Origin of the sequence: Alkalidesulfovibrio alkalitolerans DSM 16529, from assembly GCF_000422245.1 — a bacterium.
In the GTDB taxonomy this organism is placed as follows: Bacteria; Desulfobacterota; Desulfovibrionia; order Desulfovibrionales; family Desulfovibrionaceae; genus Alkalidesulfovibrio; species Alkalidesulfovibrio alkalitolerans.
In genome coordinates, this window is sequence record NZ_ATHI01000007.1 from 1 (window position 1) to 56438 (window position 56438).

General features: G+C 63.9%; 52 protein-coding genes and 1 tRNA gene (1 of these 53 running past the window's edge). 18 read left to right on the forward strand and 35 right to left on the reverse strand.

Annotated elements, in window-relative coordinates:
* Nucleotides 1–62: 62 nt before the first annotated feature.
* The 8 genes from gatA to rfbB form a co-directional block, all read right to left on the reverse strand.
* Nucleotides 63–1532, reverse strand: coding sequence for an Asp-tRNA(Asn)/Glu-tRNA(Gln) amidotransferase subunit GatA (gene gatA / locus DSAT_RS05040; protein WP_020886512.1), 1470 nt, complete (start codon nt 1530–1532; stop codon nt 63–65).
* 72 nt (nt 1533–1604) lie between these two features.
* Nucleotides 1605–1889 (reverse strand): Asp-tRNA(Asn)/Glu-tRNA(Gln) amidotransferase subunit GatC, encoded by a 285-nt coding sequence (gatC, locus tag DSAT_RS05045; RefSeq protein WP_020886513.1) that lies wholly within the window; start codon nt 1887–1889, stop codon nt 1605–1607.
* A 23-nt stretch (nt 1890–1912) separates the two neighbouring features.
* The gene (locus DSAT_RS05050) at nt 1913–3937 is read right to left on the reverse strand and encodes a type 1 periplasmic-binding domain-containing protein (protein ID WP_020886514.1); all 2025 of its coding nucleotides are present in this window, start codon (nt 3935–3937) and stop codon (nt 1913–1915) included.
* Between the two features lie 92 nt (nt 3938–4029).
* Nucleotides 4030–5937, reverse strand: a complete 1908-nt coding sequence (gene dnaK, locus DSAT_RS05055) for a molecular chaperone DnaK (protein ID WP_020886515.1) — start codon at nt 5935–5937, stop codon at nt 4030–4032.
* A gap of 108 nt (nt 5938–6045) precedes the next feature.
* Complete coding sequence (locus DSAT_RS05060) at nt 6046–6567, reverse strand: nucleotide exchange factor GrpE (protein WP_020886516.1); 522 nt, start codon at nt 6565–6567, stop codon at nt 6046–6048.
* A 60-nt stretch (nt 6568–6627) separates the two neighbouring features.
* Nucleotides 6628–7665: a heat-inducible transcriptional repressor HrcA gene (hrcA, locus tag DSAT_RS05065; protein ID WP_020886517.1), complete on the reverse strand. Its 1038-nt coding sequence runs from the start codon at nt 7663–7665 to the stop codon at nt 6628–6630.
* Nucleotides 7666–7764: 99 nt separating this feature from the next.
* A complete protein-coding gene (rfbD, locus tag DSAT_RS05070; protein ID WP_020886518.1) occupies nt 7765–8652 on the reverse strand; it encodes a dTDP-4-dehydrorhamnose reductase in 888 nt (295 codons plus the stop codon).
* Nucleotides 8649–9671, reverse strand: coding sequence for a dTDP-glucose 4,6-dehydratase (rfbB, locus tag DSAT_RS05075; RefSeq protein WP_020886519.1), 1023 nt, complete (start codon nt 9669–9671; stop codon nt 8649–8651). Before rfbB ends, rfbD begins: the two co-directional genes overlap by 4 nt.
* A gap of 157 nt (nt 9672–9828) precedes the next feature.
* On the opposite strand from rfbB, the gene DSAT_RS05080 reads away from it, so the two are divergent.
* Both DSAT_RS05080 and DSAT_RS05085 read left to right on the forward strand, forming a co-directional pair.
* A tRNA-Val gene (locus DSAT_RS05080) sits at nt 9829–9904 on the forward strand.
* Between the two features lie 57 nt (nt 9905–9961).
* Nucleotides 9962–10420, forward strand: coding sequence for a tRNA (cytidine(34)-2'-O)-methyltransferase (locus tag DSAT_RS05085; RefSeq protein WP_020886520.1), 459 nt, complete (start codon nt 9962–9964; stop codon nt 10418–10420).
* 186 nt (nt 10421–10606) lie between these two features.
* Here the strand turns inward: DSAT_RS05085 and DSAT_RS05090 are convergent, their stop codons facing one another.
* Both DSAT_RS05090 and DSAT_RS05095 read right to left on the reverse strand, forming a co-directional pair.
* Nucleotides 10607–12724 (reverse strand): TRAP transporter permease, encoded by a 2118-nt coding sequence (locus tag DSAT_RS05090; protein WP_020886521.1) that lies wholly within the window; start codon nt 12722–12724, stop codon nt 10607–10609.
* A gap of 147 nt (nt 12725–12871) precedes the next feature.
* Complete coding sequence (locus DSAT_RS05095; protein ID WP_020886522.1) at nt 12872–13855, reverse strand: TAXI family TRAP transporter solute-binding subunit; 984 nt, start codon at nt 13853–13855, stop codon at nt 12872–12874.
* Nucleotides 13856–14174: 319 nt separating this feature from the next.
* Here DSAT_RS05095 and DSAT_RS05100 point away from each other — a divergent pair, with 319 nt between their 5' ends.
* Nucleotides 14175–15128 carry a CobD/CbiB family cobalamin biosynthesis protein gene (locus DSAT_RS05100; RefSeq protein WP_020886523.1) on the forward strand — a complete coding sequence of 318 codons (954 nt, stop codon included), beginning with the start codon at nt 14175–14177 and terminating at the stop codon, nt 15126–15128.
* Nucleotides 15129–15603: 475 nt separating this feature from the next.
* Entirely contained in the window at nt 15604–16005 is a 402-nt protein-coding gene (locus tag DSAT_RS05105) for a Ros/MucR family transcriptional regulator (protein ID WP_020886524.1), read from the forward strand.
* A gap of 199 nt (nt 16006–16204) precedes the next feature.
* On the opposite strand, the gene proC is transcribed toward DSAT_RS05105, so the two are convergent.
* The 9 genes from proC to DSAT_RS05150 all read right to left on the reverse strand — a co-directional run bounded on the left by proC (nt 16205) and on the right by DSAT_RS05150 (nt 24737).
* Nucleotides 16205–17008, reverse strand: a complete 804-nt coding sequence (gene proC / locus DSAT_RS05110; protein WP_020886525.1) for a pyrroline-5-carboxylate reductase — start codon at nt 17006–17008, stop codon at nt 16205–16207.
* A 4-nt stretch (nt 17009–17012) separates the two neighbouring features.
* Nucleotides 17013–17432: a nucleoside-diphosphate kinase gene (gene ndk, locus DSAT_RS05115; protein ID WP_020886526.1), complete on the reverse strand. Its 420-nt coding sequence runs from the start codon at nt 17430–17432 to the stop codon at nt 17013–17015.
* Nucleotides 17433–17473: 41 nt separating this feature from the next.
* Nucleotides 17474–18268: an ABC transporter ATP-binding protein gene (locus DSAT_RS05120; protein ID WP_020886527.1), complete on the reverse strand. Its 795-nt coding sequence runs from the start codon at nt 18266–18268 to the stop codon at nt 17474–17476.
* A complete protein-coding gene (locus tag DSAT_RS05125; RefSeq protein WP_020886528.1) occupies nt 18256–19158 on the reverse strand; it encodes an ABC transporter permease in 903 nt (300 codons plus the stop codon). Before DSAT_RS05125 ends, DSAT_RS05120 begins: the two co-directional genes overlap by 13 nt.
* 58 nt (nt 19159–19216) lie before the next feature.
* Nucleotides 19217–20173, reverse strand: a complete 957-nt coding sequence (locus tag DSAT_RS05130; protein WP_020886529.1) for an ABC transporter substrate-binding protein — start codon at nt 20171–20173, stop codon at nt 19217–19219.
* Nucleotides 20174–20315: 142 nt separating this feature from the next.
* On the reverse strand, nt 20316–21608 hold the full coding sequence (locus DSAT_RS05135; protein ID WP_020886530.1) for a divergent polysaccharide deacetylase family protein: 1293 nt from the start codon (nt 21606–21608) through the stop codon (nt 20316–20318).
* A 20-nt stretch (nt 21609–21628) separates the two neighbouring features.
* Complete coding sequence (locus tag DSAT_RS05140; protein ID WP_020886531.1) at nt 21629–22915, reverse strand: S41 family peptidase; 1287 nt, start codon at nt 22913–22915, stop codon at nt 21629–21631.
* Between the two features lie 29 nt (nt 22916–22944).
* Nucleotides 22945–24060 (reverse strand): murein hydrolase activator EnvC family protein, encoded by a 1116-nt coding sequence (locus DSAT_RS05145; protein ID WP_020886532.1) that lies wholly within the window; start codon nt 24058–24060, stop codon nt 22945–22947.
* A complete protein-coding gene (locus DSAT_RS05150) occupies nt 24057–24737 on the reverse strand; it encodes an endonuclease III domain-containing protein (RefSeq protein WP_020886533.1) in 681 nt (226 codons plus the stop codon). Before DSAT_RS05150 ends, DSAT_RS05145 begins: the two co-directional genes overlap by 4 nt.
* 141 nt (nt 24738–24878) lie before the next feature.
* Here DSAT_RS05150 and DSAT_RS05155 point away from each other — a divergent pair, with 141 nt between their 5' ends.
* From DSAT_RS05155 to sbtM, 3 genes are all read left to right on the forward strand, one after another.
* A complete protein-coding gene (locus DSAT_RS05155; protein WP_020886534.1) occupies nt 24879–27029 on the forward strand; it encodes an STT3 domain-containing protein in 2151 nt (716 codons plus the stop codon).
* A gap of 557 nt (nt 27030–27586) precedes the next feature.
* Nucleotides 27587–27862, forward strand: coding sequence for an SbtA family thio(seleno)oxazole RiPP natural product precursor (gene sbtA / locus DSAT_RS15615; protein ID WP_167324220.1), 276 nt, complete (start codon nt 27587–27589; stop codon nt 27860–27862).
* Nucleotides 27863–28005: 143 nt separating this feature from the next.
* The gene (sbtM, locus tag DSAT_RS05160) at nt 28006–29445 is read left to right on the forward strand and encodes a thio(seleno)oxazole modification radical SAM maturase SbtM (RefSeq protein WP_020886537.1); all 1440 of its coding nucleotides are present in this window, start codon (nt 28006–28008) and stop codon (nt 29443–29445) included.
* Nucleotides 29446–29618: 173 nt separating this feature from the next.
* On the opposite strand, the gene DSAT_RS05165 is transcribed toward sbtM, so the two are convergent.
* Genes DSAT_RS05165 through dut form a run of 3 tightly spaced genes read right to left on the reverse strand, consistent with a single transcriptional unit; the run spans nt 29619 to nt 32186 of the window.
* Nucleotides 29619–30479 (reverse strand): 50S ribosomal protein L11 methyltransferase, encoded by an 861-nt coding sequence (locus DSAT_RS05165; RefSeq protein ID WP_020886538.1) that lies wholly within the window; start codon nt 30477–30479, stop codon nt 29619–29621.
* 15 nt (nt 30480–30494) lie between these two features.
* Nucleotides 30495–31697: an aspartate aminotransferase family protein gene (locus DSAT_RS05170; RefSeq protein WP_020886539.1), complete on the reverse strand. Its 1203-nt coding sequence runs from the start codon at nt 31695–31697 to the stop codon at nt 30495–30497.
* A gap of 18 nt (nt 31698–31715) precedes the next feature.
* Nucleotides 31716–32186 carry a dUTP diphosphatase gene (gene dut, locus DSAT_RS05175; protein ID WP_020886540.1) on the reverse strand — a complete coding sequence of 157 codons (471 nt, stop codon included), beginning with the start codon at nt 32184–32186 and terminating at the stop codon, nt 31716–31718.
* Nucleotides 32187–32371: 185 nt separating this feature from the next.
* Here dut and glgP point away from each other — a divergent pair, with 185 nt between their 5' ends.
* Nucleotides 32372–34939, forward strand: coding sequence for an alpha-glucan family phosphorylase (glgP, locus tag DSAT_RS05180; RefSeq protein WP_020886541.1), 2568 nt, complete (start codon nt 32372–32374; stop codon nt 34937–34939).
* 275 nt (nt 34940–35214) lie between these two features.
* Nucleotides 35215–35616, forward strand: coding sequence for a PilZ domain-containing protein (locus DSAT_RS05185; protein WP_020886542.1), 402 nt, complete (start codon nt 35215–35217; stop codon nt 35614–35616).
* 24 nt (nt 35617–35640) lie between these two features.
* Here the strand turns inward: DSAT_RS05185 and cobI are convergent, their stop codons facing one another.
* On the reverse strand, nt 35641–36360 hold the full coding sequence (cobI, locus tag DSAT_RS05190) for a precorrin-2 C(20)-methyltransferase (RefSeq protein WP_020886543.1): 720 nt from the start codon (nt 36358–36360) through the stop codon (nt 35641–35643).
* Between the two features lie 99 nt (nt 36361–36459).
* Entirely contained in the window at nt 36460–37254 is a 795-nt protein-coding gene (locus DSAT_RS05195; protein ID WP_161656093.1) for a sirohydrochlorin cobaltochelatase, read from the reverse strand.
* A gap of 175 nt (nt 37255–37429) precedes the next feature.
* Here DSAT_RS05195 and DSAT_RS05200 point away from each other — a divergent pair, with 175 nt between their 5' ends.
* The 7 genes from DSAT_RS05200 (at nt 37430) to pdxA (ending at nt 44859) form a co-directional block, all read left to right on the forward strand.
* Nucleotides 37430–38020, forward strand: coding sequence for a TrmH family RNA methyltransferase (locus DSAT_RS05200; protein WP_020886545.1), 591 nt, complete (start codon nt 37430–37432; stop codon nt 38018–38020).
* Nucleotides 38021–38088: 68 nt separating this feature from the next.
* Nucleotides 38089–38706 carry an L-threonylcarbamoyladenylate synthase gene (locus tag DSAT_RS05205; protein ID WP_020886546.1) on the forward strand — a complete coding sequence of 206 codons (618 nt, stop codon included), beginning with the start codon at nt 38089–38091 and terminating at the stop codon, nt 38704–38706.
* 761 nt (nt 38707–39467) lie between these two features.
* Complete coding sequence (locus DSAT_RS05210; RefSeq protein WP_020886547.1) at nt 39468–39950, forward strand: NUDIX domain-containing protein; 483 nt, start codon at nt 39468–39470, stop codon at nt 39948–39950.
* Between the two features lie 7 nt (nt 39951–39957).
* Complete coding sequence (glgA, locus tag DSAT_RS05215) at nt 39958–41430, forward strand: glycogen synthase GlgA (RefSeq protein ID WP_020886548.1); 1473 nt, start codon at nt 39958–39960, stop codon at nt 41428–41430.
* 118 nt (nt 41431–41548) lie between these two features.
* Nucleotides 41549–41857, forward strand: coding sequence for an isoamylase early set domain-containing protein (locus DSAT_RS05220; RefSeq protein WP_020886549.1), 309 nt, complete (start codon nt 41549–41551; stop codon nt 41855–41857).
* A gap of 111 nt (nt 41858–41968) precedes the next feature.
* Nucleotides 41969–43885, forward strand: a complete 1917-nt coding sequence (gene glgB / locus DSAT_RS05225) for a 1,4-alpha-glucan branching protein GlgB (RefSeq protein WP_020886550.1) — start codon at nt 41969–41971, stop codon at nt 43883–43885.
* Complete coding sequence (gene pdxA / locus DSAT_RS05230; RefSeq protein ID WP_020886551.1) at nt 43882–44859, forward strand: 4-hydroxythreonine-4-phosphate dehydrogenase PdxA; 978 nt, start codon at nt 43882–43884, stop codon at nt 44857–44859. The genes glgB and pdxA overlap by 4 nt, the downstream gene beginning before the upstream one ends.
* Before the next feature lie 123 nt (nt 44860–44982).
* On the opposite strand, the gene DSAT_RS05235 is transcribed toward pdxA, so the two are convergent.
* From DSAT_RS05235 to DSAT_RS05260, 6 genes are read right to left on the reverse strand one after another with little or no spacing between them, the layout of a single operon-like run.
* Entirely contained in the window at nt 44983–45792 is an 810-nt protein-coding gene (locus tag DSAT_RS05235) for a tetratricopeptide repeat protein (RefSeq protein ID WP_020886552.1), read from the reverse strand.
* A gap of 58 nt (nt 45793–45850) precedes the next feature.
* A complete protein-coding gene (gene carA, locus DSAT_RS05240) occupies nt 45851–46978 on the reverse strand; it encodes a glutamine-hydrolyzing carbamoyl-phosphate synthase small subunit (RefSeq protein WP_020886553.1) in 1128 nt (375 codons plus the stop codon).
* Between the two features lie 5 nt (nt 46979–46983).
* Entirely contained in the window at nt 46984–47727 is a 744-nt protein-coding gene (gene kdsB / locus DSAT_RS05245) for a 3-deoxy-manno-octulosonate cytidylyltransferase (RefSeq protein ID WP_020886554.1), read from the reverse strand.
* 12 nt (nt 47728–47739) lie between these two features.
* The gene (locus tag DSAT_RS05250) at nt 47740–49023 is read right to left on the reverse strand and encodes a 3-deoxy-D-manno-octulosonic acid transferase (protein WP_020886555.1); all 1284 of its coding nucleotides are present in this window, start codon (nt 49021–49023) and stop codon (nt 47740–47742) included.
* Nucleotides 49020–49973, reverse strand: a complete 954-nt coding sequence (locus tag DSAT_RS05255; protein WP_020886556.1) for a D-alanine--D-alanine ligase family protein — start codon at nt 49971–49973, stop codon at nt 49020–49022. Before DSAT_RS05255 ends, DSAT_RS05250 begins: the two co-directional genes overlap by 4 nt.
* Nucleotides 49936–50568, reverse strand: coding sequence for an HD domain-containing protein (locus DSAT_RS05260; RefSeq protein ID WP_020886557.1), 633 nt, complete (start codon nt 50566–50568; stop codon nt 49936–49938). The genes DSAT_RS05255 and DSAT_RS05260 overlap by 38 nt, the downstream gene beginning before the upstream one ends.
* A gap of 143 nt (nt 50569–50711) precedes the next feature.
* Here DSAT_RS05260 and hypD point away from each other — a divergent pair, with 143 nt between their 5' ends.
* Together hypD and hypE are read left to right on the forward strand one after the other, a co-directional pair.
* On the forward strand, nt 50712–51800 hold the full coding sequence (hypD, locus tag DSAT_RS05265; RefSeq protein WP_020886558.1) for a hydrogenase formation protein HypD: 1089 nt from the start codon (nt 50712–50714) through the stop codon (nt 51798–51800).
* 2 nt (nt 51801–51802) lie between these two features.
* Entirely contained in the window at nt 51803–52807 is a 1005-nt protein-coding gene (hypE, locus tag DSAT_RS05270) for a hydrogenase expression/formation protein HypE (RefSeq protein ID WP_020886559.1), read from the forward strand.
* A gap of 9 nt (nt 52808–52816) precedes the next feature.
* Here the strand turns inward: hypE and DSAT_RS05275 are convergent, their stop codons facing one another.
* The 5 genes from DSAT_RS05275 to DSAT_RS05295 all read right to left on the reverse strand — a co-directional run.
* Nucleotides 52817–53788, reverse strand: a complete 972-nt coding sequence (locus DSAT_RS05275) for a chemotaxis protein (protein WP_020886560.1) — start codon at nt 53786–53788, stop codon at nt 52817–52819.
* 52 nt (nt 53789–53840) lie between these two features.
* Nucleotides 53841–54689: a 4-hydroxy-3-methylbut-2-enyl diphosphate reductase gene (gene ispH, locus DSAT_RS05280; RefSeq protein ID WP_020886561.1), complete on the reverse strand. Its 849-nt coding sequence runs from the start codon at nt 54687–54689 to the stop codon at nt 53841–53843.
* 42 nt (nt 54690–54731) lie between these two features.
* A complete protein-coding gene (locus tag DSAT_RS05285) occupies nt 54732–55754 on the reverse strand; it encodes a tRNA dihydrouridine synthase (RefSeq protein WP_020886562.1) in 1023 nt (340 codons plus the stop codon).
* A gap of 169 nt (nt 55755–55923) precedes the next feature.
* Nucleotides 55924–56232, reverse strand: a complete 309-nt coding sequence (locus tag DSAT_RS05290; protein WP_020886563.1) for a tetratricopeptide repeat protein — start codon at nt 56230–56232, stop codon at nt 55924–55926.
* Nucleotides 56233–56259: 27 nt separating this feature from the next.
* A protein-coding gene (locus DSAT_RS05295) for a DUF2325 domain-containing protein (RefSeq protein WP_020886564.1) crosses the window boundary here: on the reverse strand, nt 56260–56438 show its 3' portion. The gene runs 103 nt beyond the window's last position; the window shows 179 of its 282 coding nt (coding positions 104–282); its start codon lies beyond the right edge, outside the window; the stop codon is at nt 56260–56262.

Sequence of the window (56438 nt, forward strand, 5' to 3'; positions counted from 1 at the left end):
GAAACTTTTGCAAAAGTTTCCCCCTCCCCTCGCCCGATTCATCCCCTCCATCCCCAACGCATCTATCCCAGCCCTGCCGGTTCCGGCATGGCGGGCAGCAATGCCTCCAGGCCGTGGGCGGCGGCCAGGAGGCGGTCTTCCTTGAAGTACTGGCCGAACATCTGAAGTCCCACGGGCAGCCCCGTGTCCTTGCCTAGGCCCACGGGCAGGCTCAGGCCGGGCAGCCCCGCGAGGTTCAGGGAGATGGTGAAGATGTCCATGAGGTACATGGTCAGCGGGTCGTCCACCACGCCGCCGATGGGGAAGGCCGGCGTGGGGCAGGTGGGGCCGCAGATCAGATCGCATTTCTCGTAGGCCTGCTCGAAGTCGCGGCGGATGAGGCGACGAACCTGGGCGGCCTTGCGGTAGTAGGCGTCGTAGTAGCCCGAGGAGAGCACGTAGGTGCCGATGATGATGCGGCGCTGCACTTCGTCGCCGAATCCCCTGGTGCGCGAGCGCTTGTACATGTCGATCAGTTCGGAGGCGTCCTTGTCGCGCAGGCCGTAGCGCACGCCGTCGAAACGGGCGAGGTTGGACGAGGCCTCGGCCATGGCTATGATGTAGTAGGTGGCGATGGCGTAGTCGGTGTGCGGCAGGGAGATATCCACCACTTCGGCCCCGGCGGAGACGGCCGCGTCCACGGCCGCGCGGCACGAGGCCAGCACCTCGGGATTCACGCCCGCGCCCCAGAATTCGCGCGGCAGGCCGATGCGCACGCCCTTGAGCGCGTCGGGGCCCTTCAGGGCGGCCGCGTAGCCAGGCACGGGCGCGTCCACGGAGGTGGAGTCGCGCGGATCGTGTCCGGCGATGACCGAGAGCACCTGCGCGGCGTCCTCGACGCTTCTGGTCAGCGGTCCGATCTGGTCCAGGGACGAGCCGTAGGCCACCATGCCGAAGCGCGAGACGCGGCCGTAGGAGGGCTTGAGCCCCACGCAGCCGCAGAAGGCGGCGGGCAGGCGGATGGAGCCGCCGGTATCGGTGCCGAGGGCCGCGAAGCATTGGCGCGCGGCCACGGTCGCGCCCGAGCCGCCGGACGAGCCGCCCGGCACGCGCGAGACGTCCCAGGGGTTCCTGGTGACCTTGAAGGCCGAGTTCTCCGTGGACGAGCCCATGGCGAATTCGTCCATGTTGGCCTTGCCGATGATTACGGCGCCCGCGTCCTTGAGCTTGGCCACGGCCGTGGCGTCGTAGGGCGGAACGAAGTTTTCCAGTATCTTCGAGCCGCAGGTCGTGGGCGTGTTCGTGGCGCAGAGGACGTCCTTGACCACTACGGGCACGCCCCACAGGGGTTTGCGAGCGTCCGGGCCCTCGGCGTCGAGCGCGCGGGCGCGGGCCAGGGACGCTTCGCCCTGCACCGAGAGCAGGGCGTCGATCTTGGGTTCGGTGGTCTCGATGCGCGCGAGGCAGGCGCGGGTGGCCTCCTCGGCGGAGATGTCGCGCGCGGCAAGGGCGGCGCGTATTTCGACGAGGGTCTTTGTTGTGAGGTCGCTCATGAATATTCTCATTCCGCCTTGGATTTTCTTTCCGTGCACGATCCGCGCATCGCTGTAAAATGCCGCAAATCCCTAGACAATTTTCGGGACGATGAAGAACTGCCCGTCGGTCTCGGGCGCGTTGGCCAGGATCTCGTCGCGGGAGAAGTCGCGCCGCGTCTCGTCGACGCGAAGCGCCGTGGGAAGCTCGACCGGGCTGTACAGGGGCTCCACGGCCGAGGTGTCGACTTGGCCGAGCTTGTCCATGTAGGAGAGCACCTGATCGAGCTGCGGGGCGAAGTGCGCGGCCTTTTCCGGGGTCATTTCCAGGCGCGCCAGATGGGCGATCCGTGTCACGTCGTCAGCGGATATTTTCATGTCTGCTCCTTGTCGGGCGTGGCTCAGCGGCTTTCCCTGATTTTTCTGCGCTCTTCCGCGAGTTTTTCGCGCAAGAATTCGACGCGCTCCTTCTGGCGCTCGCGGGTCTGTTCGAGGCGGGCACGGAAGGCGTCGGCATCGAGAATGGCGAGACCGTTGCTTGCCGGCGTGAAGATGAAGAGTTCCTGGCGGGCTTGGCCGTTCTCGTTCCAAGTGATGGGCGCCAGACTCCACTCGAAATCGTCGAGTGAGGCCAGACGGCGGTTGACCGTGGGCGGGCCGAAGCCGCGCTCGAAGCCGCCGAGCCGGACCGCGAAACGGACGAAATCGAAGCCAAGGGCGGTCCAGAAGTCGGGTTCGCCAAGTCCCATGTCGGCCAGAGCCTGGCGCAGAGACCGCCTTCCGGCCGAGGCATCGGCGCTGCTCCAGGGCCCGGGAGAGGCGGCCAGCCTGAAGTAGCGCGTATCCACTTCGCGGCTGGCGGCCAGGGCTTGGCTCCACAACTCGGGGCCGAGCAGCACGAGTTGCTCCTGCTCGTAGAAGTGGAAGTGCGGGGCCAGAAGCTGCGCCTGAGCCCATCCGTCGGGCATGAAGACCGCCTGGAACGAGGGGTCTGGCGGCGGCATGCGATCGCTCAAGGCGGGGTCGCGGTCCGGGGCTTTAAGCATTTCGGCTACGGTGCGGCCCCAACGGGCCGGTTCGGCCGGATGATAGGTGGTGTTGGCCGTGACGTGGCCGCCGTTGCGCGCGACCTGCTCCTGAAAGAGTGCGGCGGCGCGCAAGCCGAAGTTCTCCTGCGGGGCGACGACCGCGAAGCGGGTGATGCCCAAGTCGTTCATGGAGAAGCGCACCAGGGCGGATATCTGGTCGTCGAGGCTGCCGAAGAAGCGCCAGGCCTCGCGTCCTTCTGCGGCCTCGCCGAGCGACGGCAGGAAGCCGAAGAGCACGCGTCCGGCCAGGGCGTTCGAGGCGGCCAGTTCGCGGAAGCGGCCGATCTCCAAGGGCCCGCCGACCACGACGGGGCCGGGCGGCAGCGCCGCGAACTCGGCGAGCCAGTCCGGCGACTCGGTGTTGATGACGTGCACGCTCACCGGCGCGCCCTGGGAGGCGAACTGCCATCCGGCCGCGTCAGCGCCGCGCAGGATGGACCAGCCCACGTTCTCGAAACGGCCTGACAGTGGCAGGAGCAAGGCCAGACTGACGCTTGGCACGCCGTGTTCGTCTTCGAGGCGGGCCAGGATGCGCGCCAGCGGGTCGGGTCGGGCAAAGGCGTGCGGGGTAAGGGCCCGGCGCATGGTCTGCCAGGCTGCGGGCCATGCTTCGGGGATGCGTTCGGCCAGCCTTGCGGCATGAAGGAAGGACGCCAGCGGCTCGGGGAACGGCCCCGAAGGTGACGATCCGGCAGCCATTGCGGCCAAACGGTCGTCGGGCAGGCGCATGAAGAATTCGCGGGCCGAGTCTTCGAGGCGCAGCCGGTCGTCCCTGTCCCTGGCCAATGGGGCGAGCCGGGAAAGAAGCGTCATGATGCGGTCGTCAAGACCCGGTGCGGCCGGTGCGGCGGCAAATCCCTCGAAGACCCGTTCTCCGAGTTCGAGCCGGGTGGCGGCAGGCAGCATGGAGTCGTCGAGAAAGGCGTCCAAGGTCAGTAGGGCGGCCGTTTCGTCGCCGCTGGCGTGCAGTGCTTCGATCCTGGCCGCCTGCCAAGCGGGACGTGACGGTGCGGTGGGATCCATCTCGGCCCAGGCTTTGAGCCCGGAAAGCGCGTTTCGGGCGTGCCCGGCGCGCAGGGCGGAGACCACGTAGCGTTCGCTCCAGGTGGAGCGCTCGGCAGGCGTGCCTTGCCCAAGCTCCAGGAGTTGGCCGTGATACAGTTCGCTTTTGCTCCACTGACCGTCTTGATAGGCCTGTTCGGCCGTGTCCTGGAGTATCCGCTCGGGAGACGGGGGCGGCCGGACGCCGTCTGGGCGTGCGGGCTGCTTTTGGCAGCCCGCAAGCATCGTCAGCAGGAGCAGGGCGAGAAGGATGTGAAGGGTGCGTCGTAACGTCATCAATGAAATGTAGCCTGGAAGGGGGTGAATGAAAAGGCCCGGCGTCCTGTTTCCGGAGCCGGGCCGTATCTCGCGCCGTGCGCGGCGAAAGGCTACTTGACCTCGGTGTAGTCCGCGTCCACCACGTCGTCGTCGCCCTTGCCGCCCTGGGGCTTTTGCCCTGCCTGGGGTTGACCGTGTCCGGCCTCGCCGCCCTGGGCTTTCTGAGCGTAGAGTTGCTCGGCCAGCTTATGCGAAGCCTGGGCCAGTTCTTCGGAGGAGCGCTTGATGGCCTCGACGTCGTCGGAGCCAAGCTGTCCCTTCAGTGCGTTGATCTTGGACTCGATTTCAGCCCGAAGCGCGCCGTCGACTTTCTCTCCCAGGTCGCGCAGCGACTTTTCGGTGGTGTAAACGAGCTGGTCGGCGTGGTTCTTGGCCTCGATGAGTTCCTGCTTCTTCTTGTCGTCATCGGCGTGGGACTCGGCTTCCTTGATCAGGCGCTGGATGTCCGATTCGGAGAGGCCGGAAGAGGCCGTGATGCGGATGGACTGCTCTTTGCCGGTGCCGGTGTCCTTGGCCGAAACATTGACGATGCCGTTGGCGTCGATGTCGAAAGTCACCTCGATCTGAGGCACGCCGCGCGGCGCGGGCACGATGCCGGTCAGTTCGAAGCGGCCGAGCGTCATGTTGTCGGAGGCCATGGGACGCTCGCCCTGCAGCACGTGGATGCCCACGGCGGGCTGGTTGTCCGAGGCGGTGGTGAAGACTTGGCTCTTGCGCGTGGGGATGGTGGTGTTGCGTTCGATGAGCTTGGTCATCACGCCGCCCATGGTCTCGATGCCCAGGGAGAGCGGGGTCACGTCGAGCAGGAGCACGTCCTTGACGTCGCCCGCCAGGATGCCGCCCTGGATGGCCGCGCCCATGGCCACGACCTCGTCGGGGTTCACGGAGCGGTTGGGCTCCTTGCCGAAAAACTCGCCCACCTTCTTCTGGACCAGGGGCATGCGGGTCATGCCGCCCACGAGCACCACCTCGTCGATGTCGCGGGCCGTGAGCCCGGCGTCGGAGAGGGCCTTCTTGCAGGGGCCGATGGTCCGCTCGACGAGATCCTCGACCAGGGACTCCAGCTTGGAGCGGCTGATCTTGATCATCAGGTGCTTGGGACCCGAGGCGTCGGCGGTGATGAAGGGCAGGTTGACCTCGGTCTCCATGGAGGTGGAGAGTTCCTTCTTGGCCTTCTCACCGGCCTCCTTGAGGCGCTGCAGGGCCATGCGGTCCTTGGCGAGGTCGATGCCGGTCTCCTTGCGGAATTCGTCCACCAGGTAGTTGATGACGCGTTGGTCGAAGTCCTCGCCGCCGAGGAAGGTGTCGCCGTTGGTGGCGCGCACCTCGACGACGTTGTCGCCGACTTCGAGGATGGAAATGTCGAAGGTGCCGCCGCCCAGGTCGAAGACCGCGATCTTCTGGTTGTGCTTCTTGTCGAAACCGTAGGCCAGCGAGGCGGCCGTGGGCTCGTTGATGATGCGTTTGACTTCCAGTCCGGCGATGCGGCCGGCGTCCTTGGTGGCTTGGCGCTGGGAGTCGTTGAAATAGGCGGGAACGGTGATGACGGCCTCGGTCACGGTTTCGCCGAGGTAGGCCTCGGCGTCGGCCTTGAGCTTTTGCAGGATCATGGCCGAGACTTCGGGCGCGGTGTATTTCTTGCCCATGACCTCGACGCCGGCGTCGCCGTTGCCGCTGTCAACGATCTTGTAGGCGCAGTGCTTGAGCCATTCCTTGACCTCGGGCGTGTCGAACCTGCGGCCCATGAGGCGCTTGACCGCGTAGACGGTGCGCTCGGGGTTGGTCACGGACTGGCGCTTGGCGATCTCGCCCACCAACCGTTCCTTGTCGGTGAAGGCGACGATGGACGGCGTGGTCCGGCCGCCCTCGGGGTTGGTCACGCACTTGGGATCCTTGCCTTCCATGACGTAGACGCAGGAGTTGGTCGTACCCAGGTCGATGCCGATGATCTTACCCATTATTATCCTCCAGCAGACGGAATTGTCGCGTGTAATGAAGCGGTTTCGTCGAGACAATCACGAGGTATAACCACATTATCGACGGAGTAAAGGGAGTTTGGCCGATTTTTATGAGCCTTTCGCGATCATGACCTTGGCCGGGCGGATGATTCTGCCCTTCAGCCGATAGCCTTTTTGAAGAATCTGGACCACGCGGTCCGGACCTTCGGCGTTGTGTTCGGCGATGCCCACGGCCTCGGCCCAGGCGGGGTCGAAATCGTCGCCCGTCTTTCCGACCTGCTCCAGGCCATGGCGGGCAAGGGTTTCGAGAAACATCTTCACTGTCATGTCCACGCCGGTGACGAGTCCGGAGCAGGCTTCGATGTCGCGGCCGTGCGTCAGCGCCAGATCGAGGTTGTCGAGCACGGGCAAAAGGTCGGCGAGCACCGCTTCGATGGCGAATTTGCGGAAATCTTCCTTTTCGCGCTCCAGGCGGCGTTTGGCGTTTTCGAGTTCGGCCAAGGCGCGCAGGCGTTCCTCGTGGGCTTGGCGAAGCTGCTCCTCAAGCGAAGGCTCGGCGGGAGTTTCGGTCCCGGCTTGGTTTTCCGCAGTGTTTTCGTCGCCGGGAAGGGACGTTTCCTTTTCGGACATGGCGTATCGTTCCTCCGTGAGGTTCTTTGTGAATCGAGACAAGATCGGGGAGCGGCCCGGTCAAAAGCGTTTGCGAAGGATGTCGCTGATGGCGTCGGCGGTGCAGGTGACCACGGGCATGAGTCCCGCGTAGTTCATGCGTATGGGGCCGAGCAGGCCAATGGCCCCGATGCTCTGCTCCGCGGCCCGGTAAGGCCGGGCGATGACCGAGATGCCGGGGAATGCTCCTTCGCCCGCCTCGCGGTCCAGGGAGACGAGTACGCCGCCGGACTCCATGACCTTGTCCAGAATGTCCAGAAGCTGGGTGCGCTCTTCGAGCATGCCAAGGACGCGTCGGATGACCTCGGGACCCGAGAATTCCGGATGCGAGACGATGTTCAGCGCGCCTTCGATGAATATCTCTCGCTGTTCGCCGGTGTCCATCGTCTCCTTGGCCATGCGCAGGGCGCTGGAGAAATACTCGGAGAGCGCGTCGCGAGTGCGCCGCATCTCGGACAGGATGTGCGCCCGCACCTGAGCTACGGTCTTGTCCATGAAGAGGTCGTTCAGATAGTTGGCGTAGCGTGTCAGATCGTCGGGCGTGACCGGCGTGTCGAGTTCCACGAGCTTTTTCTGTACCAGCCCGCCTTGCAGCACCAACACGACCATGACCAGCGAGGGCTTGATCTGGGCGAATTCGATACGCTTCCAGCAGACGTGTCCGGAGAGCGGGGTCATGACCATGCAGACCTGCTTGGATATGTCGGACAAGAGGCGGCATGCCTGGCGCAGCATGTCCGTGAGGTCGCCCGCCGAGCCGCCGAGACTTTGCGCGATGCTCTCGCGGTCGTCTTCGGAAAGGGGCGCGGGATGGATGCCCCGATCGAGATAGAAGGTGAAGGCTTCTGCGGTGGGCACGCGGCCTGCCGAGGTGTGCGGCTGCTCCAGATATCCCTTTTCCGTGAGGTCGGCCATGACGTTTCGGATGGAGGCCGGGGAGAGGTTGAGCCCCGACTTGCGCGAAACCGTGCGCGATCCCACCGGCTGGGCGGTCTCGATATACAGATCGATGATCGTCGTCAGAGTGTGGATTTCGCGTTCGTTCAATGCGCAGACCATGCCGCAATTCCTTTGCCGGGCTTCTTTTCAGGTGCCTCATGCGGGTAACAATGCCCACCGCACCTGTCAAGGGAGCCAGGACGCTCAATGGGCGGACTGCTAGTCCTCTCCGAGCGCATCTCCCAGGGCCAGATCGGTGAAGATGTAGTCGCGCAGCCCCTGCTCCCACGGGCGAGGGACAATGCCCGTGGCCTCCGTGAAGGCGTCGAGGTCGAGCACCGAGAAGCGCGGCCGCTTGGCCTTGGCGGGCCAGGCGTCCGTGGCGATGGGCTCCACGCGGCAGGGATACCCGGCCAGATGCACGGCCTGCGCGGCCAGTTCGCACCAGGTGGCCTTGCCGCCGGAGGCCAGGTGGAAGAGACCTCGCGCCCCGGAGTCCAGAAGGACCACGGAGTTCTTGGCCAGATCGGGAGTATAGGTGGGCGAGCCTGTCTGGTCCGCGACCACGGTGAGCTTGTCCCTGGTGTGCGCCAGATCGAGGATTTTTGAAACGAAATTGGCTTTGCCCGGCCCGAAGAGCCAGGACGTGCGAATGATCAAGAGATCAGGGGGGGCGATCTCCAAAAGCGCCTGCTCGCCCGCGAGCTTGCTTTGGCCGTAAACGGACTCGGGCGCGGGATTGTCCTTCGCGGTGTAGGGGGTATCCTTCTTGCCGTCGAAGACGAAATCCGTGGAGAAGTGGACTAGGGCGATGCCGAGTTCGCGGGCGCTCAAACCCAAAAGGCGCGGCAGGTTGCGGTTCAGGCGGAAGGCGGCGTCTCGGTCGTCCTCGGCCTGGTCCACGGCGGTGTAGGCCACGGTGTTGAAAATGGCCGTGGCCTGCTCCCGCTGGCAGGTTTCGCGTAGCGCGCCCTGGTCGAAGGGGTCGAAGTCCTCTCGGCCCAAGGCCACGGCACGCCAGCCCGCAAGCGGCAGCGCCTTGGTCAGGGCCTGCCCGAGCAGCCCATGGCGTCCGCCGAGTACGAGAGCGACACGTGCGGCGCTCACTTGCGTTCTCCGTACCAGGAGTCCATGAATTCGCGGTAGGCTCCGGTCTGCACGGCCGAAAGCCAGGCGGCGTTGTCTTCGTACCAGCGCACGGTCTCGCGAAGGCCGTCGGCGAAGCCGATGAGGGGCGTGAAGCCGAGTCTGGCCTGGGCTTTTTCGTAGCCCATGGCGTAGCGACGGTCATGGCCGGGCCTGTCGGCCACGAAGCGGATCAGGTCCTCGGACTTGCCCAGAATGGCCAGAATAGTGCGCACCACTTCGAGGTTCGCCTTTTCGTTGTCGCTGCCGAAATTGTAGACTTCGCCCGGTTCGCCCTTCATGAGTGCCAGTTCCACGCCTCGGCAGTGGTCGAGCACGTGTATCCAGTCGCGTACGTGCAGGCCGTCGCCATAGACGGGCAGGGGTTCGCCCGCGCGTGCTTTGAGGATCATCAGCGGGATGAGTTTTTCGGGGAACTGGTAGGGGCCGTAGTTGTTGGAGCAGCGGGTGACGACGACGGGCATGCCGTGGGTCTTGAAGTAGGCGCGGCACAGCATGTCGGCCCCGGCCTTGGAGGCCGAGTAGGGCGAATTGGGAGCCAGCGGCGTGGTTTCGGTGAAGGTTCCGGTGGGGCCGAGCGCGCCGTAGACCTCGTCCGTGGAGATGTGCACGAAGCGTTCGACCCTGGCCTTGCGCGCGGCTTCGAGCAGGGCGTGCGTGCCCATGACGTTGGTGGTCAGAAAAGGCGCGGAGTCCGCGATGGAGCGGTCCACGTGCGTCTCGGCCGCGAAATTTATCACCGCGTCCACGGCTTTGCCGTGCAGGATGTCGTCGAGGAGGCAGGCGTCGCAGATGTCGCCCTTGATGAAATGATATCTGGCGCCGCCATGGCGCGCGGCCATGTCCGCGAGGTTCTGCGGATTGCCCGCGTAAGTCAGCTTGTCGAGATTGACGATGGACACGTCTTCGCGCGAGGCGAGCATGTGGCGGATGAAGTTGCTTCCGATGAAGCCTGATCCGCCGGTGACGAGCAGGCGCATGGGTATCCCCCCAGAAGGTCTCGGACAAGGTCGGAGACGGCGTCCGGTCCACCGTCCTTATAGAAAAGGAATCCGCAAGGCAAATGGCCGGGGTGCAAAAAAGACGCAGAAAGGTCTTGCCAGACGACGGGAATTTCCGTATTTAGTCCCTCCCTTCGGGCGATTAACTCAGTGGTTAGAGTGCCATCTTCACACGGTGGAAGTCGAAGGTTCAAATCCTTCATCGCCCACCACGATCTCAAAAGCCCCGGCCCGCCGGGGCTTTTTCTTTCGCAAAAAAAGGTTACATCGTGCGCATCGTCCTCTTTGAGCCGGAGATTCCGCCCAATACCGGCAGCATCGCCCGCCTGTGCGCGGCCACTGACACCCCCCTGGATCTGGTGGGAAAGCTCGGTTTTTCCCTTGATGATCGCTACCTCAAGCGTGCGGGGCTCGACTACTGGCCCTCGGTCCGCCTCGCCACTTGGCCCGACTGGGGCTCCTTTCTCGAAGGCGTTGGCCCGGGGCGTATTGTCCTCTCCAGCGCCAGGCAGGGCACGCCGCACCATGAATTTTCCTATGAGCCTGGAGACCGAATTGTGCTCGGATGCGAGACCAAGGGGCTGCCCGGCTGGTTTTTCGAGCGCCATCCCGAGCACCACGTACGCATCCCCATCTGGGGCAAGGTGCGCAGCATAAACATCGCCAATGCCGCGTCAGTCCTGCTCTATGAGGCCTACCGTCAAATCGGAGTTCTGGACGGGAAGTAACCCCATGCTACTGAAAAAGCTCTGCCTGCCGCATTTTGAGCTGCCTGGATGATGAACTTGACAGCAAGCTCGTTCTCGGGTTTTCGGCAGCGATTTCGAGCTTGTATCATCTGTCAATAAAAAAGGCGGCCGGTCAGGGGATATCCCCATGACCGGCCGTCGTTGCTTATTCAGTGTTGCGGATTGCTACGCTTCTTGAACGGTTGCACCCTTCGGCACGGGATTACGCTTGTTCTGGGCCTTTTGCCAGAAGTACAAGCCGAGCATCATGCCCACTCCGATGATGTTGGTGGAGTAGTGCATGTGGAAGCACAGCAGCGTGGCCACAGCCGCGACGATCCACTGCAGGACGCTCGTGCGGCGCACGAAGTAGCCCATGGAGACCACGGAGAAGGCCATGGTGCCGATCAAGGCGCTGACCCAGGCGTGCGTGATTTCGCTCACGGTGCCCGCGAGCATGAAGGCCGGGTCGTAGGCGAAAAGGAACGGCACCACATAGAGCAGCTTGGCGAACTTGAAGGCGGTCCAGCCGGTTTTCCAGGGGTCGGCTCCGGCGATGGAAGCGCCTGCGTAAGCGGCCACGCAGACCGGCGGCGTCAGGTTCGATGCCTGGCTGAACCAGTACACGATCTGGTGCGCCGCCACGGCCGCGGTGACGATGCCCGCCGAGGTCGCCACGTCGCCATGCAGGCTCGGGTCGGAGAGCATGGCTTGCAGCGAGGGCACCGCGAGCACCGCGATGATCAGATAAGAGGCCGTGACCGGCACGCCCATGCCCAGGAAGAGCGAGGCGATGCCGATGAGGGCGATGGCGATGGGCAGCTTGGCGTCGGCCGGGCTGAAGTAGCCGCCGGAGATGGTCGAGATGCTGTCGCCCATGCTCTGGGCCAGAGAGATGACGATGTCGGAGAACTTGAGACCGATGCCGGTGAGGGCGATGGTGCCGACGATGATGCCGATCACGCCCACCGTGGCGCCGATGACCAGCGTGGCGCGCGCGCCCTGAATCATGGCCTCCCAGATCTGCCTGGGGCCCATCCTGTATTCCTTGTCGAACTGGCTGATGAGGATGCAGGAAATGGTCGCCCAGAAGGCCGCGTTGCCCGGGGAGTAGCCCACGAGCATCATGGTCACGATGATCAGCAGCGGCACGGATTTGTACCAGTGCTTTTTGAAGATGGAGGAGGCGGATTCGGAAAGCTCTTCTTCCTTGAGCCCGCGAATGTTCAGGCGGTGCGCTTCGAGATGGATCATGGAGAGCACCGAGAAGAAGTACAGAAAAGCCGGGAAGATCGAAATGAGCATGATGTGAACGTAAGGCGTGTTCGTCAGTTCGGCCATGAGGAAGCCGCCCGCGCCCATGATCGGGGGCATGAACATGCCGCCGATTGAGGCGGCGGGCTCGATGGCTCCGGCAACGTGCGGCTTGAAACCCGCGCGTTTCATGAGCGGGATGGTGAAGGTGCCCGTGGACACGGTGTTGGCGATGGCAGAGCCGGAAATGGAGCCGAAGAAGGCCGAAGCGATGACCGAGACCTTGGCCGGGCCGCCGAGCGTGCGCCCGGCGAGCGCCAGCGGCCAGTCGATGAAGAACCTGCCCACGCCGGATTTCTGCAGGAACGCCCCGAAGAAGATGAAGGTCACGACGTAGGTCACGAGCACGTTGGCCATTACGCCGAACACGCCGTCCTGTTCGAGGAACAGGGTCACGGCCATGCGCTGCACGGTGAAGCCGCGGTGCGCGAAGATGTCCGGGAAATAGGGGCCGAAATAGGCGTAGACCAGAAAGAAGACGCCGCACAGCGTCATGGTCGGGCCGAGCACCCGGCGGCAGGCCTCGATGGAGACCAGCAGGCCGATGATGCCGACCCACATGTCGAGTTCGGTTTCGGCTCCCGAGCGGTAGTTGAGAGCCTCGAACTCGGCGATCCAGTAACCCACCGTGAAGACGCTCAGGCCCACCATGAGCAGGTCCGTCAGGGTGGGGCGTTTCATGTTCGAGCGCCTGCTCAGGGGGAAGGCTAGAAAGATCATGACGTAGGTCAGGGCGACGTAGATGCCTCTGTTCCACTCCACGCTCACCGGTTTGACGCCGGCCGAATAAAGATAGAAGAGGACCATGAAGGCGCCGAGGAGGTTGAAGATCATCAGCCAGATGCCGGTGAGCGATCTTCCGGCCTTGGATTCCTTGGCGATGACTTTCTTCAGTCCTGCCTTTTGTTCGGCGCTCAGACCGGAGGCGCCGAGATCTTGCTCCAACTCGCGGTCGAGGGAGTCTTCTCGGGATGGTTTCGAGTGAGTCATTTCCGCTCCAGGGGTAGGGACGGGTGATCCGCTGTTGTCGTTTGAATGATCCGGGCCATGGTCCTTCGCGTCAAACGCGCGAGGGGAGTCGCGCGGCGGCGCCGGACCGCATCCCAGAGAGCGGTCCGGCGCTGGGGATCGCGAGCGCTAGGGCATGATCTCGGCCGGAATGTCCAGGCCCTGCTCCTTCCAGAACTTGACCGCTCCGGGGTGCAGGGGGATGGAGACGCCGAGGATGCCGTCCTTGACGGACATCTCGCGCGCGGTCTGGGTCGCGGCGACCATGTGCGCCAGCCCTTCGGGCGAGAAGATGGCCTTGAGCGACTGGTAGACGATCTCCTCGTCCACGTCTTTGTTGGCGCACCACAGGGTGGAGTCCTGGAAGGACTTCACGGGAGCGGCCTGACCCGAGTAGGTGCCGGCCGGGATATCCACGCCGGAGTAGAAGGGGTAGGCCTCGTAGAAGCCGGATTCCTCGGCCTCCACGGCGACATCGATGAGCTTGATGGAGTCGCGGGTGGCCGCTTCGATGATCGAGCTGTTGGGGTAGCCCACGAGCACCCAGAAGGCGTCGATCTTGCCGTCGCTGAACGCGGCCGCGGCGGCGGAGTAGCCCAGGAACTGCTTGTCGATCTTGTCCCACAGGCCGAGGTGGGCGAAGAAACGCTCGCAGGCCACGGCCGCGCCGGAGCCGGCGTTGCCCACGGCCACGCGCTTGCCGACCAAATCCTTGGCCGAGGTGATGCCGGAGTTGGCCTTGACCACGAGCTGCGCGGGCGCGCCGTAGAGGTAGGCCATGGCCCGGACGTTGGTGTACTTGTTGGCGTCCTGGGGCAATTCACCCTTGGCGCCGAGGAAAGCGTCGCCCGAGTAAACGATGCCGAAATCGACGTCCTTGCTGTTCAGGCGCTTGAGGTTCGCGCCCGATCCGCCCGAACCTTCGGAGGAGACTTCGACGTCGGGAACGTTTCTGCTGATGTAGATGGACATGGCGTTGGCGAAATAGTTGAATGTTCCGCCGACCGGGCCGCCGCCGTAGGCGAGGAACGTCTTTCGGGCTTCAGCCTGCGCGGGAGCGACGAGCATCAACGCGAGACAGGCGAGCAGGAAAAGTTTCCAGGTCTTGTTCATCCGATCCTCCTTGGCGAAAACGGTAAGGGTTCACTGCATCCATGCATGGGAAAACGTGTTTTGAGAAGCCTTTTTCATGATTCGGCCAAGCGCCTTGGTGCCCGTGCCGCACACATTGCCCCTGTGCGGACCGCACGTCATTCACTATGCTCTCGCGTGTTGTGGCCCTATGGAAATCGGGCGAACGGCAGCAGGAATTCGATGAACGGCGAAACGAGGCTCCGGCGACGTGCACCAGGGGGCTCTTGCCTGGAATTCACGACGTCGCTGGACAGACCGCAGCCCGAGTGGATAATCAGATACAAAAGGAGTGAAAAACATGGACATATTCGGTTTTCCCGGCTTCTGGCTTCCTTTTCTGGCCCTGGCTCTCGATCTGGCTGTGGGCGACCCCGCCCGCCTGACGCACCCCGTGCAACTGATCGGCCGTCTACTCGACGCGCAAGAAACTTTCATCAGACGTTTGCCCGAAGGCTGGCTCAGGGCCGCGGGAATCGTCGCAACTGCCCTCAATGCCGCCGCCGTGTTCCTTGTGGTCAAACTGCTCTGTGCGATTCCCTACGTCGGATTCGCCGTCGGACTGTATCTCGCCTATGCGGGATTGGCCGCGGGCCAACTCTTCCGGGAGGGCAGGGACGTGCGTCTGGCATTGGACGAAGGGCGGCTGGCCGATGCCCGCGCGAAGCTGGCCGGGCTCGTGACCCGCAACACCTCGGCCATGACCGAGCAGGAGGTGCGCGCCGCGCTGGCGGAGACCACTTCGGAGAATCTCAACGACGGTTTGGTCGCGCCGTTTCTTTTTCTGATCCTTGGCGGTCCCGCGCTGCTTTGGGCCTACAAGACAGTCTCCACCATGGACTCCATGTGGGGTTATCGCACGGAGCGCTACGAAAAACTCGGCTTCGGCTGCGCCAAGGCGGACGATATTCTGGCCTTCATTCCGGCCCGACTGACAGCCCTTGCGATCCTGGGCGCGGGGTGGTGCTTGGGCAGGCGGCCCGAGGACGCTTTTTCGAAGGTCAGAGCCGACGCTGCCGAGACGTCGAGCCCCAACGCGGGATGGCCCATGGCCGCCGCCGCCTGGGTCATGGACGCGGCGGTCGGCGGACCGGCGGTGTATTTCGGCGAGGCCACGCAAAAACCCGTGCTTGGCCCGCATGAAGGCCGTTGGGATGTCGAGAAGTCGCGTGAACTGTTCAAGGTGCTCGGCTTCGCGGGGGTCGGGTTGTGCCTGCTTCTGCTTTTGTATTTCGGCTTGCTCATGAGCATGTGATGTCTGTGCGCAGTACCGAGGACGGCGTATAGCAGAACTGCCGGATCATCATCCCCAATTGTTCGGGACAACGAACAGAGCGTCGTTTCTCACAGTCCGGAGGGGCGACCGGGTCGCCTTCCTGAACAACCGGTTCGTTGCCGTTTCGTTACCAGGGCGCATCGTTCTCGCACCTTTGTCGGGGCCTTTCCCAGTGGGGGAGAGGCCCCGATTTCATGAGGGCGTTGAGCGAAGCAGAGGTGGCATTCGACATGCTTTCGAAGTGCGTCATGGATGCTGTCGACAGTTTTGCAATAATTTCCTCTGTTGTTCATCGTTGAGATATTGCCATTTCGATTCCATTGTAATAGAGCCTTGAAAATTGTTGCATCAGATCACGGCGACATGAGCGTTCGAGCCGTTTTGCGGTCATGCAAGACGGACATGAGGAAAGTTATTTTTCGTCGTCACACGCACCAGCAAGGAGAGAGGAAGAATGGACGATTATCTGAAAGAGGCGCTGGAGATTCTGAAGGCGCAGGCCAGTGTCCGCACCATGTCCGAGGAAGAGATGCTGTCCATGGTCAAGTCCCTGTCGCAGGGAATCCAGAACATCGCGGGCACGGGCGGCGTTGTCGAGGAGGAGGCCGAGGTCGTTCTCGATCCCAAGAAGGCCATCAAGGAAAAGTCCATCCAGTGTCTGGAATGCGGCAAGGCGTTCAAGATCCTGACCAAGAAACATTTGGCCACGCACGGCCTGACTCCGGACGAATACCGCTCCAAGTGGGGCTACCCCAAGCGCTCCGCCCTCGTCTGCAAGTCCTTGCAGCGCGAGCGCCGCAAGAAGATGAAGGACATGAAGCTGTGGGAGAAGCGTACCGGCCGCAAGAAGGCCTAGCGTTTTTCTCTTGAGTTTCTTGATCAAAGCCCTCGCTTGCGAGGGCTTTTCTTTTGCCTGCCTGATGTTTCATCTGTCGAAACGAAAAGGCCCGAGACCGACGCAGTTTGGGGTGCGTCGGTCTCGGGTTTTTTCGATGGATGAGCGAAGCGCTCCAGACTGTCAGGCCGGAGCGAGGGGGACAAAGAGGCGCGCGGTTCTAGCTCGGCTTGCCGAGTTCGCGGCTGCGCTCGCAGGAGGCTCGCACGGCGTCGACGATGTGGCCGCGTACACCCATGCGGTCCATGTGGATCAGGGCTGCGATGGTCGTGCCGCCGGGGCTGGTGACCATCTCGCGCAGGACGCTCAGGTGGCGGCCGTCCTGTTCGGCCAGGGCGCACGAGCCTGAGAAGAGGGCCTTGACCATGGCCGTTGCGCCGTCGCGCGTGAGCCCAAGCGACACCCCCGCCTCGATGACGGCCTCCATGAAGGCGAAGACGTAGGCCGGTCCCGAGCCCACAACGGCGGTGAAGGCGTCCAGATCCTTTTCGGGAAGCACGTGGACCTCGCCCACCGCCTTGAAGATGTCCAGGACGACCGCGCGTCCGTCCTCGTCCAGATCGGCCGCGCCATCGAAACAGACCGCCGAGACGCCCTTGCCCACGAGCGCGGGCGTGTTGGGCATGACCCGGACCACGGGGCAGATGCCGCCGCTCCACTCGCGCAGGCGCTCGGAGGAGAGCCCGGCCGCGATGGACACGAGCCGCTTGTTTGGGCCGAGCACCGGGACGAGGCCGCGCACGAGGGCCTCCATGTGCTGCGGCTTCACGGCCAGGACAACGTAGTCGGCGGCTGCCGCGACGGCCTCCGGGGTGTCGGCCGCGGAGAGCCCGCAATCGCGGGCCAATTCCATGACTCGTTCGCGGTTCAGGTCCGTGCCCGTCAGGGAATGGCCCGCCCCGGCCAGTCCCTTGATGATCGCCGCGCCCATGTTGCCCGTGCCGATGAAGCCGATGCGCGCCATGTGGCTACCCCACGATTTCCAAGGCATTGAAGAAGTAGGCGATTTCGAAGGCGGCCGTCTCGGGCGCGTCGGAGCCGTGCACCGAGTTGGCCTCGATGTTCTGGGCGAAGCGCTTGCGGATGGTGCCATCTTCGGCCTTTTCGGGATTGGTCGCGCCCATCAGCGTGCGGTACTTGGCGATGGCGTCCTCGCCTTCGAGCACCGAAACCACGACCGGCCCGGACGACATGAAGGCGCACAGATCGTTGTAGAAGGGGCGTTCCTTGTGCACGGCATAAAAGCCGCCCGCCTGCTCGCACGACAGATGCAGGCGCTTCATGGCCACGACGCGCAGCCCCGCTTCCTGGATCATGGCCAGGATCGCGCCATCGAGATTGCGCGCGGTGGCGTCGGGCTTGATGATGGACAAGGTGCGCTGGATCATTTTCGGACCTCCGCTGGATAAGGGTGTAAGGGGTTGGAAAACTAGACGAGCAGCATCTTGTCCGATGAGAATGCCTCGCCTTTGATGGTGTAGAATCTGGCCAGCAGATCCTCGACGCGCAGCGATTCCTTCTCCTTGCCCCGGATGTCGAGGATGATCTCGCCGCGATGCAGCATGATCAGGCGGTTGCCGAGCTTTAAGGCCTGGTTCATGTTGTGGGTGACCATCATGGTCGTCAGCTGTTGCTCACGCACGATGCGCTCGGTGAGTTCGAGGATCTGGTTGGCCGTCTTGGGATCCAAGGCGGCGGTGTGCTCGTCGAGCAGGAGCAGGCGCGGCTCCACGAGGGTCGCCATGAGCATGGTCAGGGACTGCCGCTGCCCGCCGGAGAGCAGTCCCACCCGGTCGCCCAGGCGATCTTCGAGGCCAAGCCCGATCTGGGCGAGCTGGCTGCGGAAAAGTTCGCGATCCTTGGCCTTTACACCGGGTAAAAGTCCCCTCGGCTTGCCGCGCTTGAGCGCCAGGGCCAGATTCTGCTCGATGGTCATGGAGGCGCAGGTGCCAAGGAGCGGATCCTGGAAGACGCGGCCGATGAAGCGAGCGCGTTTGTGCTCGGGCCACGCGGTCACGTCCTCGCCATCCATGAGCATGCGGCCCGAATCGGGCAGGAAACCGCCCGCGATGGCCGTGAGCATGGTGGACTTGCCTGCGCCGTTGGAGCCGATGATGGTGATGAAGTCGCCTTTCTCCACGGTCAACCGGATGGAGTTCAGGGCCAGGACTTCGTTCACGCTGCCCCGGTGGAAGTATTTGGTGATAGCGTCTAGGACGAGCATCGCTTTCTCAGGGTCTGCTTGATTTGCGGCGCGATGAGGGCCAGGACGACCAGCACGGCGGTGATGAGCTTGAGGTCGCTCGGCTGGAACGAGAAGTCGCCGATCTTCAGCCCCAGGGCAACGGCGATGGCCAGTCGATAGAGCACCGAGCCGATGACAGCAGCGATCACGGCCCGAAGCACCGTGCGGCAGCCGAAGAGCGTCTCGCCGATGATCACCGAGGCCAAGCCGGCCACGATGGTGCCCACACCCATGTTCACGTCGGCCGAGCCTTGGTTTTGGGCTATGAGCCCGCCCGCCAGCGCCACAAGGGCGTTGGAAAGCCCCACGGTTCCGATGATGACGGTGTGGGTGTTGACGCCCTGGCTGCGGATCATTTGGGGGTTGTCGCCGGTGGCCAGCATGGTTTGGCCGATTTCGGTGCGCAGGAACCAGATGAGGAAGGCCACTGCCAGCATCGCCACGGCGGCGAAGAACAGAGTAGATGCGTGGTGATAGGCTATGCCCATGCTTATCAGCGGATCGAACACCGTGGGCTTGCCAAGCAGCGTCATGTTGGGCCTGCCCATGATGCGGATGATGATCGAGTACAGGGCGATCATGGTCAGGATGCTGGCCAGCAGGTGCAGGATCTTGAACTTGGTGTTCAGGACGCCCGTCGTCACCCCTGCCAAAAATCCCGCGCCCATGGCGAAGGAAAGGGAAAGATAGGGGTCGTGGCCATTGGTGATGGCCACGGAGGTTACGGCCGCGCCCAGCGGAAGGCTGCCGTCCACCGTGAGGTCGGGAAATTCGAGGACACGGAACGTCAGATAGACGCCCAGGGCCATCAGGCCATAGACAAAGCCCTGCTCCAGGGCGCCGAGAAACGCGTATTGGCTGAGGATCATCGCTCGTGGGAAAAGGGGGCGCGCGGTTTTCCGGCGCACCCCCGGTCCGGGTTCAAGGTTACTCGATAACGGAGTCGGCCCGGGCGACGAGGGCCTCGGGCAGGGTGACGCCGAATTTCTTGGCGGCGGAAAGGTTCACGTAGAGCATGAGGTCGGTCAGGCTCTCGACGGGCATGTCGGCGGGCTTGGCCCCCTGGGTCAGGATGCGCCAAGCCATCTCGCCGGTCTGCTTGCCCATGCGGTAGTAGTCCAGGGCGATGGCCGCGACCACTCCGCGCTGCACGGAATCGGTGTCCGCGGCGAAGAGCGGGATCTTGCTTTCCTCGCAGACTTTGACCACGGATTCGAGCGCCGAGATGACCGTATTGTCGGTGGGCACGGCGATGGCCTGCACGCGGCCTGCAAGGCTTTTGGCGGCCGCGTAGACGTCGGCCGAGGTCGAGACGGTGCGCGGCTCGACGACGATGCCGAGTTTGGCGCACTCTTCCTTGATCTGCTCGAAGGAGACCACGGAGTTGGCTTCGCCCGCGTTGTAGAGCACGCCGAGCGTTTTGATGTCCGGCACGATCTCCTTGATGAGCGCCATCTGACGGTCCACCGGACTCCTGTCGGTCATGCCGGAGATGTTCGCGCCAGGCTTGTTCATGTCCTTGACCAGGCCCGCGGCCACGGGATCGGTCACGGCGCTGAAGAGAATCGGTTTGTCGCGGATGCGCTGCGCCGCGGCCTGGGCGGTGGGGGTGGCGATGGCCAGGATCAGGTCGGGGTTGTCGCCGCGCATCTGGTTGGCGATCTGCACGGCCATGTCCATGGAGCCTTGGGCTACGTAGACGCGCAGGTCCACATCCAGGCCTTTTTCGGCCAAGGTGTCGCGGAAGCCCTCGCGCACGGCGTCAAGCGCCGGATGCTCAACGATCTGCGTGGAGCTGACGACGTATTTGGCGGCCATGAGGCCGTCGGCCTGCACGGAAATGAACATCAGACAGGCAAAGGCCAGGGCGAGAAGCTTTTTCATGAAAATGCCTCCACGAAGGGCCAAGGTTATGGGACGCGAATGTCCACCCGCGGCGTGCGGTCCGGGAAAATGAACGCGCCGTCGGAAAAGATCAACTTTTTTCCTTTTTCCCGTGAACAGTCAAGCCCAAAGGAAGCCGTGATCACGGGGTGCCCGCGCCCGTCGACGGCTTGGACGAGGCTGTTGCGCGGTCCTGGCGCAAGACCCGTCCCGCAAGCTGTGAGACAGGAACCATGGTCAGTCCTGGCGCGTGCTTAGTGGCGAAGCGTTCGAGCGCGGCGAGCGTGCCGGGATGGGGATGCCCAATGGCCACGGCCGCGCCGTTCTTGAGCGCTATGCGTTCGGCTTTGTGAAGCTGCATGAGCACAGCCTCTTCATCGGGAACGTTGTCCAGGAAGATGTGGCGGCCGAGGAAGACGACGTTGAATTCGGCTGCCGTCGCGTTGGCCGCGGAGATATTGCTCGTGCGGCTGTCCAGGAAGAAGAGCCCCTTTTGCGCGAGTTCAGCCATGACGGCGCGCATGGCCTTCGCATCGGCGGTGAAGGCGGAGCCCATGTGGTTGTTCATGCCCACAGCCTGGGGCAACCGAGCGATGCTGTCCCGGATGGCGACCCGGATTTCGTCCTCGCTCATGTTCGTGAGCAAGGCGCCGGGACCGGGATTGATGCGCGGATATCCCTTGGGTTCCATGGGCTGGTGGATGATCACATCGAGCCCGGCGGCCGTTGCCGTGCGGGCCACGGCTGCGGTGTGAGAGGCGTGGGGCCAGATGGCGAAGGTCACGGGGAAGGGCAGTCTGGTCAGCGCCTTGGCGAATGACCGGTTCTCGCCCAGGTCGTCGATGACGATGGCCAGCACGCCCTGGCCGGAAAGGCGGAGCGGCAGCGTCGGCGGGGGCGTCTCTGGCGGGGCGAGGCGCAGTTCGTGCGTTGGCCTGCCCATGAGGGAAAGGCGCAATATGCCGTCGTCGCCCGCCGCGACCACGGAGTTGGGGGCGTGCTCGGTGAGGTGGGTCTTGAGAAGGGCGGTGAACTCATCGACGGAAGAGCGGGTGCGCACGAGAATCGTCTGGCGCAGATAGTCCAGGTCGTCTTCGTGGATGTGCGTCACTTCTTGCAGTGAGAAACGCTCTGGATCCACGCCTGTGTCGCGCAATGTCAGGAGCAGGGAGTAGTCCACGCGCTTCAGCTCGTCCTCGAAGGCCACGCCGGAGTAGTCCTCGAAGACCAGCCCAACGTGCCCGACGACGGAGGATTCGGGCGCGGGGGCAGCGACCGGGCTCGGCTTGTTCCCGAAGGACGCGAGCCATGCGGCCGCCATGCCAAACACGAGGATAAAGACCGCGACCGCGAGCCAGGGCCAACGACGACGCGCGAAAGCGCGCAGACGCCTCCCAAAATCCGCTTCGCTCAAGGCCTGACGCCAGCGCTGCATGGGGCGTTCTGAAGCTCCCGCTACTTGAGCGCCCGAAGGCGCGGCAGCTGCCGCACCAGTTCGAGGGCCATGCGCAACTGGTTGTCGCGGGCCAGCATGGCCTTGGCCGAGCCGTTGCGCTCAATGGCCTCGGGGCTCGTGCCTTCGCTGTTGTTGTGAAGATGTCTTGAAAGGTCCTTTTCACGCAGCATGGTCCGGTCTTCCGTCTCGCGCGGGGCCTCGAAGGGCAGGACGATGTCGGGAGCGATGCCCTCGGCCTGGATGGAGCGCCCCGAGGGCGTGTAATACAGCGCCGTGGTCAGCTTGATGCCCGAACCGTCGGCCAGGGGGATCACGGTCTGCACCGAACCCTTGCCAAAGCTGCGGTCGCCGAGGATTACGGAACGCTTGTGGTCCTGCAACGCGCCTGCGACGATCTCCGAGGCCGAGGCCGAACCAGCGTTGATCAGGGTGACCATGGGCGCGCTTACTTCAAGGGGTTGCGCTGAGGCGGCGTAATCCTTGCGCGTGGCCTCGTCCTTGCCCTGGATGTAGACGATGAGCCCCTCGTCGAGGAAAGTATCGGTCACGGAGACGGCCTGATTCAGAAGACCGCCTGGGTTGTTGCGCAGATCGAGGATCACGCCTTTGGGATCGCCCTTGGCGCGCGAGAATTCTTTGATTTTGTCGTGCAGTTCGCGGGTGGTGTTCTCGTTGAAGCGGGTCAGGCGCAGGTAGAGGATGCCCTCGTCGAGTTCTTCGCTCTTGACGCTGATGATGGGGATGGTGTCGCGGACGATAGAGATTCGTTCGGGTTTCTGCGAATCGCTGTGCAGGATCGTCAGCACCACGGCCTCTCCCTTGAGGCCGCGGATCTTGCCCACGGCTTCGGTCAGGGTCATGTCCTGCGTGGGCTGGCCGTCGATCTCCAGTATGATGTCGCCGGGCTTGAGGCCCGCCTTGTGCGCGGGAGTGTCCTCGATGGGCGAGACGACCACGAGGCGGCCGTTGTCCAGCGTGATCTCGATGCCGATGCCACCGAATTCGCCCGAGGTGCTGACCTGCATGTCGCGGAATTCCTCGGGCGTCATGTAGGCCGAGTGGGGGTCGAGCTGCTGCAGGAGACCCTTGATGGCGTCGTCCATGAGCTCCTTGGTGCCCACGTCGCGCACGTAGTATTCCTCGACTAGGCCGAGCACCTGGCTGAAACGCTTGAGGGCCTCGTACCTGTCTTCCCTGACCTTGGACGTGTCGGCGCACAGCGCCCCGGCAAAGGCGGTCAGCAGAACGATCAGGGAAAGGGCGAAGAGCCAACGTTTGATACGCATGTGTCCTCCAAAAACAAAAAACGGGACCGTTACTTTCGGGCGCTCAACCACTCGAACGGGTTAACGGCTTTCTCCTGGCGGCGCAATTCAAAATAGAGACCATGCCCCTTGAGATCGGGGTAGGGACCGGCGACACCCAGGACTTCGTCCTTCTCGACGTCCTGTCCCATGCGCACGTTGCTGTGGGAAAGGTAGGCGTAGAGGCTGTAGAAGTTGTCGCCGTGGAAGAGGATAATCACCTTGCCGAAACCGCGCAAGACGTCGTCGTGGACCACCTTTCCCCAGGAGACGGCCTTGACTGGAGCGCCTTCGGCAAGCCTGATCCCGACGCCTCGGACAGGTGGGTTGGCGTTCAAGTTGTAGCGGATGGCCACGGCGCCGTCGGCGGGCCAGGGCAGGCGGCCCTTGTGGTCGGCTATCTTGCGGCTGGTCAACAGGCTCAGGCGGTACTTGAGGCTTTCCACGGTGGCCAGAATGCGCTTGAGTTCTTCTTCCTGGCTCAGCTTTTCCGCACGTATCTTTTGTATCTCGCGCGCAAGGGCGAGTTTTTCGTTCAGCAACTGGTCCTTTCTCGTGTTGACCAGCGCGAGCTTTTTTTCCGCCTCGGCCTTCACGCGGTCCTGCTCGGCCAGGTTCGTGGCCAGGGCGCTGGTTCGCTCGGCCAACTCGTCCATACGCTCGCTACCCGCGGCATAGAGTGCCGCGAGCCAGGTGAAGCGACGGTCGGCGTCCTCCCAGGAATCCAGGCCCTTGAGACGGTTGGTGGTGTTCTCCAGGTGTAGGGGCCAGATGGTCTCCATGATTCCGGCAAGCTCCCTTTGGAGTTCGGCGCGCCGTTTTTCGATGCGACCGTGCTCGGCCAGGATGTCCTGTTGCCGCTTTTCCACCGCCGTCAGTTCGCGCTCGGCCGCGGCCACTTCCGATTCCAACGAGTTGACGCGCTTCTCCGAGGCGGCCAACTGGCCATGCAGTTCGCGCTCCTGTTTCGTGAGCACGCCGATCTGGGATCGCTGGGCCTCGACCTTCTTGCTCTCCTGCTCGATGGAGCGTTTGAGGGACTCGGCGTCGTTCTTCTGGGCCAGGGCAGGAGCGGCAGCCATGAACGCCAGGACGAGAATCGCGAGGATGAGGGGCGTTCGACTCATGGCCGGGTCTCCAGAAACGTTCCCAGGGGACAGGTGTCGCACAGGGGCCGGGATTTCTTGCACAGGGCGTGCCCCACGCGGACGAGCAGGGCGTGGCATTCGTTGTATACGGCCGCATCTTCGGGCAGGGCGCGGCTGAATATGTCCTGCAACTCGTCGTAGCCCGCGTCCTCGGACGCCAGCCCGTGGCGGACCGCCACGCGGGCAGTGTAGGCGTCCACGACGAAGACGGGGCGATCAAGGGCGTAGAGCAGGATGCAGTCGGCGGTCTCGGGCCCCACGCCGCGCACGGCCAGAAGCTTTTCGCGCAGTTCCTGCGTATCCTGCCCGGAAAGATAGGACAGCGCCGGATCGTCCGCCAGGGACGGATCGCCCGCAGCCTCGCGGGCCAGGAAGTCGAGCAGGTTGCGCAATCGGGCGGCCTTGAGGCGGTAGTAGCCCGAAGGACGGATGAGTTCGGCCAGGTCCTCGATGGGCAGGGCGAGCATGGCCGACACGGAGAATGCGTCGGCGGCCTTGAGCGCGGCAAGGGCTTTTTCCACGTTGCGCCAGGCGGTGTTTTGCGTGAGCACCGCGCCCACGGCGACTTCGAAAGCGCTTTGCGCGGGCCACCAGCCGCTTGGGCCCAGGGCGTCGAGCAAGGTCTGGTAATAAAGGCGAATCGGATTGAGATTCATGGTTTCCTGCGGTACATGTCGCACGGCTATGCGCGGTGCCGGAATTCGACGGTCGCCGCGAAGAGGGTACGATCGATCGGCCTTCGCTGCAAGCGCAGCCAGCCTGTACCCCAATCCCCGCCAATGGAGAAGCCCTTGCCCATGCGCTCCGCTTCGCGCGCCTTCGCCCAGGCCGCATGCCTTTTCGCGGCCTTTGCCGCATGCGTGGGGCTTCGCCTGCTTGAGGCGCCGCGCTGGTTCGCCCCGGAACTTCTTCTCGACGGGCAGCCGCTGATGAGCACCCACGATGCATATGCCTGGCTCGCCGGAGCCATGGGCGTCAACTTGCGCGGACATGAGCCGCTGGCCGTCATCGTGGAACTCGTGAACGGTCTGACCGGCCTGAGTCCCGAAGCTATCGGCTTCTGGCTCCCGCCGCTGCTCGCTGCCTTGGCCGGACTCCCCTTCGTGCACCTGGCACACCGGCTGGGAATTCTCGCCTTTGGCTTTCCGGCCGCCGTGGTCGCGGGGTGCTCCCTTGGCTACGTCGTCCGCACGCGCGTCGGGAGCCTGGACACAGATCCCTTTGCGCTGTTTTTTCCGCTTTTCCTGGCAGTGGAATTGTTCATCACACTTTCCCCTTTGCTTCGTGAAGTTTGGCGCGGTCCGGCTGAAAAGCCAGATGTACGTGGAGCGCCCGATCGTGTCTCTGTCGGTGCCTGCTTCGGTTCATTCGGCCTGGGGCTTTGGTGCATGGCGGGCGTGTGGCTGTATGCGGGCATGCGGCCCGTAATTACCATACTGCTTTGCTTCGCCGCGCTGCTCGGGGCGGCTTTGGGCCGTCCTCAGGTGCGTCCGTGGTCGGTGGTCCTGCCGCTTCTTCCGCTGGCCATGCTCGCGCTTGGTGGCGGGGCAGGGGTCGTAGTCGGCCTGGGCTTTGCGCTGGCGGTGTGGCGCAGGCCGGAACTGGGATTCTCGCGGCGGGCCGGATGGACGATAGCCGCCGCTCTCGCGCTGATGGTGGTGGTGTTCGGGTTTGAGATCGTGCGCGACATCGTCGTTCGTCTTGACTACTGGCTGTTCCCGGCGGCGGACGTTGTCGTGAGCGCAACCAACGGACCGAACCTGCCCTCGGTGCTACAGAGCATCCGCGAAGCGCAGTCCATGCCTCTTGTCGACGTCGCGCGATATCTTTCGGTCCATCCCGTCCTGACCATTGCCCTCGTGCTCGGGTACGCTTGGCTGGCGTTCAGGCGTCCGGCGGCGCTCGTGTTCGTACCGCTGCTTGCCCTTGGTCTGTGCGCCTCGATCCTTGGCGCGCGTTTCGTCATGTTTGGCGCGGCCGCGATGGGAGCGGGCGTCCTGGGGCTCGGGCTTTTGGCCCGCCGCTTCGTCCCGCGCGCCTGGGGCCGCTTTCCCCTGGCCGTCGCCCTCGCGGGGGCGATCCTTGTGCCCGCGACCCTTTTCATGGACAGGCTCAGGCCCGACCCCGTGCTCTCACCGCGCCATGCCGCCGCGCTCGCGGAAATCTCCAGCGTCACGCCGTCTTCCTCGTGGCTGTGGTTGTGGTGGGATTACGGCTATGCGGCCGAATTCTACGCCGAGCGCTTTCCCATCGCCAACGGCGCGCGCCACGATGCAAAGTGGCTCTACCCCCTGGCCGCCGTGCACGCAGGCAAGCCTTTCGAGGCCGCGAACCTGATGCGCTTCTTCGCCTTCTCCATGCAGGCCCAGGAGCGCGCCCTTTCCGAGCGGCCCGAGATATCCGGCAATCCGTCCTTCATTCACGAACGCACCCCGCCCATGACCGCTCTGGCAGGGCTGGACGGCCTCTCGGCCCAAGCCGAAGCGCAGGCCGTGGCGGACGGCAGGAGAAAGCCGGAAGGCGGCTACCCGGACCAGTATTTCGTGGTCTCCTGGGATACGCTTCGGCTCGCGGGCTGGATCATCCGTTTCGGCACGCGCAATCTGGCCGACGGCACCTTCGCTACGGGCGACGTGTCGCGGATTGAGGGCGACATGCGCGTGGACACCGAGCAGGGACTCCTGCATTCGCCCCTCGCCGGAACGTTGCCGCTGGCCAGCCTGGACGTGCTCGACGAGGCCGGGAACAGCGGCTTTTCCTGGCAGCGCGGTTCGGGCATGCACGTGGTCATGAACAGGCAGACCCGCGAGGCTTTCATGATGGACGCAACGGCCTATGGAAGCGCTATGGTGCAACTGCTGGTCGGGGAGCCGAGCCGCTTCGCCCGGGACTTCGAACTGGTGATCGACGCCGCGCCCTGGGCCAGGGTTTACCGCCTGCTGCCTTAGCAGATCGCCCCCAAAACGCCGCATGTCGCGTCGCCGCGACGAATTCGAGCCTCCGCGCAGACAACCTCCCGTCGTGCTTGATTTTTTTCGCGCGGCCTTGCATCTGGCGCTTGTAGAACGGCCTGAGAAGCGGAGTTTATCGACTTCTTCCTGGCAGGCCAGCGACATTTGCTCCACTCCAATTTCAATCAAAGCAACAAGGCGAAACGAAAGGTGCGACGAAAGCAATTTTGTCGTAACGGCTTGCAGCATTTCTCTATTTCCATCTATCCATGCGATGGAACAATTGGTGCTGGCTCGTCGAGCATCTCTGAAGGCATATCTTGGATTCATTGTACCATTTTGTGAATTCGATGGTGAATATTCGTCATAATGTCGGTCGGATTGTCGGCAGCCTGCCGACTCTATCAATCAGTTGTCCAGTCCTTTGAATTTTTCGACTATCAGTAGATTCTATCCGAATTAATATTTGCCTCGAATTCTATCTATGCTACATGCCGCGTAAGAACCTGGGCCAGCCATGGGGGGCTGGCCCGTACGCACCAGGAGGTGTCCCGATGAATCCCAAGAATCTCAAGAAGTACCTTGCCTGCCTGACCCTGGCCGGCCTGGTTGCCACCAGCACCGGTGTGGCGCTCGGGACCAGCGGTTGAGGCGGCAGCCGTCCGGACGCCGGGAGCGCCCAACCCGCCATATCGCCCGAGGAACAGACACTCATGGAGCAGTTGAAGGCCAAGGAAAAGGCTGGCAACATCACGGAGGAAGAAAAGCAGCAGCTCGAGGAGTTGAAGAAGCGCATAAAGTCGAAAGACAAGCCGGCCCCCAGCGGCTGAGGCGGCGCACCCAAGAACTAGCGCGGTCCGCGCTAGGTCAATCAGGCCAGCCGTCCGGGTAGGGATACGGGACGGCTGGCCTCGGAAGCGCATCCCGCCGCCGTTCCGCCGGCGGCAGTCATCTTTCAAACCCGGCTGGCCATATGACCGTCATCCAAGCCCTGAACGCCCTGCGTGATGCCCTGGCCCGGACTGCGGCCCAGGGTGCCGATATGCCCGCCGATCCCGAAACGCCGCTCCTCAACCCGAGTCTGAGCCTGCACGAAGCCGCGTTCACGGGGCTGTCGGCACGGCTGGAGCACTCCCGCTCCCCGGAGCCCGAACCGGGACGCGAACTGCTGCTGGTCTGGTTCGATCCCGGCCAGGGGCGAAGCCTGGCCAAGGCTGCCACGGACGCCGACCTGCTGGCCCTGAAGATTGTGGCCGAGGGTACGGGCATGCGCCAGGCGGCCCGCGCCGCGGGCGTCAATCCGGCAGTCGTTCGTCTTGCCCTGCGGCAGGCCGCTCAGGCCGGCCTGATCCGCTTGCCTGCCTCCCGGCTGGTGCGCGAGAACGGTTTCTGCGATCATCCCGTGCCCGAGGACTTGGCCAGGGCTCAGGCCTTCACCTTGCAGTGGCACATCACCCAGGCCTGCGACCTGCATTGCCGACATTGCTACGACCGCTCCCCGCGCGCGGCCGTGAAACTCAAGCGCGGCCTGCGCGTGCTGGACCAGATGGCCGACTTCTGCGAGCAGCGCCACGTTCCGGGGCAGGTCAGTTTCAGCGGCGGAAACCCCTTCCTGCATCCCCACTTCGAGGATCTGTACGCTGCGGCCCTGGAGCGCGGACTGTCTCCGGCCATCCTGGGCAACCCGGTGTCCCGGGAGCGGCTTAGGGCCGTCTGTGACATGGCCCGGCCAGTGTTCTATCAGGTAAGCCTGGAAGGGCTCCAGGAGCATAACGACTACATCCGCGGCCCCGGACACTTCCGCCGGACCCTGGAATTCCTGGACCTGTTGAAGGAGGAAGGGGTCTCTTCCATGGTCATGTTGACCCTGACCCGGGCCAATCAGGAGCAGGTTCTGCCCCTGGCGGAAACCTTGCGCCTCCGGACGGACCTCTTCACCTTCAACCGCCTGTCGCTCTTCGGCGAGGGCGCGGCCCTGGCCTGCGCCGACACAGCCTCCTACGGCGGCTTTCTGGACGCCTGTGTCGCGGCTGCCCAGGACAACCCCGTCCTGGCCTTCAAGGACGGGCTGCTGAATCTGGCCCTGGAGCGCCGCGGGGAGCGGCTCTTTGCCGGTTGTGCGGGACACGGCTGCGGCGCGGCTTTCAGTTTCCTGGCCGTGTTGCCGGATGGCGAGGTGCATGCCTGCCGGAAACTGCCCTCGGCCCTGGGCAGCCTGGCTGAACACAGTCTGGCGGAGATCTACGATTCCCCGGCTGCCAGGGAATTCCGTCGAGGCGCGAGCGCCTGCCGCTCCTGCGTCCACAAACCCCGCTGCGGCGGCTGCCTGGCCGTGACCGCAGGCCTGGGCCTGAACCCCCTACAGGATCGCGACCCCTACTGCTTTCGCCAGAACCAGGGTCTATCGTCGTAATGGCAACAGTCTGCGGATCGTTGCACTTGACGACCGCCTGGAGAACACGGCGGGCGGCCGTTTCGCCATGGTTCGTTCCTTTCCGGTGATGACGGGAGCATTAAAAAAGCCCCGGAAGCGGTATCGCATCCGGGGCTTTTCGCAAAAAGCAAAATGGATTTGGCGGGTGCGGGTCAACTCTTGGCAGCGGTGTCGAAGACCAGGGCCGCCCACTCCCCCGAATGGCGGAAGACAGGGGCGGGAAGTCCTCGCCGCCCGTAGGCCGCGGCTACTCCGGGGGCCTGCTCGGTCAGCACGCCCGAGAGCACGAGCACTCCGTTCGGCGCAAGACGCGCCGCGATATCCGGGGCCAGGGCGATGAGCGGTCCGGAGAGGATGTTGGCCACCACCAGCCCGTAGCCGGGCTTTGGCCGCACGCTCTCCACGCCGCCCACGGCCAGGGCCACGCGGTCCGAAACGTTGTTCGCGGCCAAGTTTTCCGTGGCGCAGGCCACGGCCTGGGGATCGATGTCCACGCCAACGCCGGAGAGTCCGAGCAGCGCCAAGCCGATGGCCAGGATGCCCGAGCCCGTGCCGATGTCGAGAAACCGTGTGTCCGGGCCGATCCGGCCGCCTTGCGACAACTCGCCGATGGCTTCCAGGCAAAGCGCCGTGGTGGGGTGGTGGCCGGTGCCGAAGGCCATCTTGGGCTCGATGACGATGCTCTTGCGGCCAGGGCCGCCCGAGGCCGCGAGCCACGGAGGCAGCACCTCGAACGCCTCCCCGGCCATGACCGGGGTGAAGAATTCTCGCCAGGCAAGAGCCCAGTTCTGCTCGTCGATCTCGCTCACGCGCACGGCGCTGTCCGGGAACTCCCGGCTTAGCAAGGCCACAAGCTCGTCGGCCAGCGGGTGGTCGTCGATGTGGAAGGTGAACCAGGTGCGGCCGTCCACGGGCGAAAGGGACTCCTCCCAGCCCTGGGGTGCGCGGTTGGAGAGCAAGGTCACGGCGCGCTCGTAAGCGGATTCGGCCACGGAGAATTCTATGCGTTGCACTGTGGCTCCCGGCTGCTAGGCCGTTTCTTTCAGGGTTTCGTCCAGGGCCTGGGCGAAGAGGTCGATGTCCGCGCGTTCGATGGTCAACGGCGGCAGGAGCCTGAGCACCTTGTCCTGGGTCAGGTTGAGGACGAAGCCCTTGTCCAGGAGCTTTTCCCAGACCGCCTTGCCGGGCGCGGACAACTCGATGCCCAGGATCATGCCCCGGCCGCGCACGTCGGCGATCCTGCCGGGGTTCAGGGCAGCCAGTTCGCGGAAGCGGTCCTTGGCGTAGGTTCCCATCTCGCGGGCGCGCTCGGCCAGGTTGTCGCGCTGCATGATTTCGATGACCTTGTCGGCCACGCGCGAGAGGAGCGCGCCGCCGCCGAAGGTAGTGGCGTGCGAGCCGGGCGAGAAGGCGCGGGCTACCTCGTCCGTGGCCAGCATGGCGCCCATGGGCAGGCCGTTGGCCAGGGCCTTGGCCGAGGTGAAGATGTCGGGCGTCAGACCGAATTCCTGGAAGGCCCAGAAGCTGCCCGTGCGGCAAAGGCCGGTCTGAATCTCGTCGATCATGAAGAGGATGCCGCGCTCGCGGCACAGCTTTTGGACGCCGCGCAGGTATTCGGGCGGCAGGGGCCTTACGCCGCCCTCGCCCTGGATGACTTCGAGCAGCACGGCGGCGGTCATTTCGCTCACGACCCCTTCCAGAGCGTGCATGTCGTTCCAAGGGACGGTGACGAAGCCCTCGGGTAGCGGGTCGAAGCCTTCTTTGACCTTGTCCTGGCCCGTGGCCGTGAGGGTTGCCAGGGTGCGGCCGTGGAACGACCCGGCGAGGGTCACGACCTCGTAGGCTTTCGAGCCGCGCGTCAGACGGTGGTAGCGGCGGGCCAGCTTGATGGCCGCTTCGTTGGCCTCCGCGCCGGAGTTGCAGAAGAAGACCTTGTCGCAGTGGCAGGTCTCCAGGATGCGCTGGGCCAGGGCCACCTGCTCGCGTTGATAGAAGAGGTTCGAGACGTGGACGAGCTTGTCCGCCTGGTCGCGGATGACCTCGGTGATCTCGGGATGGCAGTGACCGAGGCTGGTCACGGCGATGCCCGAGAGCAGGTCCACGTATTCGCGCCCCGCGAAGTCGTAGAGCCGCGCGCCTCTGGCACGGGCGATGCCCAGGGGGTAACGGCCGTAGGTGTGGCAGATGGCCGAAAGCTCGCAGGTCGTGATTTCTTCGAAGGATGTTTTCATGGCCGTCACAGGAGCCTGTTAGAGGTTGCCGGTGTGCCCGAAGCCGCCCGCGCCCCGCGCGGTGTCGGAAAGCTCGGCCCGGATCGATATTTCTGGAGCCCGGAAGGGCATGAACACGAGTTGCGCGATGCGTTCGCCGCGCGTGACGGTCCTCGGCTCACACGAGGTGTTGAGCAGGCAGACCGTGATCTCGCCCCGGTAGTCGGGGTCGATGACGCCCACGCCCTGGGCCACGGTCAGGCCGTCTCGCGCGCCAAGCCCGCTGCGCGAGAAGACGAAGCCCGCGATGCCGGGTTCGCCGATCTCGATGGCCAGGCCCGCGCCGACCATGGCCCGCCGTCCGGGGTCGATGGTCAGGGAATCCTGGTCGAGGCAGGCGCGCAGGTCGATCCCGGCGCTGTGCTCAGTGGCGCGGCGCAAGGGGTGCTCCTCCCAGACAGGATGGAGGATCTTGAACTTCACGGGCAGAAGATCGTGCGTGGACGGCATGTGGGGCTCCGGATGCGTTCGTTGCGGGCCGCGAAAGTAGTCCGAAGCCTCGCAAAAGGCAACACGCCACGGGTCTTTCCCGAAGCATTGCTTTTTGGCCCCGCTTTGGGCACTGATGGGAATGGATCATGCCGTGCGGATCATGCGTCCGTCCGGCGAGAACGCGTCAACGTCAAGGAGAGTGCATGCGCCCAATCCGCAGCTTCAGCGTCATCCCGAGGCTTCCCCCCAAGCTCGAAGTGCTTTGGGATTTGGCCTACAACTACTGGTTCTGCTGGAACGACGGCGTAAGCGATCTGTTCGCTCAGATCGATCTGGACATCTGGCGCGAGTGCCACGGCAATCCCGTGGCTTTTCTGAACCAACTGCCGCAAAAAATCCTGGAGGAACTGGCCCGCGACGAATTCTTCGTCGAGCGCGTGCGCGACGCCAAGAAGAACCTGGACGACTATCTGGCTCGCACCGTTTCGCCCGTGCCTTTTCCCGGCCACGAGGGCCGTACACCGGCCGTGGCCTATTTCAGCGCTGAGTTCGGCATCGACGCCAGCCTGCCCGTCTATTCGGGTGGTCTGGGCATCCTCGCGGGCGACCATCTGAAGTCCGCCTCCGACCTGAACGTTCCGTTGGTGGCCATCGGCTTGGCTTATAAAAAGGGCTACTTCAGACAATACCTGACGCCCGACGGCTGGCAGCAGGAACGCTATCCGGACTCGGACTTCGAACAACTGCCCATGAGTTTGGTCAAGAACGACGATGGCGACCCGCTGACCATCTCCGTGGACATGGCCGGGCGCGAATGCCGCGCCCAGGTCTGGAAAGTGGCTGTGGGCCGCATTTCGCTTCTGCTGCTCGACGCCAACATCGCCGATAACGATCCCGATCTGCGCGAAGTCACCGCCCAACTTTACGGCGGAGATTGGGAGATGCGCATCCGCCAGGAAATACTGCTCGGCATCGGCGGCATCAGGGCGCTTTGGGCCATGGGGCTTGCGCCCACGGTCATCCACATGAACGAGGGGCATTCCGCCTTCGCCGGGCTTGAGCGCATCCGCGTCTTCATGTCCGAAAGCAAGCTCGCCTTCGAGGCGGCCGTGGAGCTGACCGCGTCCACCTCGGTCTTCACCACCCACACTCCGGTTCCGGCAGGCAACGACCGCTTCGATCCGGGGTTGATGCAGAAATATTTCGAGGGCTACGCAAAGAGCCTTGGACTGGCCTTCAAGGTCTTTTTGGCCCTTGGCCGCGAAGACCCGCGCAACGACGCCGAAACCTTCTGTATGACCGTGCTCGCGCTTCGGCTCTCGCGTTTCAACAACGGCGTCTCTGAGTTGCACGGCAAGGTTTCGCGCAACATGTGGAAGCGCGTCTGGCCGCAGTATCCCGTGGACGACGTTCCCATCAGCGCCATCACCAACGGCGTGCACCAGCCATCCTTCGTGGCCCCGGACATGGCCGCCCTCTATGATCGCTATCTGGGCATTAACTGGAAGGAAGACCCCGACTGCGCGCGGGTCTGGCGTCAGGCGCAGAACATCCCCGATTCGGAGTTGTGGCGTACCCACGAGCGGCTGCGTGAGCGGCTGGTCGATTACGCTCGCCACCGCGTGGCCGACACGCAACGCAAGCGCGGAGCGAGGCGGCGCGAAGTGGAGGAGTCACTCGAAATCCTCGACCCCCGCGCCCTGACCATCTGCTTCGCCCGTCGCTTCGCCACTTACAAGCGGGCCAACCTGCTGTTCATGGACGTGGAGCGCCTGAAGCGGCTGGTGGGCAACCCCGACAAGCCCGTGCAGTTCATCTTCGCGGGCAAGGCGCACCCCCAGGACAACGAAGGCAAGAAGCTCATCCAGCAGATTATCCAATTGTCGCGTACGCCCGAACTCAAGAACAAGATAGTCTTCCTCGAAGACTACGACATGAGCGTGGCTCGCTTCATGGTCCAGGGCGGCGACGTGTGGCTGAACAATCCGCGCGTGCCTCTCGAAGCCTGCGGCACCTCGGGCATGAAGGCCATGTCCAACGGCGTGCTCAACGTCAGCACCCTGGACGGCTGGTGGGCCGAGGCGTATCAGCCCGACAATTCCGTAGGCTACGGCATCGGCCAGGGCGAGATATACGACGATTGGGACTACCAGGATTTCGTGGAGAGTCAGACGCTGTACAACGTCTTGGAGAACGACGTCGTTCCCGACTTCTACGACCGGGGGCACGGCAACATGCCGCGCGGTTGGGTGCGGCGCATGAAAAACGCCCTGGTCCACCTCGGCGCGGCCTTCAGCGCGCACCGCATGGTCGAGGACTACGTGCGCAACGCCTACATCCCGGCCTTCAAGAACTACCGAGAACTGGCCGCCAGGGATTTCGCCAAGGCCAAGCAGATGGCGTCCTGGCGCATGGACGTCATGACCAAGTGGGGTGATATCCACATCCGCAACGTGCGGACCGAATCCCCGACGCAAGTCTTCGTCGGCGAACCGTTCCTCATCGAGGCCGAGGTCTGGCTGGCGGGACTCCCCGTGGACGACGTGCGCGTGGAGCTTTATGCCGGGCCCATCAATCAGGACGGCGACGTGGATCGGAGGCGGACCATCGCCATGTCTCCAGACGGCGAGACCGAGGACGGCTGGAAAATATTCAAGGGCGAGCTTTTGCCCCAGGAGGCGGGCCGTTTCGGCTTCACCATCCGCATCCTGCCGTTCCATCCGCTGCTGATCGACCCGCGTTCGCTTGGCCTGATACGCTGGGTGGGCTAGGCGATCGTGGAATAAGCGTCATTCGTTGCTTTGGCGCGAAGAATCACGTCCCGCGCGCAGGCTAGGCCTCGCGGGGACGTGATTCTTTTATGCCTTTGCGTTCGGCGCCGTTGTGCGGCAGCCAGGGAAAGGGCTTGTCGGCAGCCCCTGACAGTGCAGTCCTCGACCCGGTTCGCAGCGGGGTTGCGCTCGGACCGTAAGCTGGCGTACAGGACGGGCCAGGGGGAAATCGCGCCGTTTCGGCGTGTCCGCGAAGCCCGGATCATGGGTGTTCCATGTCGTTCCTGAAAAAGCTCCTGAACGTCGCTTCCGGCAAGAAGGAAGGTTCTGAACGCAGAACCGCCTTCAGGGTCGAAATCCCGCAATTGCGCGCCAAGCTTTCGGGCAAGCCCGTCAGCGTCAGCGTGCGCGACATCAGCGCCACGGGCATCTCGCTCAATTCCGTGGCCAAGGAATTCACGCCCGGCGGCGAGATGGCCGTGAACCTTTTTCTGGGGGCCCGGATGCTCGTCTCCGGTCTGGTCGTACGCATCGTGCGCGTGGGCGACGGCCACGTGGGCGGGCAGTTCGTGAAGCTTTCGCCCCAGCAATCGGACTTTCTGCACTCCCTGACCTTGGAAGAGCAGAAGCGGCTGGCCGAAAAGAAGAAAGAGGCTGAAAGCCGGGCCGCGAAGTAGTTCGGCTCTTGGCCTGCTCCCGGCTTATTTCGCGCGCGACTTGGGCAGGAGCATGAGCGAGAAGTAGGGCAGGGTCTCGGGGATCTGCGCGAGCCCCTGGTAGCGGGCCTCGCCGTCCATGCCCAGGCGTGAGACGATCACGGCGCGTTCGCCCAGTCCGAGTCCCTCCACGGCCTTCCGGATGGCGGGCAGATTGCGGTAGGCCTTGAGCACGACCGCGTTGTCCGCGAGCCCGAGCACCTGTGAAAGCCGCTTTTGTTCTGCTATTCCCGAAACGATCATCAGGCTCTCCTCACCCTCCACGAGAGGCGTCAGGGCGGCGGCGGCCGCCGCCTGGTAAGAGGTCACGCCCGGCACGGCTTCGATCTTCGCCGCTGGCGACAACTCCCGCACGATCCGCGAAAGATAGCCGAAGGTGCTGTAGGTCATGGGATCGCCCAGGGTGAGGAAGGCCGCGTCGTTCCCGGATTCGATCTCGGTCAGGACGCGCATCGCGGCCGTGCGCCAGGCATTTTGCAAAACCGCCTCGTCTCGGGTCATGGGGAATTCCAAACGCTCGATGAGAGCGTCTGGCCGGAGGTGTTCCCTGGCTATGGTCAGAGCGTGCGACTGGTCGTTCTTGGGCGATGCGGCCGTGAACACGACGCGCACGCTGCCCAGTAGGCGCGCAGCCTTGAGGGTCAAAAGCTCGGGATCGCCGGGGCCAACGCCTATGGCGAACAGGGTGCCGGAAGGCTTGGTCATGAAATCTCCTCGAAATACTGGGCGATGGAGTGGATAGCTGTCACGGAAAGGCGGCATTGAGGCGAGCCTTGGCGTATAGCCGCACACCGCCCCGCCCTGTCAAGGGGGCGCAAGTCGCGCTATGGCCGCTCGTAAGTGGTCGAGCCACAGGGCGCGCAGGGCCGGATGCTCCAGGGCCCCACGTGCCACGCAACGGGCGGGCAGGCCGTGGGCCGAAAGACCGCTCGTCCAAGAGCCGGGGGAATCGCCAGCGATGTCGCGGCGCACATGCATGCCCGGCGCGCTCAGAAGGGGGAGGAGCCATGCCCCGCGAGCTCCGCGCCGTCTGGCTTCGGCCGCTATTTCGGCGGGGCCTGGCCCGCCGCTCAAAAGCCCCAGGAAGACGAGCGGGTCCGCCGCGCGGGCTTGGGCGACGAGCGTTTCGTAAAGCATTGCGCCTTTGTGTCCGCTGCCATGACCTACGAGCACCAGGGCTTCGTCGGCCGCGCGTTCGGGCGGTATGATCGAGGGCAGCGCTCGGGCCGCGGCCCATGCGGAGGCGTCGTCGGCCAGCAAGGGTTGCCCCATGGCCAGTTCGTCGATCACCCCTTCGTTGCACAGCACGTGACAAGCGGCGAATGCATCCTCGTAATCCTGGCCGATGATGACGTGCAGCGATTGCACCGCGATGCGACGCGATCCCTGGCGGGCGAGTTCCCGGATGACCTGGGGGGGCGAGGGCATGTCCCGGCCAGAGCGCGAGAGCCGTTCGCGCACCATGCTTGAGGTGAAGGCCAGGGCCACGGGCAGGCCGGGGTACGCGACCCGCACGTCGTTTGCAAAGGCGGCGAAGCCTTCGTCCGAACCGGGCAGGACCGCGCCGTGCGCGGCGATGCAGATGGCGATGTCGTTCATGCGGGTGATCATTCGTACGTGGCCTTGGAGCAGAGGCCGTACGTGGGCGCGTAGCGGCTGTCAAGCTGGAGCAGACCACACGGGCCAATGGAAATAGCTGTCCGCCAAAGCGCGTCGCGTCTGACGCGCATGGGTCCCTTGCCAGCGTCCGGGTGGTCGCGTAAGAGGCCCGGCCATGCGTACTTGCATCTCCGACCGCCGCAAGGAGCGGATCAGGGAAGTTCTGGCCAAACGCCAAAAGGATCTGACCCTTGTCTTCGACAATGTATGGGACCCCCATAACGTCTCGGCCGTGCTACGCTCGTGCGATGCCTTCGGGGTGCCCGAAGTGCACCTGTACTATACCACGTCCGCCTTTCCCGATATCGGGCGCAAGTCTTCGGCTTCGGCCAGGAAATGGGTGCGCCGCACCCGCCACTCCGACGCAAGGGCCATGACGGCGCTGTTGCGCGAGAGAGGCATGCGTATTCTGGCCACGGGATTTTCGAAAACGGCCAAGCCCCTGACGGAGTGGGATCTGGCCGAACCCACGGCGATCGTCCTCTCCAACGAACACGGCGGGACCAGTTCCGAACTGCTGCCATTGTGCGACGGCATGATCTACATTCCCATGTCCGGCATGGTGCAGAGCTTCAACGTGTCCGTGGCCGGGGCGATCATCCTCTACGAGGCGTGGCGGCAACGCTTCGCCCAGGGGGCATACAATCGCCCGACCTTCTCCGACGAAGAGTTGGGGGCCCTGAACAGCGAGTGGTGCGGCAAGTGAGCGGCGAAAATAAGCACGACGAGGCGCGGCCGCGGACAGGTTCGGCCGCTTCGGGCGGGGGAGGGGGCATGCAAAGAGCCATCGAGGCAATCGCGGACGGCAAGTGCCTGATCTATCCCACGGAAACGCTCTACGCCATAGGTGGGGGGGCGTTTCACGCCGACGCCGCACAGGCTGTGGTGGACATCAAGGCCCGTCCCCAAACCAAACCTCTGCCCATCATCATCGGCAGCATGGAGCAACTCGGCATGATCACGGGCTGGTTCTCCAAGGCGTTCGTCAGGCTTGCGGACGTATTCTGGCCTGGGCCGCTGTCCGTGCTCGTGCCCACCGGTCGCAGACTGCCACGCCTCTTGCGAGACGAAAGCGGCTTCACTTCGGTACGCCTCAGCGCGCATCCGCTGGCTCGGGAATTGTGTCTGCGCTCGGGTATGCCGCTCATCGCCACTTCGGCCAACATCAGCGGCCAAAGCGCCCCGGCCACGCCGGATCAGATCGACCCGCGCCTGGCCCAAAAGGTGGCGGCCGTGGTCGCAGACAAACCCTGGCCAGCGGGCGGCCTGCCCTCCACGGTGGTCAAATGTCTGGGAACGAGGGAAGTGGCCGTCATTCGCGAGGGCGCGGTCTCGATCGCCATGCTTCGCGACGCGGGTTTTGTGGTGGCGCCGCTTCCGGACGACGGTTAAAAAAATTGAACTCGAGAACCCCGAAAATGCCGTGTGCGCGGGGGGAGGGTTAAAATTTTCGTACCGCAGGCGCGTTCCCCGAATACGAGGTTCATTGCCTAAGATCGTGAAAAAATGCGATATTTTTAATATGCGTGGGTTTGGCACGAAGCCTGCTAGAGTCTGGTCACCTTCCTTCTTTTGCCGAAGCCGACTTCTCGGGGTGGTCCCGACAAGTCGGCTTCGTGCTTTCAGGCTGCTGAAAACGTGCCATCTGCGGCGTTGCCGCGAACAATCCAGTCCCTCGCGTATTTTTTGATACGCGTCGGGCCTGGATTGTTCTTGCGCCTTGCATCTGACGCGTTTTGAGCAGCCTGGAAAAAGGGTTTGTCATCAAGCTCGTGCTTTTGCGGGTTCCTTGGTCGATCGTGGGCAAAAGCTCCGGAATCCTTATCTCCTGGGCGTTTTCGGGGCATGGGAACGAGCCGCTGTGGACGTATGGGGCTTGGCGCGGCTGCGACGCGCCGTTGATCGGGTCGCGTATGGACGGTGAAGGAATTTCTCGCGCCTGGGCGGACATGGGCTTTTTCGCCATCGGAGTGCAAAGATCGATGGAGGACCGTGAGTCCTGTCGTGCAAAATTTTGAACCCTGCTGATTTTTTCCCTTTCGGCGGCTGGCCTTCTTGTCACGCCATATGATTTATCCTACCTTGAATTGTCGGAACTCACCCTGTCGCCCAAGTCCCTTGGTCGGCCGCTCGCAACGGGAGTCTCTCCGTCCATGTTCAAGACGCTTTCCTGCCCCAGGTGCGGACACGGTATTTCCCTGTTCGCCAATCCGACGCCCACGGTGGACGTGGTCGTCTATCTGCCGTGGCGGGGCGTTCTACTCGTGGAGCGCGGCAACGAGCCGTTCGGCTACGCGCTTCCCGGAGGGTTCGTGGACGAGGGGGAGACGGCCGAGAGCGCGGCAGTGCGCGAGGCGAGCGAGGAGACGGGGCTCGAAGTGGTCCTCACGGGAATTCTGGGCGTCTACTCGAGGCCCGATCGCGACCCGCGCCGCCACACCATGAGCGTGGTCTACACCGCGCTGCCCATGACCCAGGACGAGCCCAGGGCGGGCGACGATGCCGCGCGCGCGGCCTATCATCCCCTGGACCGGCTGCCTCGCCCCATTGTTTTCGATCACGAGGAAATCCTGCGCGACTTTGCGGACTCGCTTGCGCGCGCCAACCGATACGTCAGCAAGGCCCTCAAAGGATAGGAGCGTCATGGCCACAGGCGCGCAAGAGCGATACGACGTCATCTTCGTCACCTCGGAGATGTTCCCCTTCTCGAAGACGGGCGGCCTTGCGGACGTGCTCGGCGCGCTTCCTCCGGCGTTGGCCCGACAGGGGCTGAAGGTGGGGGTGGTCACGCCGCTGTACGGCCGCATGAAGGCCGAGGAGTTCGACCCGCGCCTCGTCTCCTCGGATTGCCATGTGGGCTATCCCTGGCCTCCCATCACGGCGGAAATATACCAGGCCGAGTACCACGGCGTGACCGTGTGGTTCGTGGCCCGCGACGAATACTTCGACCGTCGCCAGTACTACAACACCTACAAGGGTGATTATTTCGACAACTGCGAGCGGTTTACCTTCTTCTCCCGTGCCGTGGTCGAATGGATCAAGCGTCTGGGCAAGGCCCCGGCCGTCATCCACGTCAACGACTGGCAGTCGGCGCTCGTTCCGGTCTGGATCCACTACCTCAAGCGCAGCGATCCCTTCTGGACGGATGCCAAGACCATCCTGACGATCCACAACCTCGCCTTCCAAGGCAGGTTTTCCTCGCGTCTATTTTTCGATTCGGGACTCCCTCACGAGGCTTGGCACATGGAGGGGTGCGAGTTCTGGGGGGACTTCAACCTCCTCAAGTCGGGCATCGCCCATGCGGACTGCATCTCCACGGTGAGCCCTTCCTACGCCGAGGAGATACTGACGCCCGAGTTCGGCTGCGGGCTCGAAGGGATTCTCGCCAAGCGCGCCCACTGTCTGCACGGGATCATCAACGGCGCGGACTACGACGTCTGGGATCCCGCCAAGGACAAGTTCCTGCCATCGTGCTATTCGCCGCAGCGCATGACCGGCAAGATGTGGTGCAAAAAGAAGCTGATTCGCGAGTACTATCTCTCGGACATGTTGGAACAGCGGCCAATCATGGGCTTCATCGGCCGGTTGCGCCGCCAGAAGGGCATCGATTTGCTCATCGACATCATGCCCCAGGTCATGGACCTTAACGTCGGCGTGATCGTCCTGGGCGAGGGCAATCTTGATTTCGAGGCCCGTTTGCTGGAAATGATGGAAGAGTATCAGGGGCAGTTGCACGTTATCGTCGGCTACACCGAGGAACTGGCCCATCGCATTCAGGCGGGCTGCGACATCTTTCTCATGCCTTCGCGCTACGAGCCGTGCGGACTTACCCAGATGTACGCCCTGCGCTATGGGACGCCGCCCGTGGCCACGGCAGTGGGCGGGCTCAAGGACACCATCGTGCCGTATCCCGACCCGGAGGCCACCGGCTTCACGTTCGACGAGCCCGACAGCGGCCTGTTCCTCGACGCCATCGCCACGGCCTGCGCCTTGTGGGAGGATCGGAAGGCCTGGGAGGAAATGGTCATGCGGGCCATGACCCAGGATTTCAGGTGGGATCGTTCGGCGGAACAGTATCTCGCACTGTATCGTTCGCTCGGCCTTGAGGCACCCTGATCGGGAAGAGGGAAGTTCCGGTTTTCTCTTGCCGCCGACATGGGAAAGAGATACATAGCCGCGTAGATTCGGTAACAGGTTTACGATCCGCGACTCGAACGCTCCAGGAGGAATGCCCGTGGCTCTCTCCAAGAAATTTTTGAAGAACAAGCCGGTCTGCAAGGTCACGTTCACGTTGGCTCCCGATCTTGTCCAGGACGCCAAGAAGGTCTTCCTGGTGGGTGAGTTCAACGATTGGAAGGTGGACGCCACTCCCATGCGCAAACTCAAGGACGGGGCCTTCACCCGTACGTTGGACCTGGAGGCCGGCCGCGATTACCAGTTCCGCTATCTCATCGACGGCCGCGATTGGGTCAACGACTGGCAGGCAGACCGCTACGAGTTCAGCCCGTTCGGCAATTGCGAGAACTCCGTCGTCAGCCTGTAGGCCTCCCCGGATATCGCCGAGGAAGGGCACGGCCGTGCGGATGGGTTGCGCTTCTGTCCGCGTAGGGCCGTGTTTTTTGATTTCACCGCGCCGCCGCGCAAAGGATCGAGCATGAACCACGGCACCACGCCAGCCTATATCCCACCTTTCGACCTCTACCTTTTCGGTAAGGGGCAGCACTGGGACCTCTACCGGGTCCTGGGCTGCCATCCCGTTGAGGAGGAGGGCCGCCGGATGTGGCGCTTCGCGGTATGGGCTCCCAACGCCTCCGCCGTGAGTTTGGTCGGCGATTTCAACGGCTGGCTATCGGACTCGCACCCCCTGTACCCCGTCGGCGTCTCGGGCGTCTGGGCCGGACTGTGTGAGGACGTGGACCAGGGGACCATCTACAAGTACGCGGTCAGCGCGCAGAACGGAGCGACGACGCTCAAGACCGACCCTTTTGCCTTCTGCACCGAGCTTCGTCCCGGTAACGCGGCCGTGGTCTGGCCGCTGGACAACCACGCCTGGGGCGACGAGGCCTGGATGCGCGAACGCCGCGCAACGGGGCTGCCCCTGGCCAAGCCCATCTCCATGTACGAGATCCACGCGGGCTCGTGGCAGTGGGCTGGGCATGAATACGGCCAGTTTTTGGGCTACCGTGAGATGGCCGACAAACTGATCCCCTACCTGAAGGATCTGGGCTTCACCCACATCGAGTTCATGCCTCTGGCCGAGCATTCCCTGGACCAGTCATGGGGGTACCAGACGACGCATTATTTCGCGCCTACGTCGCGCCACGGACGTCCCGAAGACCTGAAATACTTCATCGACCGTTGTCATCAGGAGGGGATCGGCGTCATCCTCGACTGGGTGCCCGGCCATTTTCCCAAGGACAACTGGTGCCTGGGCCGGTTCGACGGCAGCGCCCTCTACGAACATGCCGACCCGCGCAAGGGCGAGCACCCCGACTGGGGGACCTACATTTTCAACTACGGCCGCCATGAGGTGCGTAACTTCCTGTTGGCCAACGCGTTATACTGGCTCAAGGAATTTCATTTCGATGGCCTGCGCATCGACGCCGTGGCCTCGATGCTCTACCTGGACTACTCGCGCAAGGAGGGGGAGTGGATTCCCAATGAACACGGAGGCCGCGAAAACATCGAGGCCGTGGAGTTCCTGCGCGAGTTGAACGTGGTAGTTCACGACCAGTTCCCAGGCGCTGCCATGATCGCCGAGGAGTCCACTGCCTGGCCGGGCGTCTCGCGGCCTACCTATTCGGGCGGGCTGGGCTTCACCTTCAAGTGGAACATGGGCTGGATGCACGACCAGCTCGCCTACTTCTCCAAGGAACCGGTGCACCGCTCCTGGCATCATAACAGTCTCACGTTCTCCATGCTCTACGCGTTCACGGAGAACTTCGTGCTGCCCATCTCCCACGACGAGGTCGTGCACGGCAAGGGTTCGCTTCTCTCCAAGATGCCGGGCGATTATTGGCAGAAATTCGCCAACATGCGCCTTTTCTTGTCCTACATGTGGGCGCATCCGGGCAAGAAGCTGATCTTCATGGGCTCCGAGTTCGGCCAGTGGCGCGAATGGGACTGCATGTCGCCGCTGGACTGGAACCTCATGGACTACCCCGCGCACCAGGGCATCATGTCCACGCTGCGCGACCTGAACCGCCTGCTGCGGGAAGAGCCCGCCATGCACGCGGTGGACTTCGAGTGGCAGGGTTTCGAGTGGGTCGACCTGCACGACTGGCAGGCCTCGGTCATCAGTTTTCTGCGCAAGGATCGTGCGGGGAATCCCTTGCTGTGGGTTTTCAACTTCACGCCAGTGGTGCGCGAGAACTATCGCGTGGGATGTCCGCATGGCGGCCATTGGCGGGAGATTTTCAACTCCGACGCGGAATTCTACGGCGGCTCCAACGTCGGCAACGTTCACGGAGCCATGGCACGCGAAAGCGAAATTCCCGGAGGCTGGGGCCATTACGTCGAACTGACCCTTCCGCCGCTGGCCGCTATGGCCTTCAAGCCCTCTTGGTTATGAAGCCGCTCCTCGTGACCCTCGGCGATCCGGACGGCCTGGGGCCGGAACTCGCTTGCCGTGTGCTTGGGAAGGGTGCGCCCGAGGCGCCGGTTCTGATCGTCGGCCCCGAGGAGCCGCTCGCGCGCCACGCGGAGCGGCTGGGCCTGCCCGCTTTTTGGCGACGCGTGGCCTCGTCCGAGGAGGCGCGAGAGGGCGTTTCGCTGCTCGTTCCCGAGGAATTGGAGGAGTTCTGCTGCGATCCGGGCCGGGCCAGGCCCGAGGGCGGCCGCGCGGCAGGGATCGCGCTCGGCCGTGCGGCCCGTCTGATGCGCGCGGGAGCGGGACGCGCTCTTGTGACGTGCCCTTTACACAAGGCCATGCTCATGGAGGCCGGATTCGAGTTCCCTGGGCACACAGAATTCCTGGCCGAGGCGGCAGGGCTCATGCCGGACGACGTCACCATGTGTCTGGCCGGACCGCGCCTGCGCGTAGGGCTTGTGACCACGCACCCGCCTCTGCGCGGGGTGCCCGACCTGATTACCGAGCAGCGTGTGCTGCGTTCCCTGACGCACCTTTGGGAGTTCACCCGACGTTTGGGGCTCGATGCCCCGCTGGCCGTGTGTGGTCTCAATCCGCATGCGGGCGAGGGAGGCCGCATCGGCCGCGAGGAGATCGAGGTCATCGGTCCGGCCGTGCACACGGCGCGGGACAGGGGAATCGACGCCCTCGGGCCGCTTCCGGCGGACACGCTCTTTCATCGCGCCGCGCGCGGGGATTTTTCGGCCGTCCTGGCCATGTATCACGACCAGGGGCTTGGGCCGCTCAAGCTTTTGCACTTTGGCGAGGCGGTCAACGTCACACTCGGGCTGCCGTATGTCCGCACCTCGCCGGATCATGGCACGGGCCACGACGTGACCGGCACGGGGCGGGCCGATGCCGGGGGTTTTAGGGCCGCGATGCGGCTTGCGCTCGATCTGACCCGCGAGGCCGGGTAGGCGACCGCCTCAAGGGCATCATCTGCTGCGTTACCACGAAAAATTGAAGGCCGACTTGCGGGGGAACGCGTGTCGGCCTTGAATTCTGTGTACGGCTTGGGAAGGGGAGTTGTTTCAAGCCTCTCAAGCTTCCTGTTCCAGTTTCTTCTGTGCGAACTGCAACATCTTTTGAGCCTGCTGGAAAGAAGGGTTGATCTTTAGCGCCCGTTTGGCCATCTCGGCCATGGGCCGCCATTTTTGCCAGTCGTGATACAGTCTGCCGATGTTGAAGAACAGGAACTCATCGTGGTGGCAGGATTCCAGGGCCTTCCTGTAGTACTGCTCGGCCGTCTTGAAGTCCTTCATCTTGCGCAGGACGATGCCGATGCGGTTGTACAGATGCACGGCATCGGGATCGTTGCGCAGTGCGTCCTCAAGGTATCCGTAGGCTTCCTGGTATTGTTCGTGCTTGAGGAAGAGATCAGCGATGTTGGCCTTGAAATCCGTGTCCTGGCTGAACTCGCGCACCAGGGCGTCGGCCGTTTTCTTGGCTTCGGCGTGGTCTTTGGCAGTGAGCCTTGATTCGATATCCTTCAATCCCTGCTGCTTGCGTTTGGCGATCAGTGCAAGCAGGGCCTGGGCTTCCTCGGTCGTGGAGGTGTTCAGTTCCTTGAGCACCTCGTTCATCTGGGCGTAGAGGCTACGCTCCTCGCCGGGGGCATAATCGAGCTGCAGCGGATAGGCCTGGGTGAAGTTCCTGTCCGATCCCAAGGCGAAGACGGCTTGCGAGATGAGTTGGACGAACTCTTCCTTCTCCGCCTTCATGAGGGGGGTCTTGATGACGATGAGCAGCGCCTGCTGCAGACATTGCGCGGCGGGGAGAACTTTCTCCTGTTTAAGGAGCGAGCCGATCTTGTTGATCAGCTGCCTGGCTTTGATGAGTTCCGCCGACATCGTTTCAACCCCCTTTGGTGACAAGACTTTTCCGGGTGCAGAATAGCCCTCTTTCCGTTCACTTTCCAGTCGTTTCACGCACCAGGGTGCGGAAGCGGGTGAAGAAGAACTGCGCGTCGTGCGGCCCGGGACCGGCCTCGGGATGGTATTGCAGGGTGATGATGGGCTTCTTCTTGTGACGAAAGCCTTCCAACGTCTGGTCGTTCAGATTGACATGCGTCATCTCCACGTCGTCGAGCCGGGAAATGTCCACGCAGAAGCCGTGGTTTTGCGAGGATATCTCGATGCGGCCGGTCAGGAGATCCTTGACCGGATGGTTGATGCCGTGATGTCCAAACTTGAGCTTGTAGGTGGAGCCGCCCAGCGCCGTGCCGAGCAGTTGGTGGCCGAGGCAGATGCCGCCCAGGGGATAGCTGCCGGTCATCCGTGCGATCTGGGCGATGGGGCCTTGCAGGGTGGCCGGGTCGCCGGGGCCGGGCGAGAAGAAGACCGCGTCGGGCGAGAGCTTGGCGACCTGTTCGGCTGTGAAGGAGGAGGGCACCATGAGCATGTCGAAGCCCTGATCGGCCAGGAGGCGCAGGATGTTCCACTTGATGCCGAAGTCGAAGACCACGAGACGCGGACCGGGGCCGGGCCAGGCGTAGGCCCCGTCGTTCAAAACGGCCTCTTTCGGGCCGTTTGCGGACCAGGTGTAGGGCTTTGCGGGCGTGACCGTCTCGGCCAGGTTCGAACCTTCCATGGTCGGCAGTTCGCGGCAGCGGGCAACGAGCCGGGCCGGATCCTTCTCCCGCGTGGAGATCAGGCCGCGCATGGCTCCGTGCAGGCGCAGATGGCGGGTCAGGGCGCGGGTATCGATGCCCTCGATGCCCATCACGCCGTACTCGCGCAAATAGTCGGGAAGGCTCTTCTTGGCGCGCCAGTTGGAGGGCGTCTTGCAACATTCCTTGACGATGAACGCCTCCACCCGGATGCGGCTCGACTCCACGTCGTCGAGGTTGACGCCGTAGTTGCCGATGTGGGGATAGGTCATGCAGACCATCTGCCCCACGTAGGAGGGGTCGGTGAGGATCTCCTGATATCCGGTCATGCCGGTGTTGAAGATGACCTCGCCGCCGGTTTCGCCGTCGCCCGTGAAGGAGGCCCCGGAAAACCAAGTGCCGTCCTCAAGCGCCAAAATCGCTTCCATTTCGCTCACTCCGCAAGCATCGCGGCCACGGCCGCGACATCCTCGGGGCGGTCCACGCCCCGTGTTCCCTTGTCCACGCAAACTACGCGGATGGGAATGCCGTTTTCCAAAAGCCTCAGTTGTTCAAGGCACTCCAGCCGTTCGAGCCGCCCCGGGGGCAGGCTCGTGAAGCGCGCAAGCGCCTTCATGCGAAATGCGTACAGGCCAATGTGCCCGAAAAAGCCTCGCGCTTCCTCCCCCCGATGGAAGGGCACGGCCGCGCGCGAAAAGTACAGGGCGTCGCCGTTGGCCGCGCAGACCACCTTGACCTGATCGGGGCTTCTGGCCCGCTCGTCGCCGATGGCGTGCGCCAAGGTGGCGACCTGCACGCCGGGATCGGCGAACGGGGCCACCAGGGCCGAGATCATGGCCGGGTCCAGGGCAGGCTCGTCACCCTGAACGTTGACCACCACGGCCTCCTCGGGAATCCCGAGCAGGCTCGCGGCCTCGTGGACGCGGTCCGTGCCGCTGGCATGGTGCGCGCCGGTCATGACCACCGGAACATTCATCTCGCGCGCCTTGCCGGCGATGCGCTGGTCGTCCGTGGCCAGAGTCACGCTCGCAAGCTCCGGACAGCGCGATGCCCTGGCGTGCACATGCCAGAACATGGGCTTGCCCAGAATATCGATCAGCGGCTTGCCCGGAAACCTGGTGGAGGCGAAGCGCGCCGGTATGATCCCGTGACAGGGAGGGAGTGCGTTTGCGGCCAAAGCGACCACTCCTTACGCGAAAGCGCCGCGCTCCGCAAGGAGTGTCGCCAGACGCGCGGCGGTCGCCTGGGCACCTCCTTGGCGCGGTCTGACATATTCGGCCAGGGCCGAGCGCACGTCTTTGCGCTCCTGCGGCGCGGCGCAAATGTCGGCAAGAGCGGGTGCGAGCTCCGAGGCATCGCGCACCTCGCGTACGAGCCCCGCGTCCACGATTTCGCGGCCGACCCAGGCGAAGTTCTTCCAGTGCGGCCCGATGACGGCGGGCGTTCCCGCGGCCAGCGGTTCGAGAAAGTTTTGTCCGCCGAGCGGGGCGAGGCTGCCGCCAAGAAAGGCCGCCCGCGCCAGGGAGTAGGCGTCGCGAAGCTCGCCGAAGGCGTCCCAGAGGATGATCGAGCCGGGCGTGGCCGGGCCGTCGAGCGCGGTCTTGGCGTAAAATCGGAGTCCGGCCGCCTGAAGCCGCTCCTGCCAGGCGCGCAGGCGCTCCATGTGGCGCGGGAAAAGGCCGATCACGGCGTCGGGACGTGCGCGAATAAGGGCGGCCATGGCCATCGTCACGGCCGTTTCCTCGGGCTCGCGCACCGAACCGAAGACCACGAACTCGGCATCCCCGGGCAGAAGCGCCGACAGGGCTTGCGGAGGATTGGGCGGCGTATCGAGGCGCAACTGATCGAACTTGATGTTGGGGGTGACGGTAACGGTCGCGTTAGGAAAGAGCGCGGCGTAGCGGTTCGCGTCGCGCTTCGAGATGGCCAGCACCTCGTGTGGGCCGAAGGGGCGCAAAAGGCCTGCCAGGGGCAGGCTTCGGGCCAGGGTGCGCGGCGACATGCGGGCGTTGGCCACCACAAGCGTTGCGCCGTGTTCCCTGGCCGAGGCCATGAGGCCGGGCCAAAGCTCGGTCTCCAGAAGCGCCACCACGGCAGGATTCACGCCCGTCATGGCCGCACGCATGAGCGAAGGCCGGTCGAAGGGGCAGTAGGCCGCGAAAAGCGCGACCGGCGCGTTTGATCCGGCCAGCCGTTCCCCGGCGCGGCTCAGAATGTCGTGGCCCTGGCGGGTGTTGGTGGTCGTGAGGATGCGCAAGCGCGCGCCTTGTGGAACGACGGGGATGAGGGCCTGGGCGATACTCTCGGCGAGGTAGGATTCGCCCGCTGAAGCCGCGTGCAGCCACAACTCGGCGCGCGGCAGGGGCGTTTGCAGCATGCGTTGGTCAAAGCCCTCGCGCAGCCGTGGGTTGCGCTTCAAAAGCGGCGGCAGGAGCCGCCACAGGGCGTCGTATGCGCGAAGGGCGATTTTCACGCCTCGTCCCAGGCGAGCGGTTCCGGCGCGCAGGCTCGGCGACGCGCACAGCGCGCAAGTCCAAGGTCGATGAGCCGCGCCGCGAGGTCCTGAAAGCTTATTCCTGCGGCGGCCGCCGACCGGGGCACAAGGCTCGTGGGGGTCATGCCGGGCAGGGTGTTGACTTCGAGCAGCACTGGGCCGTCGTCCGTGACAATGAAGTCGCTGCGCGAGTAGCCTTCGCATCCCAAGGCGACGTGCGCGCGCAGCGCAAGTTCGCGCACCCGCGCGGAGAGAGCGTCGTCCACAGGCGCGGGGCAGATTTCCTCCGCGCCATCCTGCTCGTACTTGCTGCGGTAGTCGAAGAAGTCGCAGCACAGCTTGGGACGGATGAGGATCGTGGGCAGGGCTTCGTCCCCGAGCACGGCGCAGGTCATCTCGAAGCCTGGCGCGGCCTCTTCCACCAGGGGCTGCTTGCCCGAGGCGAAGATGGGTGAGAGGGCTTCGCGTAGTTCCTCGTGCGTGGCCGCGCGGCGCATGTCCAGGCTCGACCCGCCGTCGTTGGGCTTGACGAAGAGCGGGAAACGCAGGTCGCATTCCCAGTCGGGGCCGGGCGGCACGGGCAGAAAGGTCCACTCGGGCGTGGGGATGCCGCGAAGTCGGAATATCTGCTTGGCCGCCGCCTTGTGAAGGGCCAGGAACGATGCTTCGGGACCCGAACCCTGGTAAGGAACGTCGGCCGCGTCGAGCATGGCCTGAATCAGGCCGTCCTCGCCTGGCGCGCCGTGCAGGTTCAAGAACGCGAAGTCGTGGTCGCGCGCGGCCGTGATCAGGCCGTCGAATCCGGGCAGGGGGTCGAACGGCGTGACCGTGTGGCCAAGCCCCGTCAGGGCCCGCTCGATCTGGGCCGCTCCCGAGAGGGAGACAGCGCGTTCACCCGACCAGCCGCCCGCTATCAAAAGGATACGCATCGAGGTCCTCGCCGAGGAGAGTGGACATGCGCTCTTCGATGAGCAGCGCCTGTTCCACGGTCCAGCGGATTTTTTCTTGGATTTCGGGGGTGTGTCCGTAGCGCACGAGCAGGTCCTCGAACCGCTCGCGTAGCGAGACGAGGTTTTCGTGCTTGGCCCGCTTGTCGCCGTAGAGCACCGCCAGGGGCATGAAATATCGGCTCACGTTGATCTCGAAGGGCCAGTAGACATGATGGGTGACGCCCATGGCCAGGACCGGATTGCCGGTCAATTCCATGGCCCAGGCCCCGCCGATCAGGGAATGCGAACCGCCGTGAAGGATGCAGTAGTGCTTGGCCAAGTCGTGCAGCAGGGCCGAGGCGCGCACGCTCTGCACACAGACGTCGAGTCCGGCGGCATGGGCGAGCTCTGCCAACTGCCCGGCCACGCGGGCCACTACGAGGCTGTGCGCCCGGATGTGTTCGGGCATGTCGTAGCGGTCCCACCAAGCCAGACATTGCTCGTCCGTGGGCACGAGCCATTCGGGCCGGAGGCTGCTTTGGAACAGGCCGGGGCGGTGGAAGAGGGGCGAGTCGTCGCTTTCGTATCGGGTCATGGTTTCACTCATCCGTCGACAGCCAACGTATAGTCATTTCGGGAAAATTTCCACGATTGACAGAGGATTGATCCTGCATGTAGCAACATCTCGTAAACGCTCGCAATCCCCCGTCACGGCGGGGCCTGAACCGGAGACACGTCGTGGATCTATTCGCCGGATTCCGCGACCCCGCCATCGCACGCGCACTGCTCGAAAAGATCAGGGGCGAAACGCGCGGGGTCCGTTTCATGGAGGTGTGCGGCACGCACACCGTGGCCATTTTCCAAAGCGGCCTGCATTCGCTGCTCCCGGAAAACATCGTTCACCTCACTGGCCCGGGCTGCCCTGTGTGCGTCACGCACGACGCCGAAGTGGCCGCATACCTCGAAGCGGCCGCCAAGGACAAGGTCATCATCGCCACCTTCGGCGACCTGATGAAGGTGCCCGGCCCCGGCGGAGCGAGCCTCAAGTCCGCCCAGGCCGACGGCGCGCGCGTGAAGGTCGTCTATTCGCCGTCCGACGCCCTGGCGTTGGCGCGCGACAATCCGGACGACACGGTGGTCTTCATCGGCGTGGGCTTCGAGACCACGGCCCCAGGCATGGCCGCCACGGTGAAGATGGCCAGGGCCGAGGGGCTCTCGAACTTCAAGGTGCTCTCCTTTCACAAGCTCGTGCCCCCTGCGCTGGAAGCGCTGCTCTCCGACCCCGGCATGGAAATCGAGGCCTTCATCCTGCCCGGCCACGTCTCGGCGGTCATCGGCGCGGGCGCTTACCGTCCCTTGGCCGAGAAATTCAAGGTTCCCGCCGTGGTGGCGGGCTTCGAACCCCTGGATATCCTGCAGGGGCTCATAATCCTTATCGAGATGCTGCGCGAGGGACGCCACGGCGTGGTCAACCAATACACCCGCGTAGTCACGGAAGATGGCAACGCCAAGGCTCGCGCCCTGGTGGCCGAGGTCTTCGAGACCTCGGACGCGCTGTGGCGGGGCATAGGGACGATTCCCGGCAGCGGGCTGACCTTTGCCAAAGAATATGCCGACTTCGATGCCCTTGCCGCCCTGGGCATCGAATTGAAGGAAACCCCGCCCATCAAGGGCTGCATGTGCGGCGATGTGCTCAAGGGCAAGTTGGCCCCGAACAAGTGTCCGCTGTTTAAAAAGGCCTGCACCCCGGCCAGACCCGTGGGGCCGTGCATGGTCTCCAGCGAGGGCTCCTGCGCCGCCTACTTCAAGTACAATCTGGAGTCCTGAAAATGTCCGACAAGGTGCTTCTCGATTACGGCAGCGGAGGCCGGGCTTCGCAGCGTCTGGTCTCCGAGCTTTTTCTCGCGGCCTTCGACAACGAGGAGTTGTCACGTCTGAACGACGCGGCGGTGCTCGATCTCTCCGGCCCCGTGGCCGTCTCCACGGACAGCTTCACTGTAGATCCGATCTTCTTTCCCGGCGGTGACATCGGTTCACTGGCCGTGCACGGCACGGTCAACGACGTGGCCATGCTCGGGGCCACGCCGCGTTACCTGACCTGCGGCTTCATCATCGAGGAAGGGCTGCCCATGGAGGATCTGCGGCGCATCGTGGCCTCCATGGCCAAGGCCGCGCGCGAGGCCGGGGTGCTCGTGGTCACCGGCGACACCAAGGTCGTGCCCAAGGGGGCCTGCGACAGGATCTTCATCAACACCACGGGCATCGGCGAGATCATCGTCCAGCCCACGCCCAGCGCCGAGCGCGCTGCGCCCGGAGATGCCGTGCTGGTCTCGGGCAACATGGGCGACCATGGCTTGGCCATCCTTTCCAAGCGCCAGGGGCTGTCCTTCGAGGCTCCGGTGGAGAGCGACTCCGCGGCGCTCAACCACCTCATCGTCTCGCTGGTGCAGAGCCTGCCGCAGGTGCACGTGCTGCGCGATCCAACGCGCGGGGGCCTTGCAACCACGCTGAACGAGATCGCGGCTTCCTCGGGCACGGGCATTCTGGTGCGCGAGAGTGTTTTGCCCATCACCGACGCGGTGCGCTCGGGCTGTTCCTTCTTGGGGCTCGACCCGCTTTATCTGGCCAACGAAGGCAAGTTCATCTGCATCCTGCCACAGGAGTTGGCCGAGAAGGCGCTTCGGATCATGCGCGCCGATCCCCTTGGCCGCGACGCCTGCCAGATCGGCGTGGTCACAGAGGAGAATCCGAAAAAGGTCATCCTCGAAACACCCATCGGCGGCAAGCGCCTCTTGGGCATGCTCGAAGGCGAGCAATTGCCGCGCATTTGCTGAAGGCGGGTGTTACGAAGCGGCTTTCGAGCCGAGGCGTTCCTGGATCAGGCGCTGGGCGCGCAAGGCGAGCTGGCTGATCTCGGGTTTGGATATCTGGTCGTCCGCGCCCACGGCCTCGCCCTTGTGACGCAGCTTGTCGGTGATCAAGGACGAGAAGAGGACTACCGGCAGCCTACGCAGGACGGAGTCTTCCTTGATGCGTTTGGTGAGGTGGTGGCCGTCCATGGAAGGCATCTCGATGTCCGAGATGACAACCTGCAAATAGTCCTCGATGGGACGCGACTCGGCCTCGGCCTTGGCCTTTATGGCCTGTAGCCGATCAAAGCACTCCTGGCCGTTATCGGTGACTTCCACGTCGAAATTCGCCTTTTCCAGCAGGTCGCGCAGCATCTCGCGGACCAGCGCCGAATCGTCGGCCACGAGCGCGCGCCATCTGCGTCCGGAGCCGTAGTCCACGGTCTCGTCGAGCTTCATGCCGAGTTTTGGATTCAGTTCGGTGACGATCTTTTCGAGGTCGAGCATGAAAATGATCCGATCCTCGATCTTGACCACACCTGTGATGGAGTTGGAAGAGAAGGCAGCGACGTAACCGCTGGGCGGCTCCACTTTCTCCCAGGACATGCGGTGAATGCGGTTTACGCCCGAGACCAGGAAAGCCGTGGTCACGCGATTGAACTCGGTGACGATGACCTTGGGCGACTCGCGCTCGACTCGCCGCTTGCCCAGCCACATGGAGAGATCGACCAGCGGGATGACGTGGGAGCGAAGATTGAAGGTGCCCAGGATCGAGGGGTGCGTGACGTTGGGCAGGACAGTGATCTTTGGCAGCCGGATGATTTCCAGCACCTTGGCCACGTTCACGCCGTAGTAGCCCTCATAGTAGCCCCTGGCGCTCTTGATCTCGTCGGGTTCGTCGATGGAGAACTCGACGATTTCGAGTTCGTTGGTGCCCGACTCGAGCAGGATGTTGGTCTGACTCATCGATTCTCCCCCCAAAAGCGAGTTGTCGCCTTGTCTGGACAAGATCTCAATTTTATAGGTTTTCCAAAACCTTCTGGACTTCGTCGATGAGCTTTTTGGGCGTGGACGCCCCGGCCGTGAGCCCTACGCTCGAAAGGCCTCGCAGGCGTTCGAGAGGCAACTCCGAGGCCGTTTCCACATGCACGCAGGGCACGCCCTCGTCGGCCACCACCTTGGCCAGGCGGCGTGTGTTGCCCGAATCGCGGCCACCCACGACGATCATGAATTCGACCTCCCGGGCCATGGCCAGAGCTTCTTTCTGGCGGTCGCGCGTGGCGTCGCAGATAGTTTCAAGAATGACCGCGTCGATGTCGGTCTTCGAAAGGAGTTTTTGAGCCATGTCCTGAAACATGACCTTGTCCTGCGTGGTCTGGGCCGCCAGACAGTATTTCTCGCCGGGCTTGAAGGGAAATTCCGCCAATTCCTCGGGAGAGTCGAAGACGAATGCCCCGGCCGAGGCATAGCTCACGAGCCCCTTGACCTCGGGGTGCTCGGCCTCGCCGTAGAGGAGCACGATGCGGTCTTCCGAGGCCATGCGCTTGATGAGGATCTGGGCCTTCTTGACCCTCGGGCATGTGGCGTCGTGAATTTCGGCCTGGCGAGCGTCGAGCTCCATTTCCAGGTCGCGGGGAATGCCATGGGCGCGGATGACCACGCGCGAGCCCTGCGGGATGTCGCGGGGCAGATCGGCCACGCGCACGCCCAAGAGGTCGTACTCCGCCAGAACCTGCGGATTGTGGATGATGGGACCAAAGGTGAGCACCGGGGCTCCCGTGTTTTCCTCGATCAAGGTGTCGAGCTTTCGCAGTGCGAGATCGACGCCCATGCAAAAGCCGGCCGTCTCGGCCCTGAGAACGTTCATGCCCTCCCTCCCTTGGATTGTCGCGCCACGTAACAAATTATTTTACGATGCCTCGCCCATGGGCGCAACGAGGTCGTTGTCGCCGGGCTCGACGCAGGCGTCGTCGATGGTTTCCAGCATGTCGGCGAGTTCGTGGACCATGGCCCAGTCGTGGCACAAGATCATGCGCTTGCGTATCTCCTTGGACCCCGGCAGGCCATGGACGAAACGCGGAATGACAGTGCGCAGTTTGAGCAGGTCCTTGCGCGGTTGACCGTATTCGGCGATGAGCGCGGCGTGCTCGCGCACAAACCCTGCGATGCGCCGCCCGGTGAGCGGTTCGGGGGAGCGGCCTGACAGAATCTCGCGCAGATCCTCGAAGATGCCTGGGTGGCGTAGCGCGCCGCGCGCGAACATGACCGCATCCACGCCGGTCTCGCGCAGACAACGGGCCGCATCCTGGGCCGAGAAGAGGTCGCCGCTGGCGATCACCGGCAGGCTCGTCGCGGACTTGAGCTCGGCCAGGGCCTTCCAGTGGGCCGAGCCGGAATACCCCTGGGCCGCGCTGCGCGGGTGCAGCGTAAGCCAGGCAACGCCCGTGTCGGCGAGGCGCTTGGCGGCCTCGATGAAGGTCTGTTCATCGTGCGTCCAGCCCAGGCGCAGCTTGACCCCCACCCGGCCTTCTCCGGCCCGAGAGACAAGGGCTAGGGCGAGTTCTGCCAGACGCGCGGGTTCGCGCATCAAGGCCGCGCCGCTGCCTGCTTTCACGACCTTGGGCACTGGGCAACCAGCGTTCAAGTCGAGGAATTGGAACCCTCGCGCGAGAACCATTTCCGCGGCTTTTGCCATGACCTCGGGGTCTGCCCCGAAAAGCTGGACCACGAGCGGCTGGTCGGCCGGGCAGGTGTCCAGCAGGCGGCCCGTGCCATGGGACGAAAAGAGCATGCCCTTGCCGCTGACCATTTCCGTCTCGCAGCAGGCCGCGCCGTGGGCGCGACACAGCAAACGGAAGGGCAGGTCGGAATAGCCGGCCAGCGGGGCCAGCCAGGGACGGTCCGGGGAGAGGGGGAGCGGCGCGTGGGTCATGGAGGTGAAAACGTGCGACCTTGGGGCGGGTTTGTCAAGAGCGGGTCGCGTTGCGGATATTCATGCACGCCGGGAAGAAGGAGGGGGAGCGCCGGTGTGGCAGGCGGCGCTCCCCGTGAGGCGTGTGTGGCGTGTGAAGGCAGGGGCTGGTCGTGGATGGGCACGCGGCTCAGGCGGCCGCGAGGAGGGAGTCGAGGTTGTGCCGGATGCGTTGGTAGAGCGGATTGTCCGCGCCGAGGCGCATCGCGACGTTTTCAAGGGCCAATTCGTAGTTGCGCCGCGCACTGCGCACATCGCCTTGCATCCGCTGCACCAGGGCCATATTGCTGCGGATCTTGGCCTGATGGATGGGCGAGCCGACGCGCGCGGCTTCGGCCAAAGCCTCGTTCAAGCGTTCCAGGGCTTCCGTGTGGTTGCCGTCGTTGAAGGCGTCCATGCCGCTTTTCACGATTTCGCCGATGGCCTTGCAAGCGCACATATCTTGCTCCTTTGGGAATTCAGGGTTTCAGGACTGGAGGCGGTTCAGGCAATCCCTGAGGGCGGCCGTTCCGCAGGCGTGCATCAGGATGCAGGGGATGTTGCGCGAGCGGGCCGTCTTTTCGGCCTGACGTTTAGCCGTGTGCGAGACCTTGTTGGTACACACGATGATCGCGCACGGGCACCCGATCTTGTCGCAGATGTCGC

Coding starts and splice junctions, on each gene's coding strand:
- DSAT_RS05255 (WP_020886556.1), bottom strand. CDS start 49,973: ATGCGTATCCTTTTGATAGCGGGCGGCTGGTCGGGTGAACGCGCTGTC.
- DSAT_RS05290 (WP_020886563.1), bottom strand. CDS start 56,232: ATGTGCGCTTGCAAGGCCATCGGCGAAATCGTGAAAAGCGGCATGGAC.
- gatA (WP_020886512.1), bottom strand. CDS start 1,532: ATGAGCGACCTCACAACAAAGACCCTCGTCGAAATACGCGCCGCCCTT.
- DSAT_RS05195 (WP_161656093.1), bottom strand. CDS start 37,254: ATGAACGACATCGCCATCTGCATCGCCGCGCACGGCGCGGTCCTGCCC.
- hrcA (WP_020886517.1), bottom strand. CDS start 7,665: ATGGTCTGCGCATTGAACGAACGCGAAATCCACACTCTGACGACGATC.
- DSAT_RS05060 (WP_020886516.1), bottom strand. CDS start 6,567: ATGTCCGAAAAGGAAACGTCCCTTCCCGGCGACGAAAACACTGCGGAA.
- DSAT_RS05205 (WP_020886546.1), top strand. CDS start 38,089: ATGCAAAGAGCCATCGAGGCAATCGCGGACGGCAAGTGCCTGATCTAT.
- DSAT_RS05135 (WP_020886530.1), bottom strand. CDS start 21,608: ATGCAGCGCTGGCGTCAGGCCTTGAGCGAAGCGGATTTTGGGAGGCGT.
- dnaK (WP_020886515.1), bottom strand. CDS start 5,937: ATGGGTAAGATCATCGGCATCGACCTGGGTACGACCAACTCCTGCGTC.
- gatC (WP_020886513.1), bottom strand. CDS start 1,889: ATGAAAATATCCGCTGACGACGTGACACGGATCGCCCATCTGGCGCGC.
- glgB (WP_020886550.1), top strand. CDS start 41,969: ATGAACCACGGCACCACGCCAGCCTATATCCCACCTTTCGACCTCTAC.
- DSAT_RS05100 (WP_020886523.1), top strand. CDS start 14,175: ATGGACATATTCGGTTTTCCCGGCTTCTGGCTTCCTTTTCTGGCCCTG.
- DSAT_RS05170 (WP_020886539.1), bottom strand. CDS start 31,697: ATGAAAACATCCTTCGAAGAAATCACGACCTGCGAGCTTTCGGCCATC.
- rfbB (WP_020886519.1), bottom strand. CDS start 9,671: ATGCGCCTGCTCGTCACCGGCGGATCAGGCTTCATCGGAAGCAACTTC.
- DSAT_RS05200 (WP_020886545.1), top strand. CDS start 37,430: ATGCGTACTTGCATCTCCGACCGCCGCAAGGAGCGGATCAGGGAAGTT.
- dut (WP_020886540.1), bottom strand. CDS start 32,186: ATGCCGTCCACGCACGATCTTCTGCCCGTGAAGTTCAAGATCCTCCAT.
- glgP (WP_020886541.1), top strand. CDS start 32,372: ATGCGCCCAATCCGCAGCTTCAGCGTCATCCCGAGGCTTCCCCCCAAG.
- sbtM (WP_020886537.1), top strand. CDS start 28,006: ATGACCGTCATCCAAGCCCTGAACGCCCTGCGTGATGCCCTGGCCCGG.
- pdxA (WP_020886551.1), top strand. CDS start 43,882: ATGAAGCCGCTCCTCGTGACCCTCGGCGATCCGGACGGCCTGGGGCCG.
- DSAT_RS05120 (WP_020886527.1), bottom strand. CDS start 18,268: ATGCTCGTCCTAGACGCTATCACCAAATACTTCCACCGGGGCAGCGTG.
- DSAT_RS05095 (WP_020886522.1), bottom strand. CDS start 13,855: ATGAACAAGACCTGGAAACTTTTCCTGCTCGCCTGTCTCGCGTTGATG.
- DSAT_RS05185 (WP_020886542.1), top strand. CDS start 35,215: ATGTCGTTCCTGAAAAAGCTCCTGAACGTCGCTTCCGGCAAGAAGGAA.
- DSAT_RS05285 (WP_020886562.1), bottom strand. CDS start 55,754: ATGACCCACGCGCCGCTCCCCCTCTCCCCGGACCGTCCCTGGCTGGCC.
- proC (WP_020886525.1), bottom strand. CDS start 17,008: ATGGCGCGCATCGGCTTCATCGGCACGGGCAACATGGGCGCGGCGATC.
- DSAT_RS05130 (WP_020886529.1), bottom strand. CDS start 20,173: ATGAAAAAGCTTCTCGCCCTGGCCTTTGCCTGTCTGATGTTCATTTCC.
- DSAT_RS05275 (WP_020886560.1), bottom strand. CDS start 53,788: ATGAGTCAGACCAACATCCTGCTCGAGTCGGGCACCAACGAACTCGAA.
- DSAT_RS05105 (WP_020886524.1), top strand. CDS start 15,604: ATGGACGATTATCTGAAAGAGGCGCTGGAGATTCTGAAGGCGCAGGCC.
- DSAT_RS05150 (WP_020886533.1), bottom strand. CDS start 24,737: ATGAATCTCAATCCGATTCGCCTTTATTACCAGACCTTGCTCGACGCC.
- DSAT_RS05090 (WP_020886521.1), bottom strand. CDS start 12,724: ATGACTCACTCGAAACCATCCCGAGAAGACTCCCTCGACCGCGAGTTG.
- DSAT_RS05140 (WP_020886531.1), bottom strand. CDS start 22,915: ATGCGTATCAAACGTTGGCTCTTCGCCCTTTCCCTGATCGTTCTGCTG.
- DSAT_RS05155 (WP_020886534.1), top strand. CDS start 24,879: ATGCGCTCCGCTTCGCGCGCCTTCGCCCAGGCCGCATGCCTTTTCGCG.
- DSAT_RS05210 (WP_020886547.1), top strand. CDS start 39,468: ATGTTCAAGACGCTTTCCTGCCCCAGGTGCGGACACGGTATTTCCCTG.
- ndk (WP_020886526.1), bottom strand. CDS start 17,432: ATGATCCAGCGCACCTTGTCCATCATCAAGCCCGACGCCACCGCGCGC.
- DSAT_RS05050 (WP_020886514.1), bottom strand. CDS start 3,937: ATGACGTTACGACGCACCCTTCACATCCTTCTCGCCCTGCTCCTGCTG.
- ispH (WP_020886561.1), bottom strand. CDS start 54,689: ATGAACGTTCTCAGGGCCGAGACGGCCGGCTTTTGCATGGGCGTCGAT.
- DSAT_RS05145 (WP_020886532.1), bottom strand. CDS start 24,060: ATGAGTCGAACGCCCCTCATCCTCGCGATTCTCGTCCTGGCGTTCATG.
- glgA (WP_020886548.1), top strand. CDS start 39,958: ATGGCCACAGGCGCGCAAGAGCGATACGACGTCATCTTCGTCACCTCG.
- cobI (WP_020886543.1), bottom strand. CDS start 36,360: ATGACCAAGCCTTCCGGCACCCTGTTCGCCATAGGCGTTGGCCCCGGC.
- DSAT_RS05235 (WP_020886552.1), bottom strand. CDS start 45,792: ATGTCGGCGGAACTCATCAAAGCCAGGCAGCTGATCAACAAGATCGGC.
- DSAT_RS05125 (WP_020886528.1), bottom strand. CDS start 19,158: ATGATCCTCAGCCAATACGCGTTTCTCGGCGCCCTGGAGCAGGGCTTT.
- DSAT_RS05260 (WP_020886557.1), bottom strand. CDS start 50,568: ATGACCCGATACGAAAGCGACGACTCGCCCCTCTTCCACCGCCCCGGC.
- hypE (WP_020886559.1), top strand. CDS start 51,803: ATGTCCGACAAGGTGCTTCTCGATTACGGCAGCGGAGGCCGGGCTTCG.
- carA (WP_020886553.1), bottom strand. CDS start 46,978: ATGGAAGCGATTTTGGCGCTTGAGGACGGCACTTGGTTTTCCGGGGCC.